The organism is Mycobacterium sp. BK086 (genome assembly GCA_004362315.1).
GTDB lineage: Bacteria > Actinomycetota > Actinomycetes > Mycobacteriales > Mycobacteriaceae > Mycobacterium.
In genome coordinates, this window is the sequence record SNWL01000005.1 from 396,083 (window position 1) to 453,753 (window position 57,671).

At 65.4% G+C, this 57,671-nt stretch carries 54 protein-coding genes (2 of these 54 running past the window's edge); 17 read left to right on the forward strand and 37 right to left on the reverse strand.

Annotation, left to right across the window (positions count from 1 at the left end; all coding sequences use genetic code 11):
- Together EV580_RS34655 and EV580_RS18320 are read right to left on the reverse strand one after the other, a co-directional pair.
- Positions 1-843, reverse strand: partial view of a PGRS repeat-containing protein gene (locus EV580_RS34655; protein WP_133692624.1) — the 5' portion only. 414 nt of this gene lie to the left of the window's left edge; only the first 843 of its 1,257 coding nucleotides appear in the window; its start codon is at positions 841-843; its stop codon lies beyond the left edge, outside the window.
- Between the two features lie 8 nt (positions 844-851).
- The gene (locus EV580_RS18320) at positions 852-1,136 is read right to left on the reverse strand and encodes a DUF4242 domain-containing protein (protein ID WP_133692625.1); all 285 of its coding nucleotides are present in this window, start codon (positions 1,134-1,136) and stop codon (positions 852-854) included.
- A gap of 130 nt (positions 1,137-1,266) precedes the next feature.
- Here EV580_RS18320 and EV580_RS18325 point away from each other — a divergent pair, with 130 nt between their 5' ends.
- A complete protein-coding gene (locus EV580_RS18325; protein WP_133692626.1) occupies positions 1,267-3,837 on the forward strand; it encodes an ATP-binding protein in 2,571 nt (856 codons plus the stop codon).
- Here the strand turns inward: EV580_RS18325 and mddA are convergent.
- From mddA to EV580_RS18375, 10 genes are all read right to left on the reverse strand, one after another.
- Positions 3,800-4,615: a methanethiol S-methyltransferase gene (mddA, locus tag EV580_RS18330; protein WP_133692627.1), complete on the reverse strand. Its 816-nt coding sequence runs from the start codon at positions 4,613-4,615 to the stop codon at positions 3,800-3,802. The two genes, EV580_RS18325 and mddA, sit on opposite strands and share 38 nt — an antisense overlap.
- 88 nt (positions 4,616-4,703) lie before the next feature.
- A complete protein-coding gene (locus tag EV580_RS18335) occupies positions 4,704-5,072 on the reverse strand; it encodes a DsrE family protein (protein WP_133692628.1) in 369 nt (122 codons plus the stop codon).
- 47 nt (positions 5,073-5,119) lie between these two features.
- A complete protein-coding gene (locus EV580_RS18340; RefSeq protein ID WP_286171647.1) occupies positions 5,120-6,697 on the reverse strand; it encodes an HD domain-containing phosphohydrolase in 1,578 nt (525 codons plus the stop codon).
- A 17-nt stretch (positions 6,698-6,714) separates the two neighbouring features.
- A complete protein-coding gene (locus tag EV580_RS18345) occupies positions 6,715-7,476 on the reverse strand; it encodes a hypothetical protein (RefSeq protein WP_133692629.1) in 762 nt (253 codons plus the stop codon).
- A gap of 55 nt (positions 7,477-7,531) precedes the next feature.
- Complete coding sequence (locus EV580_RS18350) at positions 7,532-8,191, reverse strand: DedA family protein (RefSeq protein WP_133692630.1); 660 nt, start codon at positions 8,189-8,191, stop codon at positions 7,532-7,534.
- 62 nt (positions 8,192-8,253) lie between these two features.
- A complete protein-coding gene (locus EV580_RS18355) occupies positions 8,254-9,117 on the reverse strand; it encodes an ABC transporter permease (RefSeq protein ID WP_133692631.1) in 864 nt (287 codons plus the stop codon).
- Complete coding sequence (locus EV580_RS18360; RefSeq protein WP_133692632.1) at positions 9,114-9,989, reverse strand: ABC transporter permease; 876 nt, start codon at positions 9,987-9,989, stop codon at positions 9,114-9,116. The genes EV580_RS18355 and EV580_RS18360 overlap by 4 nt, the downstream gene beginning before the upstream one ends.
- 3 nt (positions 9,990-9,992) lie before the next feature.
- Positions 9,993-11,177, reverse strand: coding sequence for a polyamine ABC transporter substrate-binding protein (locus tag EV580_RS18365; protein WP_133692633.1), 1,185 nt, complete (start codon positions 11,175-11,177; stop codon positions 9,993-9,995).
- A gap of 68 nt (positions 11,178-11,245) precedes the next feature.
- A complete protein-coding gene (locus tag EV580_RS18370; RefSeq protein ID WP_133692634.1) occupies positions 11,246-12,367 on the reverse strand; it encodes an ABC transporter ATP-binding protein in 1,122 nt (373 codons plus the stop codon).
- A 297-nt stretch (positions 12,368-12,664) separates the two neighbouring features.
- Positions 12,665-13,807, reverse strand: coding sequence for an acyl-CoA dehydrogenase family protein (locus EV580_RS18375; RefSeq protein ID WP_133692635.1), 1,143 nt, complete (start codon positions 13,805-13,807; stop codon positions 12,665-12,667).
- A gap of 65 nt (positions 13,808-13,872) precedes the next feature.
- Between EV580_RS18375 and EV580_RS18380 the strand changes: the two genes are divergently transcribed.
- Positions 13,873-14,457: a TetR/AcrR family transcriptional regulator gene (locus tag EV580_RS18380; protein WP_133692636.1), complete on the forward strand. Its 585-nt coding sequence runs from the start codon at positions 13,873-13,875 to the stop codon at positions 14,455-14,457.
- 1 nt (position 14,458) lies between these two features.
- Here EV580_RS18380 and EV580_RS18385 read toward each other — a convergent pair whose 3' ends face one another.
- On the reverse strand, positions 14,459-15,265 hold the full coding sequence (locus tag EV580_RS18385) for an SDR family NAD(P)-dependent oxidoreductase (RefSeq protein ID WP_183505417.1): 807 nt from the start codon (positions 15,263-15,265) through the stop codon (positions 14,459-14,461).
- A gap of 414 nt (positions 15,266-15,679) precedes the next feature.
- Here EV580_RS18385 and EV580_RS18390 point away from each other — a divergent pair, with 414 nt between their 5' ends.
- The 9 genes from EV580_RS18390 to EV580_RS18430 are packed head-to-tail and all read left to right on the forward strand — an operon-like array spanning position 15,680 to position 25,519.
- On the forward strand, positions 15,680-16,486 hold the full coding sequence (locus EV580_RS18390) for an MlaE family ABC transporter permease (protein ID WP_133693125.1): 807 nt from the start codon (positions 15,680-15,682) through the stop codon (positions 16,484-16,486).
- A gap of 3 nt (positions 16,487-16,489) precedes the next feature.
- Positions 16,490-17,338: an MlaE family ABC transporter permease gene (locus EV580_RS18395; RefSeq protein ID WP_133692637.1), complete on the forward strand. Its 849-nt coding sequence runs from the start codon at positions 16,490-16,492 to the stop codon at positions 17,336-17,338.
- A 12-nt stretch (positions 17,339-17,350) separates the two neighbouring features.
- Positions 17,351-18,538 (forward strand): MCE family protein, encoded by a 1,188-nt coding sequence (locus EV580_RS18400; protein WP_133692638.1) that lies wholly within the window; start codon positions 17,351-17,353, stop codon positions 18,536-18,538.
- On the forward strand, positions 18,535-19,560 hold the full coding sequence (locus EV580_RS18405; protein WP_133692639.1) for an MCE family protein: 1,026 nt from the start codon (positions 18,535-18,537) through the stop codon (positions 19,558-19,560). The genes EV580_RS18400 and EV580_RS18405 overlap by 4 nt, the downstream gene beginning before the upstream one ends.
- Positions 19,560-20,657, forward strand: coding sequence for an MCE family protein (locus tag EV580_RS18410; RefSeq protein WP_133692640.1), 1,098 nt, complete (start codon positions 19,560-19,562; stop codon positions 20,655-20,657). Before EV580_RS18405 ends, EV580_RS18410 begins: the two co-directional genes overlap by 1 nt.
- Positions 20,642-22,093 carry an MCE family protein gene (locus EV580_RS18415; RefSeq protein ID WP_133692641.1) on the forward strand — a complete coding sequence of 484 codons (1,452 nt, stop codon included), beginning with the start codon at positions 20,642-20,644 and terminating at the stop codon, positions 22,091-22,093. The genes EV580_RS18410 and EV580_RS18415 overlap by 16 nt, the downstream gene beginning before the upstream one ends.
- Complete coding sequence (locus EV580_RS18420) at positions 22,093-23,388, forward strand: MCE family protein (RefSeq protein ID WP_502703938.1); 1,296 nt, start codon at positions 22,093-22,095, stop codon at positions 23,386-23,388. Before EV580_RS18415 ends, EV580_RS18420 begins: the two co-directional genes overlap by 1 nt.
- The gene (locus EV580_RS18425; RefSeq protein WP_133692642.1) at positions 23,388-24,983 is read left to right on the forward strand and encodes an MCE family protein; all 1,596 of its coding nucleotides are present in this window, start codon (positions 23,388-23,390) and stop codon (positions 24,981-24,983) included. Before EV580_RS18420 ends, EV580_RS18425 begins: the two co-directional genes overlap by 1 nt.
- A gap of 20 nt (positions 24,984-25,003) precedes the next feature.
- Complete coding sequence (locus tag EV580_RS18430) at positions 25,004-25,519, forward strand: Rv2253/PknI dimerization domain-containing protein (RefSeq protein WP_133692643.1); 516 nt, start codon at positions 25,004-25,006, stop codon at positions 25,517-25,519.
- Here the strand turns inward: EV580_RS18430 and EV580_RS18435 are convergent.
- From EV580_RS18435 to EV580_RS18480, 10 genes are all read right to left on the reverse strand, one after another.
- The gene (locus tag EV580_RS18435; protein ID WP_133692644.1) at positions 25,516-27,051 is read right to left on the reverse strand and encodes an FAD-binding protein; all 1,536 of its coding nucleotides are present in this window, start codon (positions 27,049-27,051) and stop codon (positions 25,516-25,518) included. The genes EV580_RS18430 and EV580_RS18435 overlap by 4 nt on opposite strands.
- A gap of 69 nt (positions 27,052-27,120) precedes the next feature.
- Positions 27,121-28,212, reverse strand: a complete 1,092-nt coding sequence (locus tag EV580_RS18440; protein ID WP_133692645.1) for an ABC transporter ATP-binding protein — start codon at positions 28,210-28,212, stop codon at positions 27,121-27,123.
- A gap of 2 nt (positions 28,213-28,214) precedes the next feature.
- The gene (locus EV580_RS18445; protein WP_208114635.1) at positions 28,215-29,120 is read right to left on the reverse strand and encodes a carbohydrate ABC transporter permease; all 906 of its coding nucleotides are present in this window, start codon (positions 29,118-29,120) and stop codon (positions 28,215-28,217) included.
- The gene (locus EV580_RS18450) at positions 29,117-30,007 is read right to left on the reverse strand and encodes a carbohydrate ABC transporter permease (protein ID WP_133692646.1); all 891 of its coding nucleotides are present in this window, start codon (positions 30,005-30,007) and stop codon (positions 29,117-29,119) included. The genes EV580_RS18445 and EV580_RS18450 overlap by 4 nt, the downstream gene beginning before the upstream one ends.
- 7 nt (positions 30,008-30,014) lie before the next feature.
- Positions 30,015-31,292, reverse strand: coding sequence for an ABC transporter substrate-binding protein (locus EV580_RS18455; protein WP_133692647.1), 1,278 nt, complete (start codon positions 31,290-31,292; stop codon positions 30,015-30,017).
- Positions 31,289-32,620, reverse strand: a complete 1,332-nt coding sequence (locus EV580_RS18460; protein WP_133692648.1) for an alpha-glucosidase/alpha-galactosidase — start codon at positions 32,618-32,620, stop codon at positions 31,289-31,291. Before EV580_RS18460 ends, EV580_RS18455 begins: the two co-directional genes overlap by 4 nt.
- A complete protein-coding gene (locus EV580_RS18465; protein WP_133692649.1) occupies positions 32,617-33,531 on the reverse strand; it encodes a DMT family transporter in 915 nt (304 codons plus the stop codon). Before EV580_RS18465 ends, EV580_RS18460 begins: the two co-directional genes overlap by 4 nt.
- 7 nt (positions 33,532-33,538) lie before the next feature.
- Positions 33,539-34,516: an N-acetylglucosamine kinase gene (locus tag EV580_RS18470; RefSeq protein ID WP_133692650.1), complete on the reverse strand. Its 978-nt coding sequence runs from the start codon at positions 34,514-34,516 to the stop codon at positions 33,539-33,541.
- 2 nt (positions 34,517-34,518) lie between these two features.
- The gene (locus tag EV580_RS18475) at positions 34,519-35,640 is read right to left on the reverse strand and encodes an SIS domain-containing protein (protein WP_133692651.1); all 1,122 of its coding nucleotides are present in this window, start codon (positions 35,638-35,640) and stop codon (positions 34,519-34,521) included.
- A complete protein-coding gene (locus EV580_RS18480) occupies positions 35,637-36,944 on the reverse strand; it encodes a D-tagatose-bisphosphate aldolase, class II, non-catalytic subunit (RefSeq protein WP_255525396.1) in 1,308 nt (435 codons plus the stop codon). Before EV580_RS18480 ends, EV580_RS18475 begins: the two co-directional genes overlap by 4 nt.
- Before the next feature lie 112 nt (positions 36,945-37,056).
- On the opposite strand from EV580_RS18480, the gene EV580_RS18485 reads away from it, so the two are divergent.
- Positions 37,057-37,842 carry a DeoR/GlpR family DNA-binding transcription regulator gene (locus EV580_RS18485; protein WP_133692652.1) on the forward strand — a complete coding sequence of 262 codons (786 nt, stop codon included), beginning with the start codon at positions 37,057-37,059 and terminating at the stop codon, positions 37,840-37,842.
- 2 nt (positions 37,843-37,844) lie between these two features.
- On the opposite strand, the gene EV580_RS18490 is transcribed toward EV580_RS18485, so the two are convergent.
- Both EV580_RS18490 and EV580_RS18495 read right to left on the reverse strand, forming a co-directional pair.
- Positions 37,845-38,681 carry a class II fructose-bisphosphate aldolase gene (locus tag EV580_RS18490; RefSeq protein ID WP_133692653.1) on the reverse strand — a complete coding sequence of 279 codons (837 nt, stop codon included), beginning with the start codon at positions 38,679-38,681 and terminating at the stop codon, positions 37,845-37,847.
- Between the two features lie 53 nt (positions 38,682-38,734).
- Positions 38,735-39,331 (reverse strand): PaaI family thioesterase, encoded by a 597-nt coding sequence (locus tag EV580_RS18495; protein ID WP_166654764.1) that lies wholly within the window; start codon positions 39,329-39,331, stop codon positions 38,735-38,737.
- 101 nt (positions 39,332-39,432) lie between these two features.
- Between EV580_RS18495 and EV580_RS18500 the strand changes: the two genes are divergently transcribed.
- Positions 39,433-40,095 (forward strand): helix-turn-helix transcriptional regulator, encoded by a 663-nt coding sequence (locus EV580_RS18500; RefSeq protein WP_133692654.1) that lies wholly within the window; start codon positions 39,433-39,435, stop codon positions 40,093-40,095.
- Here the strand turns inward: EV580_RS18500 and EV580_RS18505 are convergent.
- On the reverse strand, positions 40,092-41,798 hold the full coding sequence (locus EV580_RS18505) for a 3-ketosteroid-delta-1-dehydrogenase (protein ID WP_133692655.1): 1,707 nt from the start codon (positions 41,796-41,798) through the stop codon (positions 40,092-40,094). The genes EV580_RS18500 and EV580_RS18505 overlap by 4 nt on opposite strands.
- A gap of 140 nt (positions 41,799-41,938) precedes the next feature.
- Between EV580_RS18505 and EV580_RS18510 the strand changes: the two genes are divergently transcribed.
- Both EV580_RS18510 and EV580_RS18515 read left to right on the forward strand, forming a co-directional pair.
- A complete protein-coding gene (locus EV580_RS18510; RefSeq protein WP_133692656.1) occupies positions 41,939-43,087 on the forward strand; it encodes a 3-ketosteroid-9-alpha-monooxygenase, oxygenase component in 1,149 nt (382 codons plus the stop codon).
- The gene (locus tag EV580_RS18515; RefSeq protein WP_133692657.1) at positions 43,087-43,365 is read left to right on the forward strand and encodes a ferredoxin; all 279 of its coding nucleotides are present in this window, start codon (positions 43,087-43,089) and stop codon (positions 43,363-43,365) included. The genes EV580_RS18510 and EV580_RS18515 overlap by 1 nt, the downstream gene beginning before the upstream one ends.
- 15 nt (positions 43,366-43,380) lie before the next feature.
- On the opposite strand, the gene EV580_RS18520 is transcribed toward EV580_RS18515, so the two are convergent.
- The 7 genes from EV580_RS18520 to EV580_RS18550 all read right to left on the reverse strand — a co-directional run bounded on the left by EV580_RS18520 (position 43,381) and on the right by EV580_RS18550 (position 50,083).
- Entirely contained in the window at positions 43,381-43,833 is a 453-nt protein-coding gene (locus EV580_RS18520; protein WP_286171650.1) for a nuclear transport factor 2 family protein, read from the reverse strand.
- A 7-nt stretch (positions 43,834-43,840) separates the two neighbouring features.
- Positions 43,841-44,917 carry a hypothetical protein gene (locus EV580_RS18525; RefSeq protein WP_133692658.1) on the reverse strand — a complete coding sequence of 359 codons (1,077 nt, stop codon included), beginning with the start codon at positions 44,915-44,917 and terminating at the stop codon, positions 43,841-43,843.
- 55 nt (positions 44,918-44,972) lie between these two features.
- On the reverse strand, positions 44,973-45,938 hold the full coding sequence (locus EV580_RS18530; protein WP_133692659.1) for an alpha/beta hydrolase: 966 nt from the start codon (positions 45,936-45,938) through the stop codon (positions 44,973-44,975).
- 1 nt (position 45,939) lies between these two features.
- Positions 45,940-46,803, reverse strand: a complete 864-nt coding sequence (locus EV580_RS18535; protein WP_133692660.1) for an SDR family NAD(P)-dependent oxidoreductase — start codon at positions 46,801-46,803, stop codon at positions 45,940-45,942.
- Positions 46,800-47,288: a polyketide cyclase gene (locus EV580_RS18540; RefSeq protein WP_133692661.1), complete on the reverse strand. Its 489-nt coding sequence runs from the start codon at positions 47,286-47,288 to the stop codon at positions 46,800-46,802. The genes EV580_RS18535 and EV580_RS18540 overlap by 4 nt, the downstream gene beginning before the upstream one ends.
- A 63-nt stretch (positions 47,289-47,351) precedes the next feature.
- Complete coding sequence (locus tag EV580_RS18545) at positions 47,352-48,920, reverse strand: fatty acyl-CoA synthetase (protein ID WP_133692662.1); 1,569 nt, start codon at positions 48,918-48,920, stop codon at positions 47,352-47,354.
- Positions 48,917-50,083, reverse strand: a complete 1,167-nt coding sequence (locus EV580_RS18550) for an acyl-CoA dehydrogenase family protein (RefSeq protein ID WP_133692663.1) — start codon at positions 50,081-50,083, stop codon at positions 48,917-48,919. Before EV580_RS18550 ends, EV580_RS18545 begins: the two co-directional genes overlap by 4 nt.
- 101 nt (positions 50,084-50,184) lie before the next feature.
- Between EV580_RS18550 and EV580_RS18555 the strand changes: the two genes are divergently transcribed.
- Together EV580_RS18555 and EV580_RS18560 are read left to right on the forward strand one after the other, a co-directional pair.
- A complete protein-coding gene (locus EV580_RS18555) occupies positions 50,185-52,107 on the forward strand; it encodes a flavin-containing monooxygenase (protein ID WP_208114636.1) in 1,923 nt (640 codons plus the stop codon).
- On the forward strand, positions 52,104-52,991 hold the full coding sequence (locus EV580_RS18560) for an SDR family NAD(P)-dependent oxidoreductase (protein ID WP_133692665.1): 888 nt from the start codon (positions 52,104-52,106) through the stop codon (positions 52,989-52,991). Before EV580_RS18555 ends, EV580_RS18560 begins: the two co-directional genes overlap by 4 nt.
- Here EV580_RS18560 and EV580_RS34510 read toward each other — a convergent pair.
- The 4 genes from EV580_RS34510 to EV580_RS18585 all read right to left on the reverse strand — a co-directional run.
- Positions 52,988-53,596: a Dabb family protein gene (locus tag EV580_RS34510; RefSeq protein ID WP_353619860.1), complete on the reverse strand. Its 609-nt coding sequence runs from the start codon at positions 53,594-53,596 to the stop codon at positions 52,988-52,990. The two genes, EV580_RS18560 and EV580_RS34510, sit on opposite strands and share 4 nt — an antisense overlap.
- A gap of 358 nt (positions 53,597-53,954) precedes the next feature.
- A complete protein-coding gene (gene lipP1, locus EV580_RS18570; RefSeq protein WP_133692667.1) occupies positions 53,955-54,878 on the reverse strand; it encodes a LipP1 family hormone-sensitive lipase in 924 nt (307 codons plus the stop codon).
- A complete protein-coding gene (locus EV580_RS18575; protein WP_133692668.1) occupies positions 54,875-55,684 on the reverse strand; it encodes an IclR family transcriptional regulator in 810 nt (269 codons plus the stop codon). Before EV580_RS18575 ends, lipP1 begins: the two co-directional genes overlap by 4 nt.
- A gap of 624 nt (positions 55,685-56,308) precedes the next feature.
- Positions 56,309-57,671, reverse strand: partial view of an FAD-dependent oxidoreductase gene (locus EV580_RS18585; RefSeq protein WP_133693131.1) — the 3' portion only. Its footprint extends 113 nt past the window's final position; the window shows 1,363 of its 1,476 coding nt (coding positions 114-1,476); its start codon lies beyond the right edge, outside the window; it ends in the stop codon at positions 56,309-56,311.

Here is a 57,671-nt window from a genome sequence, read left to right on the forward strand (position 1 = left end):
ACCTGCGCCGAGGCCGAAATCGGCGGTCCCGTTGCCGCCGTTGCCACCGGCTCCTCCAGCACCGACAACAGCGGCGTCGCCGCCATCGCCGCCGTTGCCACCGACGGCCGTTGCCTTGCCACTGGCTGGGCCGCCGAATCCGCCGGCGCCGGGCCGCCCAAACCAAGAGGAGTTCGCTCCCTTACCGCCATCGCCGCCGTACGAGGTGCCGGTGACCGCGGTGGAGGTTCCGCCGGTGCCCCCGTCGCCGGCATCGCCGAATAGACCGGAAGCACCTCCTGCGCCACCCTTACCGCCGTTGGCGGCACCGTTCTCGGAGGAGCCAGCACCCCCGGCGCCTCCTGCGCCGCCGGCGCCCATGAGGCGGCCGCCGTTGCCGCCGTTGCCGCCGGCCCCGCCCGACGCCGGGTCATTGAGGGTCCGGATATCCGATCCGCCGCTGCCGCCCGCGCCACCATGACCGAACAGCCCCGCACTGCCACCGTTACCGCCGGCTTGTCCGGGCCCGCCGGCGCCGCCGCGGCCACCGTTGCCGAAGAGCAGGCCGCCCCGGCCGCCGTCTTGACCGGTGCCGCCGTCGGCACCATTTCCGATCAGCAGGCCGGCGTTTTCGCCGGGTTCGTCGCCGTTGCTGATGAAGAAGCCGACAAGGTCCCGTCCGACACCCACGGCAGATGGCACGGCCGGCTTGGCTTGCCTGTCTGCGGGCTTGTGATGCTTTGCGGCACCGACGATCACAATCGGCGCGGGATCGGTCTCCGCGTGAGCTGTGGCCGCGCAGGCGGCGCCGACAACAGCGAACGAGCCCGCGGTCAGCGCGATGATGAATGCGTTCGTTGCCATGATCGACCTCAGCCCCTCATCAAACGAGTTGTGTAGGGACCGATTTCGCCGGCGATCACCGATACCGTATTCGCCGGGAACCCACTGCGGCGGGCATGCTCACGGACCACGTCTTCGTCATCGGCCTCGTGGATGCAATAGATCTTGTCGGCGGTCACATAGCTGCTGAGCCACCGATAGGGCACGCCGAGAGAGGCCATCGCGTTGTTCGACTGCCTCGAGAGCTCGGCCAGTTCGGCTTCGGTGAGATCGCTCGCCCCGGGGATCTCCCGCTCGATGATGAATCGTTTCATGCGTTCCACGTTCGGCGATCGACCCGCGAGAAACATCGGCACCGGATGCCCATGTTCGTGCGCGGCCCACACCTACCTACACGGCGGCGATACCTACCTGGACAGGACCATCGGCCCGTAGCATGCCCGTGTGGCATTCGCTGAGCGCGAGCACGAGCTGGCAGTCCTTGCCGCCCGCGCGGACGAGGCGAGAAACACCGGCGGCGCTCTGGTGATCGTCTCCGGGGAGTCGGGTGCCGGAAAGACATCGTTCGTCGAGGCGTTCCTCGAGCGGCAGTCGGACGGCGCCCGCGTGCTCTGGGGCGGATGCGACCCGCTCTCGACGCCACGGCCATTGGGCCCGATCCATGATCTGGCCGACGAGCTCGGCGAGGACACCCGACGGGTGCTGACGTGTGCCGAACAGCCGCACGAGATCTTCACTGCCGTTTTCGAAGACCTCAGAACACACCCGTCGGTCTTGGTCATCGACGATTTGCATTGGGCCGACCAGGCAGTCGTCGATCTGCTGCGTTTTGTCCTGCGCCGAATCAGGCGCACCCGTTCACTCGTCATCGGGACGGTGCGCGACGACGAAATCGGATTCGGTCACCCGATGCGGTCACTGCTCGGTGACGTCGCCCGTTCCGGGTCCGCCACCACGCTGCCGCTGCCGCCACTGACCCTGACGGCGGTGACCGAACTCGTCGGCGACACCGATGTCGACCCCGCTCGGCTGCACCGCATTACCGGCGGCAATGCCTTCTTCGTCGGGGAGATGCTCGACCACATCGGTGACGAGCTGCCGATGACGGTGCGTGACGCGATCCTGGCCCGCACCGTGAATCTCGAAGCTGCGGCATGGGATCTGCTGAATCTGCTGACCTGTGCGCCAGGCGTGATCCCCGATTTTCTGCTCACCGACCTCGGCGTCACCGTGCCCGCGCTCCGTGCCCTTGACGAAGCACGGCTGATCCGGCGGACCGATCGGGGAGTGGCCTTCCGTCACGACCTGTGCCGGCTGGCGGTCGCCAGCGTCATCCCGCCGGGCGCCGAGGCCGAGCTGCACCGCCGGATGATTGCCGCATATGACGCTGCCCCCCAACAAGATCCGGCGGTCCTGACCCACCACGCGCTGGGCGCGGGTGATCAGCCGCGCATCCTATCGGCCGCATCCGAGGCTGCGCGAGCGGCGGCGCGAACGGGTGCGCACACCCAAGCGGCAGAGTTCTATCAGATCGCACTGTCCCACGGTGGTGCGCTGGCAGCCGAACACGAGGCGGAGCTGCTCGAGCTCCTGGCCCAGGAGTGTTACTTGATCGATCGGCTGGACGAGGCGAGTACAGCCCGCGGCCGGGCGCTGAGCCTGCGCAGCCGGCTCGGCCAGCCCGCCGCGATCAGCGCCAATCACCACGCCCTGGCCCTCTACGAGTCGTACCGGGCAAACCTGCAGGCGGCCGAACAACATGGCGTGAAAGCGGTTGAGGCGCTGCGGGACTGGTCGGATCCCGTGCTGCTCGGCCACGTCTTGACGACGCAGGCCTATTTCGCCGTCTCCGCAGGCGATCTCGAGCGTGGCGCGATGCTGTTGGCCCAGGCGCGGGCGTGTCTGGATCAGACCGATGATCCGATACTGCGCAGTCGAATGGAGATCGTCGAGGGTTACCGTGGTGGGCTGCTGGGTGAGGCCGGCGCGCGTGACGTAGTGGTATCGGCCATCACGGCCGCGACCGACCATGTGGCCGACGACGTCTATGCCTACGGCTGCTCGATATTGGCGTTGATCGATATCGAGCAGCGGCACCACGACCAGACGGCCGAACTCCTGGACGTCAGCGTCCCGCTATGTCTCGAGCGCGATGTTCCGTTCGGTCGGTCGTGGTTGTTCGCGACGCGTGCGAGAATCGCTCTGCTGCTGGGGGATTGGGATGACGCCGGTGCGGACGCGGAGACTGTCCTTGCCGGTGTGAACTGGCCGCTGGTGAGCACGTGGCCATGGATCGTCCAGGCGCTGATCTCGCTTCGTCGCGACGGGATCGCGGTGCCGGGTCTCGATGACGCGTGGCGCGTCTTCAGTGGGTTCGGTGAGCACTTCCGGCTGTTTCCCGCGGCGGCTGTCGCCGAACAGATGTGGCTGACCGGCAATCCCGACGACCGGATCGACGCCTGCCGGGCACTGCTCGACACGTGTGCTGTTGACGGCATCGACATGGCGATCGGTGATCTGGCGGTCTGGTTGCGCCGACTCGATCCCGAGATCGAGACCGAGCGGGCCATCGGGCCCCACCGGCTGTTGCTCGACGGACAGTTCGAGGCGGCGGCCGATGAGTTCCAGAGGCTTTCGATGCCGTACGAGGCGGCGCTGGCGCTCATCGACTCGGGTGACGCGGAGCTGACCCGTCGCGGTCTGGGCGTCCTTGACCGGCTGGGAGCGGCGGCGGTGGCCGCGAAGGTGCGGCGCGGCCTGCGGTTGGGTGGTGCGAGCGTGGTGCCGGCCCGGGCTCGGTCGGCAACGCTCAGCAACGCCGCGGGCCTGACCGCCCGGCAAATCGAGGTCCTCGGCCTCATCGATCAGGGCCTGACGAATGCCGAACTGGCCGACAGGCTTTACCTGTCGGTCAGAACGGTGGACCACCACGTGGCGGCGATACTCGGCAAGCTCGGTGTGGCCGGGCGGCGCGAGGCTATCCGGAAGGGCCGCGAACTGGGCATCCTGTCGTGATGTGGGACGAGCGACGCGGCCGCAAGCCGGGAACCAGCATCGGCACGCTGTTGCGGTAGAGCCGGTAATCCTCGCCCAGCGCCGCGAGCAGGTCGCGCTCCTCGAGTTGCAGGGCGATCAGGATGTAGCCGGTCGTGCCGAGCGCGAACAGAAGATGACCGGCGGTCATGTCGGGCGTCGCCCAGAACGCGACGAGAAAGCCCAGCATCAGCGGGTGGCGCACCAGCCGGTACAGCAGGTTCGCCCGGAACCCGGTTTCCCGGTCCGGCGAACCCCGCCAGACCGCGAATACCTGCCGCAGTCCGAACAATTCAAAATGGTTGATCATGAAGGTGGCCGCCAGGACGGTAGCCCAGCCCGCCGCGAACAGCGTCCACAGCAGCACGCGGACAGCCGGCTGGTCGACCTGCCAGACGACCGCAGGCATCGTGTGCCACTGCCAATACATCAGCAGCAGAACAAGACTGGCGAGAAGCACGTAGGTACTGCGTTCGATCACCGGTGGGATGATGCGGGTCCACCATCGTTTGAACGCGGGCCTGGCCATCACACTGTGCTGGACGGCGAACAGCCCGAGAAGCACCGTGTTGATGGCAAGCGCCACGCCGAACGGGGCGCCGTCGATACCGTGATCGACGGTGCGCGGCACCACGATGTCACCGACGAAACCGATGGCGTAGCAGAAGGACACGAGAAAGACGACGTAGCTCGCAATGCCATAGCCCACGGCCAGGATGCGACGGGTCCGCGTGGATGCGGAGAGCGGGATGTTTGTCATGGTCAAGATGCTCCTCGCGAAGCCCGCACTGATCATGGGGCATTCGCCTCAACAACGGGTCAGCCCAGCGGGTGGTTCAACCCGAAGCTCAGTAACTGAACGTTGTCGCCCCGTCGCCGATCCATTCCCACAGCTGAACCGTGCCGCCGACCTCGGCGCCGGCGATGAAGTCGGCGGCATTCAGATTCTTGGCCTGCACGCACACGGAGCAGACCAGGTAGCGTCCGCCGGCCTGCTGGTAGCGCTCGATGAGCTGGGCCAGGGGCGGGCACCCCTCACACGCGGTGGCCACGCCCACGCCGGGTACGGCCAGGCGCACAGCCTCTTTCGTCAAGAACATCATCGTCGGACGGCCGGATTCGGCGGCGCCGACAGCTACCAGAAATGCCACCGTGACGCGCTCGGGATCCTCCAGGCCGGTGGTCAGACTGATCGCTGCTTTGTTGTCGCTATTCATGACGTGATCCTCACTCCCAGCCCCATGGCGGTCATGGGGCAAACGCCTCAGCCCAGCGGTCCGTTCAATCCGTGCCGCAGCGCGTACATACTCGCTCCGATGCGGTTGGTCACGCCGATCTTGGCGTAGGTCCGTTCGACGTGATTGCGTGCGGTCTTCTCGCTGATCACCAGCGAGGTGGCGATTTCCTTGTTCGAGGCGCCGCGCGCCACCAGGCACAGCACCTCGATCTCGCGGGGCGTCAGTCCGTCGGGCCGGGTGGATGGCCGGCGAGTCTGGTGACCGGCCGCGCGCAGGACGGCTTCGGCGGCGACCTCGTCCAACTCGCCGCCGCGTGCCCGTTCCCGCAGCCGGTGGGCGGCCGCCGCCGGTTCCAGTGGTGCGCGGTAAGGCCTTGGCTCAACGGCTGATTGGTAGGCGACCGCGGCAGCGAGCACCCGGTCGGGCATGCCGAGCGCGGCGCCGGGCAGGCTGCGGGGATAGCCCGTGCCATTGACGCACTCATGGTGATTGCCGGCGATCTGGGCGACCTCTTCAAGGCCGCTGATCCGACTCAGGATGCGGGTCGTGAGGTACGGGTGCAGACGCATCCGCTCGAACTCGGCCGCCGACAATGTCGACGGCTTGGACCACACCTGATTGGAGACACCGATGCGGCCGAGGTCGTGGACGTGACCGGCTCGCCGAACCAGGGTGACCGTTTCGGGGCCCAAACCGGCGAGCTCGGCGGCGTCGCCGGCCAGCTGGGCGACCGCACGCGAATGACCAAGTGTGAAGGGACATTTCAGATCTACAAAATCGCCAAGTGCCTCCAGCAACTCGTCGAGCGACTGCTGCTGCAGCGGCTGGTGGTGATCGGGGGCGCAGGCCAGCGCTGCTTCCCAGACCTCGCCGGCCTGCGGGCCGGCCAGTATCGCCTCGGCATCGGCGGTGAAGATCTCGACCACCGCCGGGTCGAAGTGATGACCGCTGCGTTCGGTGACCATCTCCACGGCGGCGCTCACACCACCGCTGCGGTGGTGCACCTCGGCCATATCGGCGAGCTGGGCCACCCGCATCTCGATCGGAATGTCCTCGCCGCGAACCCCGCCGGGCATTCCGCGCCCGTCGTAGCGTTCGAAGCTGAAGCCCACCGCATTCTGAACTCCTGAGCCCAGACCCATGCGGTCGGCGAGCAGGGCCGCCGACGTGCAATGCGAGTGGATCAGCTGGGACATGTTGCCGCGGGCGTTGATGAACAGGGTTGCCATCGAGGTCAACCGCTGTGCGACGGGTTCACCCCTGCCGATATTGGCGGCCAGGAAGCGGAAGTACGGCAACCCCGCCCAGTCGACGTGATAGGAGTCGCGGCGCACCGAGATGTCGTCGCCGAACCACTGCGCGAATTCGTGCGAATCCGCGTGACAGCCGATCCACATCACCAAGGTCGCGTAGTACACGCAATCGCGTTGCTCGCGGTCCAGCCCCAGCCGGTCGGCGATGCGCGTTCCGATCAGGGCGGAGCGCAACATGTGCTCGGCGGGCTGGCCGAGGCCGAGGTCGATCGCCACCGAAAGCGCAGCCAGCAGTTCGGCGCGGCTCGGTGTGCGGGGCTGCGGACCGCCGGGGGCCCTCGGCGCTGCCACGTGCTCGATTGTGCTCCCTAACACGCGGTACGGGGTTCAGTTGACGCGGTGTGCCGGGCCGAGATGTGACACTGCGGATCGAAGCCGTCGAACCGTGCCGTACCGATCACACAAAGACCCCGCTGTGGCAGGCGGAAGTCGCCCAATCGCTCCTGAGCGGGCAGCGGGGCGACCGCCCCGAGATCCGCGCCGTGCAGGACGGCCCGCGAGTCGCCGACCGCCCAGATCTGGCGTGGCGCGACGCGGAAACCCTGACCGTTGGGCACGATGCCGGACAGCCGCATCGCCCCGGTGCCCAGCAGCGGCCCTGCCACCCGGCCCATCGCGGCCAGTACCGGCCTGCTCGCCCAGGCCCATTCGGGCAGCGCGTGCCCGAGACGGCTCACCGCGCGGGTGGTCGGCGTGCTCGTCATGCCGACGGTCCACCGCAGCAGGCCGGGGATGCCGATAATCAGCGACCAGGGATCGGTCCAGGCCATGGAGATCGTGCATTCCACCGCGGGAACCGTTGTCGCCGAACTGAAATAGCGCGCGCAGCTCTGCTCGGCGGGCGTCGTGGCGTAGAACGTCCACCGGCCGTCGGGGTCGCGGTGCCACACCGAGCGGTAGGCGGGGGAGAACGAGGACGCGGGGAAGTAGCGGTAGGCCAGATAGTGCCCGCTGTCGAACGGCAGGCCCATGATGCCGAAACCGTGCACTCGGTCGTCGGTGCCGGCCGGCAGTGTGCGCTGGGCGGTGACGGCACGCACTGCGTGTTGGGGTGTGCTGATCGTTGTCATGGGCCCAATGCTGGCGTGGTGCACCGGGTCCGGTCATGGGGCAGTTGCCCCACTTTCAGTTCTGCGGTTTGCGCAGGGTCTCCCAGTCGTGCTCGGCCTCGAGCTGGTCGATCAGGCGACGGGTGCGCTCCTTGAGCAGCATCGTCATCCCGACGCCGATGAGGATCGCGACGATCAGCGCGACCCAGGAGAACCGCGACAGCCATTTTTCGGCGGCGATGCCGAGGTAGTAGACCACCGCGGTGGTGCCGCCGGCCCAGCACACGGCGCCGGTGGCGTTGGCGGCCAGGAACTGTGGATAACGCATGTGCAGCGCACCGGCCAGTGGGCCGGCCAGGATGCGCAGCAGTGCGATGAAGCGCCCGAAGAACACCGCCCACACACCCCACCGGGCGAACAACTGCTTGGCCAGTGCCACGTGGCCCGGGCCGAAGTGTTTCGGGAAGCGTTTACCGAGTCGCTCGAACAGACCCATGCCGAACTTGCGGCCGATCGTGTAACCGATCGTGTCGCCGATGATCGCCCCGATGGTCGCTGATGCGCCTACCCACACCGGGTCGATGTCGAGGGTGTGCCGGGAGGCCAGCAGCGCCGCACTCACCAACGCGATCTCACCCGGCAGCGGGATGCCCAGGCTCTCGATGCCGATGATCAGTCCGACCACCAGGTACACCGCCAGCGGCGGGATGGATTCCAGCAGCGAGTCGACCGTCACCTGCCAAGAATGCCGTATGGACCGCGGTCAGCGGCAGTTACGCCGGTGTTCGCGTGTCGAACTCAGCTGTCGCGCTTGCGCCGGTAGAGCGTCCCGACGCCCAGCAGGATCAGGCTGATCACCAGGATCGCGGTGGCCAGCACATTGATCTGGGGCGGCACAGCGGCTTTCACCGCCGCGTTCACGTACAGCGGGTAGGTCACGGTCGAGCCGCTGACGAAGTACGTGATGATGAAGTCGTCGAGGGACAGCGCGAACGACAGCATGGCGGCGGCGACGATGCCCGGCACGATCAGCGGCAGAGTCACCTTGAAGAACGTCCGGGTGGGGCCGGCGCCCAAATCCAGCGAGGCGTCTTCGAGTGTCCAGTCGAAGCCGCGGATGCGGGCACGCACGGTCATCGCGATGAAGCTGATCTCGAAAGCCACGTGTGCGATCACGATGGTGGTGTATCCGGTGGCCCAGCCCAGGTCGAGAAACAGGGTCAGCAGCGAGGCGCCCATCACGACCTCGGGTGAGGTCAGCGGCAGCACCAGGAAGGTGTCGACCGTCTTGCTGCCGCGAAATCGTTGCCGCACAAGGGCAATCGCGACCAGGGTGCCGAGAATTCCGGCGATCACGGTCGACACCGCTGCGACGTTCAGGCTCAGTTTCAATGCCTCGGTCAGGGCCGGGTATTTGAACGGGTTGGCCCAGTTGTCGAACGTGAAACCCTGCCAGGTGTAGTTGAACTTTCCGGCCGGCTTGTTGAACGAGAAGACGACGATCACCAGGATCGGCAGGAACAGATAGGCCAACACCAGGCCTGCGATGACGCGCAGTGCTATGTCGCCGAGCTTGAAGGTGCCCCGAATGTTGCGGCCCGGCTTGGCCAGCCCGCCGTGGTCGATGGTCTGCGCGATCGCCGCGCCGGCCTCGGTTGTCATACGAGATCCTCGGTACCGAGTGCCTTGGTGTAGAGCAGCACGCCGACCAGGATCAGCGCCATCAGCACGAAGCTCAGCGCAGCGGCCACCGGATAATCCTTGACCACCAGGAACTGCTTCTGAATGACGTTGCCGATCATCCTGGTCTGAGTACTGCCCAGATAGTCGGCGTTGATGAAGTCACCGACCGACGGAATGAAGACCAGCATGCTGCCGGCCAGCACACCCGGCATGGCCAGCGGCATGATCACCTTGCCGAACATCCTGCGGTTGGTGGCGTACAGATCGCGGGAGGCCTCCAGCAGGCGGGCGTCGATCTTCTCGAGGCTGACGTACAGCGGCAGGATCATGAAGATGATCCAGTTGTAGGTCAGGCCGCCGACGACCGCCCAGCCGGTCGACAACAGGCGCCCTTCGGACGGCAGCAGACCGACCGTACCCAGCGCGTGGACCACCCAGCCGTCGTCGGCCAGGATCGTCTTCCACGCCAGCGTGCGGATCAGGAACGTCACGAAGAACGGCAGGATCACCAGACCCAGCAACAGGTTCTTGAAGCGGCCCGCCTTGAACGCGATCACGTAGGCCAGCGGGAAAGCCAGCAGCACGCACAGCACGGTCGCGGCCAGCGCGTACCCGAACGAGCGCAGGATCTGGTCCTGGTATTCGGTCAGTGCCTCACCGTAGTTGCCGAAATCCCACGCAAACGTGAGCGTCGGCAGATAGATCGAGCCGCCCATCTCCGACAGCGACGTCCGCAACAGTGACACGAACGGCACCACGTAGAAGACCCCGAGGTACGCGAGCGCGGGCAGGATCATCAGGTAGGGAGCGATCTTGCTCCGCTGCCGGTTGCTACTGGCTACTCCCGCCATGCGTCAGCCGCCGGTGACTTCGGCGTACGCCTTGTTGAACTCGTCGGTCTGCTCGTCGGTGAGCGCGGCCCAGGTCTTCAACTTGTCCAGCGTGGCCTTCGGCGGGTTGATCAGCGGGTTGGTCGCCAGGCCCGGATCGATCTTATTGAGCTCGTCGGTCATGTCCGAGAGCACCGGCACGTACTGGGTATGCGCGATCAGCTTGGCGTAGTTCGCCCGATCGTAGACGTAGTTGATCCACGCTTCGGCGGCCTTCTGGTTCTGCGTGGTGTAGGGGATCACCATCGTGTCGACGAACGTCGTGCCACCCGTCTCGGGCACCACGAACTTGAGGTCCGGGTTGTCCTTCTGCAGCTGCACCACGTCACCCGAATAAGCCTGGGCGATAACGACATTGCCGGACGCCAGGTCGTCGGCGTAGTCGTTGCCGGTGAACCGGCGGATCTGACCGGCATCCTTCTGCTGCTTGATCAGGCCGACGGCCTTGTTCACGCCGTCGCTGGTCGGGTCCTCCACCGAGCTGCCCTGCGACAGCATGATCATGCCGAGGCCGTCCTGCGTGTCGGCGAGCAGGCTGATCTTGCCCTTGAACGCCGGATCCCAGAGGTCGTCGATCTTGGTGATGTCGCGACCGGTCGCCGCCCGGTTGTAGGCCAGCGCGGTCATGCCGGACATGTACGGCGCACTGAACTTGCGGCCCGGGTCGGCCTTGGCGTTGAGGAGGTCTTCGCGCATGTTCTTCTTGTTGGTCCAACGGCTTTCGCTGATCCCGTTGAGCCAGCCGAGTCCGTTGAGCCGGGCGGCCATGAACTGGGTGGGCACCACCAGATCGGCGCCGATGTCCTGCTTGCGCGACAGCGGCTCCTTGTTCTTGGCGAACCACTCCTCGTTGTCGTTGTAGTCCTCTTTGTAGTCGACGGTGATCCCGGTTGCGGTCTGGAAGGCCGCGACGAAACCGTCGGCCATGTACAGCGGCCAGTTCGAGATGCGCAGTTTTCCGGTGGCGGGGGAGCCGTCGTCCGACGGGGTGGCGGGTCCGCTCGAGCTGCTCTTGTTATCGGACTTGCCACACGCGGCGAGGAAGGACGGTCCCAGCACCAGCGCGGCTGCGGCGGCGGCACCGCCGCCGATGAAGCGGCGCCGGGAGGACAGCGAAGCGAGGATCCGGGGGTCGATCTCTGTGGCCATGTGCCGTAGTGCCTTTCGTTTGGGGGAAGTTGGGTCGATGAACGGGCGTGGCGCGGAGTCGGTCCGGTTTACGAGTCGTCGAGCATCTCTTCGAGGTCTTCGGTGGTCGGGATGTCGGCCGCGGGCAACACCAGCGACGCGTCGGGGGACCAGGCCACGAACACATCGTCGCCGGGGCGCAGCAGGGGCAGGTTCTGCTCGGGCCCGACATGGGCCAGGATCGGGGAGTCGTCGGCGGCGGCCATCGACAACCGCAGCACCGGCCCCTGGAAGGTCAGGTCGACCACCTTGGCGGCGACGGTTGCGACGTCCCCGGTGGGCTGTTCCATCGACACCCGAACCCGCTCGGGGCGGACCATCAACGTGGCCTGGCCGCCGGGCTCGATGGTGGTGTCGCCGGGCTTGGCCTTGAGCGTCGTGCCGAGGACGTCGACCTCGACGTAATCGCGGTTGGTGCGGCCGGTCTGGCGGCCGTGCCACAGGTTGGCCTGGCCGATGAAGCCGGCCACGAACACCGTTGCCGGGCGGTCGTAGATATCGGTCGGGGTGCCGATCTGCTCGACGTTGCCCTGGTTCATGACCGCGATCCGGTCGCTCATCGTGAGCGCTTCCTCCTGGTCGTGCGTCACGTAGACGAACGTGATGCCGACCTCACGCTGAATGCGTTTGAGCTCGAACTGCATAACGTGACGCAGCTTGAGGTCCAAGGCGCCGAGTGGCTCGTCGAGCAGCAGGGCGCTGGGGTAGTTGACCAGCGCCCGGGCCAGGGCGACGCGCTGCTGCTGACCGCCGGAGAGCTGGGCGGGCTTGCGCTGGGCGAAGTCGGTGAGCCGGACAACCTCGAGCATCTCGTCGACGCTCTTCTTGACCGTCGCCTTGTCCTTCTTCTGGCTGCGCGGTCCGTAGGCGACGTTGTCCCACACGGTCATATGCGGGAACAGGGCGTAGTGCTGGAAGACGGTGTTGACGTTGCGTTTGTGCGGAGGGACCCGTGACACGTCGACGCCCTCGAGCCGGATCGCACCTTCGGTGGGCTGCTCGAAGCCGGCAATCATGCGCAGGGTGGTGGTCTTCCCGCAGCCGGACGGGCCGAGCATGGAGAAGAACTCGCCGGCGCCGATGGAGAAGTCGGCGTCGGTGACGGCGACGTAGTCCTCGAACCGCTTGACGACGTGGTCGATCTCGATCACGGGCGCGCCGGTGGTGCGCTTGGATCCGGGTTTCCCGGTGGTCTGCTGGGTGGCGGTGGCGCCGGTCTCGGTCAGGGCCCGTCTCCTTAAGTCCCGCGGGCCGACGAGCAGTGCGACCTGTCGACCCCGCTCCTAAACGATTGCGGATTTGCGTGCTCTTCGCAACCGATTCCGCAACGAAATATGAATTCTTCGATGGAATCGCTCGTCAGGACCCGGGTAAGGACACGGCTTTCGATAGAACGGGATCGCTGGCCGGGGCGGCTCAGGCCGTTGATGGACGGATCGTATCGCCGTTCAGGCTGTTGTGAGCCCGCGTGCGATAACCAGTCGCTGGATTTGGTTGGTTCCCTCGAAGATCTGGGTGATCTTGGCTTCCCGCATGTAGCGCTCGACGCGGTAGTCGCGGGTGTAGCCGACACCGCCGAGCACCTGAACGGCGTCGGTGGTGACCTTCATGGCGGCGTCGGTGGCCACCAGCTTGGCGACGCTGGCCTGTTGCGAATAGGGCCGGCCGGCATCGCGCCGCCGTGCGGCATCCAGATAGGTGGCCCGCGCGCTGGCCACCGCTGCGGCCATGTCGGCGAGCAGGAAGCCGAGTCCCTGATGGTCGATGATCTTGCGGCCGAACGTCGTTCGATCGTTGGCGTATGCGCACGCCTCGTCGAGCGCGGCCTGCGCGATCCCGACGGCCACGGCCGCGATGCCGAGCCGGCCCGAGTCCAGCGCACTGAACGCGATCTGTAGACCCTGCCCCTCGGCGCCGATCCGGCGTTCGGTGTCGACGAGTGCGTTGTCGTAGAACGCCGACGTCGTCGGGATCGCCGAGAGCCCCATCTTCTCCTCGGGCTTGCCGAAGCTCAGTCCGGGCAGATCGCTCGGCACCAGGAAGCAAGTGATGCCGCGGGAACCTTCGCCCGTGCGGGCGAACAACGTGTAGAAGTCGGCCCGCCCGCCGTGGGTGATCCAGGCCTTCGAACCGTTGACGACGTAACCGGCATCAGTCGGCGTGGCTTTGCACTGCAGCGCGGCGGCATCCGAACCGGCCTGCGGTTCGGACAGGCTATAGGCGCCGATCTGCTCACCCGAGAGCATGCCCGGCAGCCAACGCTCGCGCTGCGCATCGGTACCGAACGCGAGCAGGGGATTGCACGACAGGCTGTGCACGCTGACCGCGACCGCGACCGCGGCCCAGCGCGCGGCGATCTCCTCGAGCACTTGCAGGTACACCTCGTAGGGCTGACCGCCGCCGCCCCACTCTTCGGGCTGGGGCAGGCTCAGTAGCCCGGCTGCCCCGAGCTGGGCGAACACGCCTTCGGGATAGGTCTCGGTGCGCTCGTGCTCGTCGACGATCGGGCTGAGCACCTTGTCCCCGATGTCGCGGGTCAGCGCGATCAGATCCGCGGCGTCCTGGTCGGGGAGGAGGCGATCGACGGGCATGGGCGGGACCTCTCGATGGATACTCAAAATAGTACTGAATTACATTTACCAGTACTATTACGCGGATGGCTACCCGCACCCCTCCGGCGTTCGGGACCCGGCGCCGCGGTGAGTTGTTCGACGCCCTGCTGGAGCTGTTCCTTGCCGAGGGCTTCGCGCAGGTGACCCTCGATGACATCGCGGCGCGGCTGCGGTGTTCAAAGGGGACGCTGTACACCCTGGCCGGCAGCAAGGAGCAGCTGGTGCACGCGGTCACCGTGCACTTCTTCCGGCGCGCGACCGACGACGTCGAACACCGCGTCGCACAGGTGGACGGCGCACGTGAGCGCATCACCGCGTACCTCACCGCCGTCGGCACCGCACTGGAGGTCGCCTCGGACCAATTCATGGCAGATCTGGACGGGTTCGCGCCGGCTCGGGCGGTCTATGAGCAGAACACCGCGATCGCGGCCCGCCGGGTCAGCGAACTGATCGCCGAAGGGGTTGCCGCACAAGAGTTCCGGGATGTGCATGCCGTGTTCGCCGCGGATCTGGCCGCGGCCATGATGGTGCGAATCCAGCAGGGGACCGTGCGGTCGGCGACCGGCCTGGACGACGCGGCCGCGTATCGCGAGCTGGCCGCCATCCTGACTGCAGGCATCGCCACCTGAATTACATGTGGGCGCCGCCGTCGATGCGAATCTCGGTGCCCGAGACGAAGTAGGCGTCCGGGCTGCCCAGCATCGCGACAACGTTGGCGACCGCGTCGGGCTTGGCGAACATCTCGCCCTTCGGGAACGGCAGCAGCGGAGCGACCCGGCCGAACAAGCTGTAGTCGACGTCTTCCGGCAGGCCGGGGCCGACGCTCTGCTTCGACTCGCCGGTGCCGTCGGTCATGCCCGACGAGATCGACCCAGGCTGCACCGAGTTGAAGCGGATGCCGTCCTTGGCGAACTCGGCAGCCAGGGCGTGAGTCATGGCCTGCACGCCGCCCTTCGACGCGGCGTAGGCCGACATATAGGGGTGCGCGAAGCCGGCCGATGTCGAGCTGAAGTTCACGACAGCCGGGGCAGTTCCGGCCCGCAGAGCCGGAATTGACTCGCGCGTCACCAGGAAAGTGCCGACCAGGTTCACCCGCAGCACCTGCTCGAACGCGGCGAGCGTGGTGTCGAGAAAGTGGTCCGAGCGCAGGATGCCGGCGACGTTGACCAGTGTGTCGAGGCCGCCGAGGGTGGAGATCGCTTCACCGACACCGGTTTTCACCGACTCCTCGTCGCCGACATCGACGACGACCGTGGTCAGCCGGTCGCCGGCGTCGGCGGCCTTGGCCGTCGTGTCCTTGAGGCCTGACTCGCTGACATCCGCGGCCACCACCCGGCCGCCTTCGGCGAGAATCCGCAGTACACAAGCCTGTCCGATGCCGGAACCGCCGCCGGTGATCAGGACTCGACGATCGGTATAACGCTGCAAGGTCGACATGACGGGTCGGCTCCTGTGTCGGGTCGGGATGGGCCTCGATCATTGTGGGCCGTGATCCGCTGCGCGTGAGGGTGATCCCGCTGACCGGGAACCGGTCGCCGACCCGGTCGGTCGGCAGGCCAGTCTTCCACCCGTGACTCCACTGCGGGCAGCCTCCCGAATCCTGACTGCCCCAAGAGAGTCGACTACAGAGCGGCGGAAAACGAGACACTTGAGCCCTTGTCGTCTCGAACAGATCGAAAGAAACACCGACACCACCAGTCACAGGTCCCGATTGCCGAGATTCGCTACCGCACGGGCGGTAAGTGCACTAATCTGCGTTGGCGTCGTTGAAACACGTTCCAGTTTTGGACCGGTTTGTGCCATGACGCTGGGGCGATGAGCACGACGACGTTGGAGGTTCAGAAGACACCCATGACGAATCGCACAGCAGATCGTTGGTCGCCGGGCATCTCGCTCAAGAGTGCGTCGGGTCCGATGCAGGCCATTGGTGGCTTGTTCGCGATGTCGGCTGACGCGGTGCGGTTTGTGTTCCGCAAGCCGTTTCAGTGGCGGGAGTTTTTGGAGCAGTCGTGGTTTGTGGCGCGGGTGTCGTTGGCGCCGACGTTGTTGGTGGCGATTCCGTTCACGGTGTTGGTGTCGTTCACTCTGAACATCCTGTTGCGGGAGTTGGGTGCTGCGGACCTGTCGGGTGCTGGTGCTGCGTTTGGTGCGGTCACGCAGGTGGGTCCGTTGGTGACGGTGTTGATCGTGGCCGGTGCGGGGGCGACGGCGATGTGTGCGGATTTGGGGTCGCGCACGATTCGTGAAGAGATCGACGCGATGGAAGTGTTGGGCATTAATCCGGTGCAGCGGTTGGTGACTCCGCGGATGCTGGCCTCGGGTCTGGTCGCGTTGCTGCTCAATAGCTTGGTGGTGATCATCGGGATTTTGGGTGGTTACGTCTTCTCGGTGTTCGTTCAGGATGTGAACCCCGGTGCGTTCGCTGCCGGCATCACGTTGTTGACCGGGGTGCCCGAGGTGATCATCTCCTGTGTCAAGGCGGCGTTGTTCGGGTTGATCGCGGGCCTGGTGGCCTGCTATCGGGGGTTGACGATCACCGGTGGTGGCGCCAAGGCGGTCGGGAACGCGGTCAACGAGACGGTGGTGTACGCGTTCATGGCCCTGTTCGTGGTGAACGTGGTCGTCACGGCCATCGGTATCCGGATGAGCGCGCGGTAGATCATGGCGTCGTTGAATGCGTTGTATCCGCGTATCGCGCGGCAGGTGCGCCGTCCGTTGGGGACGTTCAGTCGTATTGGTGATCACACGATTTTTTATGGGCGGGCGATCGCGGGGACTCCGCACGCGACCATCCATTTCCGCAAGGAGATCATCCGGCTGATCGCCGAGATCTCGATGGGTGCGGGCACGCTGGCGATGATCGGCGGCACCGTGGTGATCGTCGGGTTTTTGACGCTGGCTGCCGGTGGCACCCTGGCCGTGCAGGGCTACAGCTCACTGGGCAATATCGGAATCGAAGCGTTGACCGGCTTTTTGGCTGCGTTCATCAATGTGCGCATCAGTGCCCCGGTGGTGGCCGGGATCGGCCTGGCCGCCACGTTCGGTGCCGGGGTGACCGCGCAGTTGGGGGCGATGCGGATCAATGAGGAGATCGACGCCCTGGAGTCGATGGGTATCCCGCCGGTCGAATACCTCGTCAGTACTCGCATTGTTGCGGGCATGGTCGCCATCACCCCGCTGTACTCGATCGCGGTGATCTTGAGTTTCGTGGCGTCGCAGTTCACGACGGTGGTGTTGTTCGGTCAGTCCGGCGGTTTGTATGACCATTACTTCAATACGTTTTTGAATCCGATCGACCTGCTGTGGAGTTTCTTGCAGGCGGTGTTGATGGCGATCACGATCTTGTTGATCCACACCTACTTCGGTTACTTCGCCACCGGCGGCCCCTCCGGGGTCGGGGTCGCGGTCGGTAACGCGGTGCGGACCTCCCTGATCGTGGTCGTCTCGGTCACCCTGCTGGTCTCCCTGGCCATCTACGGATCCAACGGCAACTTCAACCTGTCCGGATAGCCGAGGAGCCCGATGAAATCAGGTATCGCGCGCCCGCTCGCCGGATTGGCGACCGTGGTGGTCCTCGTGGCGATTGTCGCGTTGGCCGTTGGGCTGTTCCAGGACAGCTTCACCAAAACCGTTCCGGTGACTGTGATCTCGCAGCGTGCCGGTTTGGTGATGTACCCCGATGCCAAGGTCAAGCTCAACGGCGCACCGGTCGGCAAGGTGTCCTCCATCGAGTTGCTGCCCGACGGCCAAGCCGCACTGCACCTGGCACTGAACCCCGACAGGGTCAACGACATTCCCGCCAACGTGAGCGCCGACATCACCTCCTCGACGGTGTTCGGCTCGAAGTTCGTCGAGCTGAATCCGCCACAGGACGCCTCGGCGAAGTCCATCCAGGCCGGCCAGGTGATCGAAGGTAAGCACGTCACCGTCGAGATCAACACCGTGTTCCAGCAACTGGTTACGGTGTTGTCCCAGATCGAACCCGCCAAGCTCAACCAGACACTCGGCGCGATCGCCAAGTCTCTGGACGGTCGCGGCGACAAGTTCGGTCAGACTCTGGTGGATCTCGACTCCGCACTGACCAAGCTCAATCCCAGCCTCGACACGATCAATCACGAATTGCAAGTCGCGCCAAAGGTCTTCGACGCCTACGGCGACGTGTCCGGTGACCTGGTGACCACCGTCAAGAACGCGTCCAAGCTGAGCGACACCATCGTCGACCAGGACCAGAACCTGGACACCCTGCTGGTCAGCGCGATCGGCCTGGCCGACGTCGGTACCGAGGTGCTCAGCCAGAACAAGGATCCGCTGACCAATGTCGTGCACCTTCTGGTGCCGACGACCGATCTGCTCAACAAGTACAGCCCGGCATTGAACTGCGGTATCGGCGGTCTGGTTCCGCTGGCCACCGGTCCTGGCCTCCCTCTGCCGGGAGCGGTTCTGCTGCAGTCGTTCTTCCTCGGCCGTGAGCGCTACCGGTATCCGGCCAACCTGCCCAAGGTCGCCGCCAGCGGCGGTCCGCAATGCACCGACATGCCGAAGGTGCCGTTCGAGACCAGCCCGCCGTTCGTCGTCTCCGATATCGGCGCCAACCCCGCGCAATACGGAAACCAGGGCATCCTGCTCAACTCCGACGGACTCAAGCAGGCGCTGTTCGGTCCGCTGGACGGCCCGCCGCGCAACTCCGCACAGATCGGACAACCGGGATGACCGCGCTGTGGAAGACGATCGTCAAGGTCGGCGTATTCGGCGTCGTGATGACCTTGCTGACCGCAGCGTTGTTTGCGATCTTCGGCCAGTACCGGTCGGGTTCGGACAACTCCTACTCGGCCCTCTTCGCTGACGCGTCCAGCCTGAAGTCCGGTGATTCGGTCCGGGTGGCCGGTGTCCGCGTGGGCACCGTCACCGACGTTGCGCTGCAACCCGACAACAGAGTGGTCGTCGACTTCGACGCCGACAAGAAGATCGTGCTGACCTCGGGCACCAAGGCGACGGTGCGCTACCTCAATCTGGTCGGCGATCGATACTTGGAGCTGGTCGACAGCCCGGGATCGGCGAAGATCCAGCCGCCGGGCAGCCAGATACCCATGGACCGCACCGAGCCGGCACTGGATCTCGACCTGCTGCTCGGTGGACTCAAACCTGTTGTGCAGGGGCTTAATCCACAGGATGTCAATGCACTGACCAACGCGCTGATCCAGATCCTGCAGGGTCAGGAGGGCACCATCGATTCGCTGCTCTCCAAGACCACGTCGTTCAGCACCTCGCTGGCCGACAACAGCCAGAACGTGCAGCAACTGATCGACAACCTCAACACCGTGATCTCCGTCATCAGCAAGGACGGCGACAAGTTCTCCGGGGCCGTCGACAAGCTGGAGAAGCTCGTGACGGGGCTGGCCGCGGACAAAGATCCGATCGGTGAGTCGATCACCGCGCTGGACAACGGCACCGCGTCGCTGACGGATCTGCTCACCCAGGCCCGCTCACCGCTGAACGGCACCGTCGATCAGCTCAGCCGGCTGGCCCCGCTGCTGGACCAGGACAAGGAACTGCTCGACATCTCGATCAAGAAGGCACCCGCGAACTACCGCAAGGTGGTGCGACTCGGTTCCTATGGCAGCTGGATCAACCAGTATCTGTGTGGGCTGTCCCTGCGGGTCAGTGACCTGCAAGGTCGCACCGCTTACTTCCCCTGGATCATCCAACACACTGGAAGGTGCGCGGAGCCCTAATGCTCAAATATCGTGGGTCCTCGCTGATCAGGGCAGGCTTTATCGGCCTGGCGTTGATCGTGCTCGTCATCACCATCGGGCTGCAGCCCGAACGGCTGGCGTCGCTTGCCACGTCGATCCGGCACCAGGCGCTGTTCACCGAAGCCGGTGGCCTGCAGCCGGGTAACGACGTCAAGGTGTCCGGTGTGAAAGTCGGCACCGTCTCGGATGTGTCCTTGCAGCACGGCAAGGCGCTGGTGACCTTCTTGGTCAAGGGCTCTGTTCGGCTCGGCGAAGAGACGAGTGCTCATATCCGCACCGGAACGCTGCTGGGGCAACGCATTCTGACGCTCGAGTCCGGCGGCAAGGGAACCCTTCGGGCCGCGGATGTGATCCCGGTGACGCGCACGGGATCGCCGTATTCGCTGACCGAGTCGCTGTCGGATCTCGCGGCGAACACGGCCGACACCGACACCGCGCAAATCAATCACTCACTGGATACCTTGAGTGACACTCTGGATCGCATCACCCCGCAATTGGGGCCGACTTTCGACGGGATCAGCAAGCTGTCGCGAACGATCGCCGAGCGCAACGACTCACTGTCCAACCTGCTCAAGAGTGCGGCCAATGTCACCGGCATTCTCTCGCAGCGCAGCGCGCAGGTGAACACCCTGCTGCTCAACGCCAACGACCTGATCGGTGTGTTGTCCCAGCGCCGCTATGCCATCTCGAACCTGCTGGCCAGTACCTCGGCCCTGTCGAAGCAGCTGAGCGGAATCGTGGCCGACAACGAGAAGGAATTGGCGCCCGCGCTGGAGAAGCTCAACGGGGTGACGGAGATGCTGGAAAAGAACAACGACAACATCACCGCAGCGATGAAGGGCCTGGCCAAGTTCCAGCTGACCCAGGCCGAAGCAGTGAACAACGGCTTCTACTACAACGCGTTCGTCGCCAATCTCAGCCCCGCGCAGACACTTCAGCCGTTCTTCGACTACGCGCTGGGCTTCCGGCGCGGTACCGATGCGGGGCAGCCGGCCGACAATGCCGGACCGCGTGCGGAGATTCCGTTCCCGTACAACGGAATACCGCAACCTAATGAGCGATGGGGGCAGCCGTGAAGTCTCGCAGAGGACTGAGGATCGCCATCATCGCGGTGGTGGCGGTCGTGGTCGTCGGTACGGTCGGGTGGCTGGTTCGGTACGCGTTCTTCAAGCCCAACACCATCACCGCCTACTTCACCAGCGCCACCGCGATCTATCCCGGTGACGAGGTGCGGGTTGCTGGGGTGAAGGTCGGCAAGATCGACTCCATCGATGCCCAGGGCACCAAGGCCAAACTGGTGTTGGCCGTCGATCGGGATGTGCCGATCCCGGCGAACGCCGAGGCTGTCATCGTCGCGCAGAACCTGGTGGGCGCCCGCTACGTTCAGCTGACGCCGCCCTATGAAGACAAAGGCCCCACGATGGCCGACGGCGCGGTGATCGGCTTGGACCGCACCGCGATTCCCGTGGAATGGGACGAGATCAAGACCCAATTGACCCGCCTGGCAACCGATCTCGGACCTGCGACCGAGGGGCAAACCACGTCGATCGGTCGTTTCATCGACACCGCGGCCAACGCATTGGACGGCAACGGGCCGAAACTGCGCGACACCATCGCGCAGTTGTCGGCGGTGAGCAAGACGCTGGCCAACGGCAGCGGCAACATCGTCGACACCATCAAGAACCTGCAGACATTCGTGACGGCGTTGCGCGACAGCAATACCCAGATCGTCCAGTTCCAGGACCGATTGGCATCGCTGTCCAGCGTCGTGGACGGCAGCCGGTCTGATATCGACGGGGCGTTGACCAATCTCTCCAGCGCGGTCGTCGACGTCCAGCGGTTCATCGCCGGTACGCGTAATCAGACCGCCGAGCAACTGCAACGGTTGAGCAGTGTGACGAAGAACCTCGCGGACAACAAGCTCGTCGTCGAGAACTTGCTGCACGTAGCGCCCAATGCGATTGGTAACGCCTACAACATCTATAACCCCGACTCCCAAAGTGCACTGGGCGGATTCGCGCTGGCGAACTTCTCCAACCCCTTGCAGGTGGTCTGCTCGGCCATCGGCGCCATCCAGAACGCCACAGCCGACACAACCGGCAAGGAGTGCGCACAGTACCTCGGGCCGGCCCTGCGGTTGCTGAACTTCAACTACCTGCCGTTCCCGTTCAACTCCTATCTGGGCAAGTCGACCAGCCCCGACAAGCTGATCTACAGCGATCCGAGCCTGGCTCCCGGGGGCACCAATGGGACTCCGCCGGGGTACGAAATTCCGCCGGCGGTGTCGGCATACACCGGTTACAACGGCGACGTTCCGGGGCCGGCAGGTTGGGGCGGGCCGCCGAATACGTATCACGGTTCCTACGCCCCGAACGGATTGCCCGCCGATCCGTCCCCGGCGCTGTTCCCGGGTGCGCCGATCCCGCCCGGTGTGCCCACCGGACCGGCGGCGCCGCCGCCGTCGAATTTGGAGGGCATGCTGCTTCCGGCCGAAGGGAATCCGCCATCATGATGCGTCGTAGTTCCGTGATGCGTCGGAGTTCGGTGCAGCGTCTCCTGGTTACCGCGTCCTGTGTAGCGGTAACGGTGACCGGCTGCAGTTTCGGTGGCCTGAACTCCCTGCCGCTGCCGGGCACGGTCGGGCACGGTAAGGGCTCGAGCACGTATCACGTCGAGATCGCCAATGTGGGCCAGCTGGAATCGAATTCGCCGGTGATGGTGGGCGATGTTGTCGTCGGCAGTGTCGGTGACATGACGGTGACCGACTGGCACGCCGATGTCGAGATCTCGGTGGAGCCCGGCGTGGTGATTCCGGCGAACGCGGTGGCGTCGGTGGGCCAGACCAGCTTGCTCGGCTCGATGCACCTGGCGTTGAATCCGCCGCTGGGTCAGGCGCCCAGCGGGGTTCTGCAACCCGGTGCCACCCTGGGCCTCAACCGCTCCTCGACCTATCCCTCGACCGAGCAGACACTGTCGGCGTTGTCGGTGGTCGTCAACGGTGGCGGACTGGGTCAGATCGGCGACATCATCCACGAGTTCAGCGCGGCGGTGAACGGCAGGACCGATCAGATCCGCGACTTGCTCACGCGGCTCAATGATTTCGTCGGCCTGCTGGCGACGCAGCGCGACAGCATCAACGAAGCCGTCAACTCACTGAACAAACTCGCCGGAACGTTTGCCGGGCAGCAGCAGGTTCTCACCGATGCGCTCAATCGCATTCCACCGGCCCTCGACGTCCTGGTGAAGGAACGTCCCCGCATCACGACGGCTCTGGAGAAATTCCGTGATTTCTCCAATCTGGCCACCGGCTTGGTCAACGACACCAAGGTCGATCTGGTCAAGAACCTGCAAAACCTCGAGCCGACGCTGAAAGCCTTGGCAGACGTCGGGCCGAAGCTGGACACGGCACTGGCCTATTTGCCGACCTTCCCCTACACGCAGCAGGTGATCGACCGGGCAATCCGTGGCGATTACCTCAACCAGTTCATCATCTTCGACTTCACCGTGCCGCGGCTGAAGAAGACCTTGATGCTCGGTACGCGCTGGGGTGACGAGAACGCCAAACTTGTTCCAGCGCCAGGGGATCCGTGGTACGCGACGTATACCTACGATCCGCTTCACGCTCCCTTCAGCCCACCGCCGCCGACCGAGGTGGCCGACGTGCCGCAGATTTTCGGTCCGGGTCCGGCGCCCGTACCCGGGCAGCAGGCACAGCTGACCAATGCCACGCAACCCGCCCCGGGATCAGGGATCGGCCCGCTACCCGGCCCCGCTCCGGAAGCAGCACCACAGGACGGGGGTAACTGATGCTGACGCGATTCGTCCGAAATCAGCTGATCATCTTCACGATCGCGTCGGTGGTCGGTATCGGGGTCATGGTGGTGGCCTACCTGCAGGTGGGCACCTTGCTCGGTATCGGCAAGATCACCGTCACCCTCCAACTGCCGAGAACCGGTGGGCTCTACCAGTTCTCGAATGTCACCTATCGCGGTGTTCAGCTGGGCAAGGTCACCGAGGTGCGGCCGACCCGCACCGGTGCTGAAGCCACCATGTCGCTGGATACGAATCCGAAGGTGCCCGCCGACCTCGAGGCACGAGTGCTCAGCGTGTCAGCGGTCGGTGAGCAGTACGTGGATCTGGTGCCGCGCACCGATTCCGGGCCGTATTTGCAGGACGGCTCGGTGATCTCGGTCAAGGACGCCAGGATTCCGCAGGCTGTCGGCCCGATGCTCGATCAGACGAACCAGTTGCTCAAGAGCATCCCCACTGCCCGCATACCCGACCTGCTGAACAGCACCTATCAAGCCTTCAACGGCGCGGGTGACGACCTCACGACGCTGAACGACTCCGCGTCGAAACTGGCAGCCGATTTCAGCGGCACTGCCGACCAGGCTCGCACCTTGGTCGAGGACAGCAGGCCGCTGCTCGATGGCCAGCTGGCTTCCACTGATGCGATCCGAACCTGGGCGCGCAGTCTGGCCGGGATCACCGACCAGCTCAATACCAACGACCCGCAGTGGCGCGGCATCCTGGCCAACGGCCCCGGTGCGGCCGATGAGGCCACCGCGCTGCTGAATCAGGTCAAGCCGACGCTACCGGTGTTGTTGGCCAACCTCACCACGCTGGGCCAGGTCGGAGTCACCTACCACAAGAGCCTGGAACAGCTGCTGGTTCTGCTGCCGCCCTACATCGGCTCGATCCAGGCTGTCGGCTCGCCGTTGAACAACCCGACCGGTATGACGCTGGGTGACTTCACGCTGACGATCAGCGATCCGCCGGCATGTACGGTCGGCTTCCTGCCGCCGTCGCAGTGGCGCTCCCCGGAGGACACCTCGGACGCGGACACCCCGGACGGCCTCTACTGCAAACTCCCGCAGGACTCGCCGACCGCTGTCCGTGGGGCGCGCAACTACCCGTGCATGGCTCAGCCAGGCAAGCGGGCACCGACCGTCGAGATCTGCGACAGCGACAAGCCTTTCGAGCCGCTGGCCATGCGGCAACATGCGACCGGTCCGAGCCCGATCGATCCGAACCTCATCGCCCAAGGCATCCCGCCTGACGACCGGACCACCCTCAATAACAACATCTACGGTCCATTGCAGGGCACCCCGATGCCGACGGGGCCGATCCCGGCACCGCCGGCCGCCCCGATACCTCCGCAAGCGGGATTCACCGGGCCGGTGGGCGCTCCGAACATCGCGCCGACCGATACCGGCGGTGCGCCGGGCGTCGCGCCGAGCGCCTTCAACCCGGGCGCACCCGGTGGTCCGTCGGTGGCGATCGCCACGTACGACCCGGCAACCGGCCAGTACGCCACTCCTGACGGCAACGTGTTCCGGCAGACCGATCTGGTCCAGCCCGGTGGTCAGCAGTCCTGGAAGGATCTGCTGCCGACGACATGACAGGTGAGGGGAGAGGGCTGATGCGTACGCAACGGGCGTTGATCGGCGTCGCGGCGGTGACTGCTGCCGCGGTGGCCGGTGTGATGAACCCCGCGACCGCCGCCGCCAACGACAAGTGGGCGCTCAACGGCACGTATGTCGCCACATCCAATGGTGAGTGGGCCACCACCAACGACGTATTCCACGACGAGCAAAGCGTCCGCAGCATCTGGACCATTTCGTCGACATGCAGTTATCCCACCGAATGTGTCGGCACGGTCAGCAGCGATGCGGGTTGGACGGCGCCGATCTTCCAGGCCGGCGGCGACTGGCGGGTCAAACGCGTGATCCAAGACTGGATGCCCTGCCAGGACGGCACCAGTGCCCCTGGGCTGCAGGTGATTCGGTTCCACGGATCCAGCCCCGGTGGAGATCAGACCGATCCGACCTCCAATATGTTGGTCGGCCAGGACTCGACGACGGGGCAGTCGGGTGCCTGCGGCCGCAGCCTGGCGTTGTTCATCAACATGCCGTTCAAGTTGGTCAAGCAGACCTAGCCGGCCGCCATATCGAGTGCGGCCAAGTGGCTGAACAACATTGACGCGCCGATCGGGTTTCCACCGCCGGGATAGGTCATCCCGCTGACCGCTGCCATGGTGTTGCCCGCGGCGTACAGGCCGGGGATCGGTTCGCCGGATTCATCGAGCACCCGCGCCCGGGAATCGGTGCGCAGCCCACCCTTGGTCCCGAGGTCGGACAGGCCGAAGGCCGCGGCGTGGAAGGGCGGTGTGTCGATCGGCACCAGTGGTGACTCGCCCCCGGAGAAGGCACGGTCGTAGGCCTCGTCACCGCGACCGAAATCGGTGTCGGAGCCGGTGGCGACCATTGTGTTGTACCGGGCGACCGTCGCTTCAAGCTTGTCGGCGGGCACCCCGATCGCCTCGGCGAGTTCGGCCAGAGTGTTTGCGCTGCGCCATAATCCGGCTTCACGGTACTTCTCGGTGTCCACCATGGAGACGTTGGTTGCCTTGACCGGCGGGACCTCGCCGTCGCGATTGTCGTAGACCATCCAGAACGGAACATCGAGGCGGCCGGCCTGCATCTCGGCGATGATCTCGCGGCCGATCCGGTCGTACGCCGCTGACTCGTTGACGAACCGCTCACCGGCCTGATTGACGAAGATACCGCCGGTGAACCAGAGCGCGAATGCCGAGCGGCCGTCGGGGTGGGTCAGGCCCGGTGACCACCACGCCTGATCCATCAGGTCGGTGGCTGCGCCCGCGCGGATCCCCGCCTCCAGCGCCGCACCTTTACTGCCCGGGCCGCCCATGCTGTCTTTCGGGACGCCGGGCACACCATAGGTCTGGCGAAGCGCGGCGTTGTGCTCGAATCCGCCTGCCGCCAAGAGCACCCCGCGCCGGGCGCCGATCCGCACCGGCTTGCCGTCGCGCTGCACGACCGCGCCGACCACGCGGCCGCCGTCGGTGATGAGCTCGGTCAGCTCGGCGTTGCGATACACCGCGGCATCCGGGTAGCCGGCGAGCGCGGCGAGGAACCTACCAATCAGCGCCCGGCCGCCGAAGAGTTTCTCCGGTGCCGGGGCGCCGAGGCGGTCATGGTCGAGCGGCCCGCGTACGAAACCGGCATAGGGGCCGAGCTTCTCACCGCGAATGGGTGCGGCGACGATGTGGCGCATGCCGTCGCCGCGGGAATCGGGGGCCTTGCCGTAGTAGTCCGGCCAGGGCAGCACGCCGAACGTGAAGTGCTCGGGATCGGCTTCCAGGTATTCGATGAGACCCGGGCCGCGGCGGATGTAGGTCTCCTGCAGCTCCCGCGGGGTGCGGTCGCCGATCACGGACTGAAAGTAGTTGAGCGCCTTCTCGATCGTGTCGTCGCTGCCCGCACGTTGCAGCACCGGATTGCACGGGAACCACATGCCGCCACCACCCGAATACGCGGTGGTGCCGCCGAATTTGTCGGTCGCCTCGACCAGCGCCACCGACAAGCCCTCGCGGGCGGCGGTGTAGGCGCCTGTGACGCCTCCGCCGGAACCTGCCACGATGACGTCGACAGTCTCGTCGAATTCCATGCGACCACTGTCGCCCTTGGCCGGGCCCGAAGCAACCACCACTCCCGGTGAGCGAGTGGTGGCGTTGCCTCAGAGCGTGACGCGCTCGCGACTGGCTCGGGCGCTGCCCGTGTCGGCGTCGAAGAAGTAGGTCTGTTCCGGCGGCATCTCGAGACCGATAGCAGCGCCGGCAGGCAAGTCGGTGCCTGCCGGGGCATGAACGATGATCCGGGCCGTCTCCGTATCGCTGATATCGACGAGCGCGGTCACCAACACATGACTGCCCAGCGGTTCGACGAAATCGACCCGTGCGGGCAGCAGCCCCTCGGCGTGACTGCGGCGCAGTCGCAGATGCTCGGGACGAACGCCGACCGTCACCGGCCCGTCGGGTGTCGACACGGTGGTGACGGCCCCGTCCCCGACGTGCAACATCCCCGATCTCACGTCGGCGGCAATGAGGTTCATCGGTGGACTGCCCATGAACGCCGCGACGAACGTGTTGGCCGGGCGATTGTAGATCTCGTCGGGGGTGCCGATCTGCTGGATCTCGCCGCCGGCCATCACACACAGCCGGTCACCGAGCGTCATCGCCTCGACCTGGTCATGCGTGACGTAGATCGAGGTGACCGGCAGTTCGCGGTGCAGCCGCTTCAGATCCCCGCGGACTTGATTGCGCAGTTTGGCGTCCAGGTTGGACAGTGGTTCGTCGAGCAGGAAGGCCTGTGGCTGGCGAACCAGCGCGCGGCCCATGGCGACTCGCTGCCGCTGGCCGCCGGACAGTTGGCCGGGCTTGCGGTCAAGCAGCGTGTCGATCTCGAGCAGCGCGGCCGTCTCGCGCACCCGCCGGTCCACCTCGGCACGCGGTGTCTTGCGTTGCCGCAACCCGAAGGCCAGATTGCGGTACACCGACATGTGCGGATACAGCGCGTAGTTCTGGAACACCATCGCGATGTCGCGCTCACCGGGCGCCAGCCCGTTGACCACGGCGCCGCCGATCCTGATCTCACCCGATGTCGGCTTGTCGAGTCCCGCGAGCAGTCGTAGCGCCGTGCTCTTCCCGCATCCCGACGGTCCCACGAGGATCAGGAACTCGCCGTCGGCGATGGTGAGGTTGAAGCTGTTGAGGGCGACGACGCCGCCCGGGTAACGGCGCGTCACGTCACGAAATTCGACTTCTGCCATTCTCAGCCCTTCAATCCTTGGCTTGCGACCGATTGTACGAAGTACCGCTGTGCCCCGATGAAGACCAGCAGCATCGGCAACAGGCTCATCACGTTGGCTGCCATCAACAGCGGCCATTTGACGTGGTGTGCACCCTGGAAGTAACTGAGCCCCAACGGGATCGTCATCTGGTCCTGTGAGGTGATGACGATCAGCGGCCAGAGAAAATCGTTCCACGACGTGAGCACGGTGAGTGCGGCCAACGTCGACAGGGCGGGCAACGAGAGCGGCAGGATGATTTTGAACAGCACGCCGATCCGCGATGTCCCGTCGACCCTGGCGGCCTCTTCCAGTTCGACGGGGACGGTCATGAAGAACTGGCGCAGGAAGAAGATGCCGAAGGCGGTCGCCAGGTTCGGCAGCATCAGCGCCCCGATGTGATCGATGCCGAGCCCCGCCCACACGTTGTCGCCGAACCACTTCACGATCAGGAAGACCGGAATCATAGTGACTTGGAACGGCACCATCAGCGTTGCCATCAGAGTGACGAAAAGCGCTCCGCGACCGAGGAACCGGACCCTCGCGAACGCGTAGCCCGCGAGGCTGCACACGATCAGGTTGCTCACCAGGACAACCGACGTCACCAGCAAGCTGTTGACGAAGAAGTGCCCGAACGGTGCTGCCGCCCACGCCTCGGTGTAATTCGAGAACTGGAGACTCTCGGGGAACAACACCGGCGGAAAGCGATTCGCCTCGCCTTCGGTTTCCAACGATGTGACAAGCATCCACAGCAGGGGGACCAGCAGGATGAACGTCAACGGGATCAGCACCAGATGCCACGGACTGAACGGCAGCCGCCACCACGAGGGCCGCTCGGGGTCGGTGGACACTTCCACGGCATCGGGCCGGATGGGCAGCTCGACGCTCATGACTGCGAATACCTTCTGGCAAGCCGGAACTGCGCGGCGGTCACGATCAGGATGACGACGAACAACGCGTAGGCCATCGCCGCGGCGTACCCGGCGTCGAATTGAACGAACGCGCGGTCCCACAGGTAGTAGACGATCACCGTCGTCGCACGCAGCGGACCGCCGCGGGTGGTCACGTAGACCTCGTCGAACAATTGCAGTGCGTTGATCGTCAGCCACACGACGAGGAACAGGTTCGCCGGCCCGAGCAGCGGGACTGTGATGGTGCGGAACCGGGTGAACGCTGACGCGCCGTCGATCGCGGCTGCTTCATGCAGTTCTTCTGGAACACCCTGCAGCGCAGCTAGATACACGATCACCGAGAAGCCGGTCCAGCCCCAGACTGTCATCGCCACGATCACGTACAGCGCCTGCGATGGCGAGGCCAGGAACGGTTGTGACGACACACCGACCGCATTCAAAGCCGCGTTGACCAATCCATAATCGCGGTCGGTCAGCCACAGGAAGATGATGCCCTGGGAGATCGTCGAGACCGCCGTGGTGACGTAGGCGGCGGTGCGGTACACCGAGATGAACCGGACTGAGCGGTTGAGCGCGGTCGCCACCAACAGGCCCACCAGCATCGTGCCCGGCACGAACAGTGCCGTGTAGACGATGGTGTGCTTGATCGCCTCCAGGAAGACCGGATCGTGCGCCAACTTCTTGTAGTTGTCGAAACCGACCCACGGGGTCTCGGCACTGAGTAGGTCGGACTTCTGAAACGACAACTGCAGTGACATCAGCACCGGCAGCAGTCCGAAGATCCCGATCAGGATGGCCGCCGGGCTCACCAGCGCCCACCCCGACACGGTATCTGTGCGGCTCAGCCGCCGAAGCGATGGAGGCATCGACTCCCTACTTCTCCGCGAGCTTCGCGTCGGCGGCCTGGGCGGCGGCGTCCAGGGCGGCCTGGGGCTGATCCTTGCCGAGCATGACAGACATGACGGCTTGACCGAGCGCTTCCGACACCGCCGGGTACTGCTCGACCTGCGGCCTGACGGTACGCACGTTCTTCAGGTTCTCGACGAACGCGGCGGTGCCGGGAACGTTCTTGTCCAGTTCGTCCAGTACGGCCTTGTCGTCACCGACCGACGCGCGGATCGGCAGATCGCCTGTGCCCAAAGAGAACTTCTTGACTTGTTCGGGCGCCGACAGCCACTTGACGAAGTCGATCGCGGCCTGCTTGCGCTTGTCGCCATTGTTGAATACCACCCAATTGTCGGGCCCGGCGATGGTCTGATGGCCGCCGCTCGAACCCGGGTAGGTGGGCATGACCTGGACGCCGTACTCGATGTCGGAGAGTTGGGACAGGTCCCACGGGCCGGTGACGAGCATGCCGATCTTGCCGCTGTTCATCAGTTTCGGCCCGTTCTCGTTGGTGGTGTCCAGGTAGAGCGACTTGTCGGTCACCGCCATCTGCTGCAGTGTCGTCAGCGCTCTGACGCCGGCCTCGGAGTTGAAGGCCGCCTTGGTGTTGTCCGAATTGAGGATGTCACCGCCGGCCTCCCACAGCATCGGAACGTAGTGCCACACCGTGTCTTCGCTGCCGTCGGCGGGGATCAGCCAACCGAACTGCCCCTTGGCGGGATCGGTCAGTTTGGCCGCTGCGGCACGGAAGTCGTCCCAGGTCCACTCCGGCGTCGGTGGTGCGACACCGGCGTCGGCGAACAGCTTCTTGTTGTAGACGATCGCCAGGTTGTCGACCAACGCGGGCACGCCGACGACCTTGTCGCCGACCGTCGCCGCCTTGCGCTCGGCTTCGTAGAAGTCGTCCCACTTCCAGTCGGGTTTGCGCACCTCGTCGGCCATGTTCACCAGCGAGGGGATCTTGGCGATGTTCGGCGACCAGGAGCCGAACATGTAGGCCACATCCGGTGCACTGTTGCCGCGCACCGCCGTCAGCACCTTCTGCAGCACAAGGTCATTCGACGAGTACAGCTCGGACACCTTCACGTCCGGATGTTCTTTGTTGTATTGCTCGACCAAGCTCTTGAACACCTCGCCCTCGGTGTCTTGATAGCCGTGCCACACCGAGATCTCGGTGGGGCCCGACGAGCCGCCACCACCACCGCACGCGGCGAGGACGACGGCAAGGATGGCGATCAGGGGGATGCACAACGTACGTCGAATCACAGTGACACTCCTTGGTTGGCCGAGCCGGGGGTGAAGCGAAGGGGCGGGGGGAGGAGATCGCCGTGTGCGGCGGTCAATTCGTCGCACAGCGACCAGATCTGTTCGACGGTCAGCGTTGCCGCGGTGTTGGGGTCGACCATGGCCGCGGCGCGGACCAGGCGCGGATCGCCATCGACGGCCGCGCGCACCGTCAGGTCCACCGGTCCGAGAAAACTGCGGTTGAGGGCGGCGCACTGCGGTGGCAGGTCGCCCACTTTCATCGGGTGCGCGCCGAGGGAGTCCACCAGCGTCGGCACCTCGACCGCGAGCCCGTCTGGCAGGTTGGTGATCAGGCCGTCGTTGATGACGTTGGCCGAGATGACCCTCGGGGTCCCGGTTTCCAGCGAGTGGATCACCTGAGGGGCATACTCCGTCGAACTGGTGTCGATCGGCAGCGGTTGACTGCCCGCCAATTCGGTTCGCACACGGTCGTATTCGGCGAGGTTGGCCTCGCTGATCGACACGTACTCACCGACGTTGATGCGCAGCCGTTCGATCTCGGCCGGGTTGTGCAGATACCAACCGACGTATTCGCTGCTGTGCTCGCTGGTTTCGGTGGGGTAGTAGCCCAGCCGCCGGTACATGTCGACCCGCACGCGCCTGCGCAGTTCGGGATCGGCCGCGATGCGTTCGTCCAGCAGCGGATAGAGATTCTCGCCGGCGCGTTCCCACCGGAGCACCCACGCCTGGTGGTTGACCCCGGCCGACCAGTAGGACACGTCGTCGTAGGGCACGCCGATGAGCTCGCACAACCCGACCATCGTCCAGTACACGGAGTGGCACAGACCCAGTACTTTGAGGTTCGGCGCGACAGCACGCAGGAACGAGATGTTCATCGCCATCGGGTTGGTGTAGTTCAGCAGCCAGGCATCGGGGCACACCTCGGCCATATCCCGCGCGATGCCGGCCAGAACCGGAAATGTCCGCAAGCCACGGAAGATTCCGCCGACCCCGATCGTGTCACCGATCGTCTGGTTGAGCCCGTAGCGCGCCGGGATCTCGAAGTCACGGACGGTGGCTTCATGCATGCCGACCTGGATGACGTTGATGACGTAGGTCGCGCCATCGAGAGCGCGGCGCCGATCAAGGGTGGCGACGATCTCGGGATCGACGCCCGCCGTCGTGGCGGTGGCCCGGGCGATCGCCTCGGCGGTGTGTAGTCGCTCGCTGTCGATGTCGTGCAAGACCACTCGTGTCGATCCCAGCTCCGGGAACGACAGGATGTCGCCGAGCAGTTCGCGGGTGAACTCGACGCTGCCCGCCCCGATGATGACGACGGTGGGTTTCATCGCACCGCCTCGGTGAGCGACTCGCCGCGCTTCTCGTCGGCGTAGACCATGAGCGTCGAGCCGACAAGTGCGAGGACGATGCCGATTGCCCCGTACGGCGTGGGCAGCGTCTGATAGGCGACGAGTGAGATGACCACGGTGAGCGCGGGCGCAAGGGCATTCGTCGTCGGCGCGACGATCGACGCCTTCCCGCGGGCCAAGGCCATCACCAGGAACAACGCCCCGATCGCGTTGAGCACCTGGGTGGCTGCCGTCAATGCGGGTGCCTGCCAGGGAAAGTCGGTCGGAATTCCGCCGAGCGAGATCAGTGCGACCGGGATGAGGATCAGCCCGCTGATCGTCATCCATCCGAACGTGGTGGCCTCGTTGATACCGATCGTCGCGGTTTTGCGCATGAAGTATGCCTGTACGCCCCACGCCACGCAGATCAGGATCGACAGCAGCAGCCACGGACCCGACGACCCCTCGGAGTCGCCGCCGGTGACGGTGAACAGGACGATCGCCGCCAATGCAAGGATGAGACCGACTACGGCGAGCGGTGAGATACGTTCGCGCAGAAGGACCATCGCCATGATGACGGTGATCGCGGGGGAGATGGAGACGATCGGGAAGATGAGGTAGGCCGGACCCATGGTCAGTGCCTGAAACAGGATCAGCTGGCCGCCCGCACCGGTGAGTCCGATCAGCAGGCCGTAGATGGCGGCGGCCGGGCGACGGTCCCACTGCTGACCGCGGAGCGCGAACGCGGCGGGGATGATCATCGTCAACGCCCAGATGCTGTAGATCATCTCGTCGGGGTAGCCGTACTTCGACGACGGCAGGGCGGAGAACGCGCCCCAGACACCCCAGAACAGGATGAGCAGGGTCGCGTAGAAGATCCAACTTCGGGTCCGCGTTGCGGTCGTGGTCATGGTGACGTCACCTCGTCGGGTTGTTGTCGGAAAGATGTTGCACGGCAGCCGGGCTCAGCGGATGTCCGCTGTGCTTGGCGGCGTAGAGCGCGCCGCCCACCGCGGGGTCGAGCCGGGGAGTCTGCAGGCCGTAGCTGGCCGAGGAGTTCTGCAACGTGGTGACGAACTGCGCGAGAAAGCCGGCATTGGAGAACATTCCGCCCGAGTAGGACACCGGAACTGTCTCCTCGGAGGTGAATCCCACCAGCGCGCGGGTCGTTTCGATCAGCACCACGAGCTCATCGACCGCCGCATTCAGAATGCGTGCCGACGTGGCATCACCCGACTCCGCGGCCTCGCAGACCGTTGTGGCCAGTGCGGCGATCTTGCTGCGGTTGCCCTTCCAGGTGTCGATGACCAGGCTGACGACGTCGAGATCGCCGGAGACCTCGAGACGGGCCCTCATCAGCCCGTGCAGCGGGCCTTGGGCCAACCTGCCGTCGCTCATCCGGGAGAATGCGTTGAGGCCTTGGGTGGCAATCCAATACGCGGAGCCCTCGTCGCCGAAGAGTTCACCCCAGCCACCGACGCGATGGCCGACGCCGAGGCGTTCGCCGTACGTCATCGAGCCGGTTCCGCTGATGACGTTGATGCCGTCTTCGCCGGCAAGCGATCCGGCCCAGCCGCAGACCATGTCGTTGTCGCAGCTGTAGCGGTCGTGGCCGAGCACGCCCGCTGGGACTCTGTCGAGCTGTTCGATGTCGCTGCTGGCTTCGCCGTAGCCGGGCAGTCCGAAGAAGGCGGCGTCGATGTCGGCCGTCTCGATTCCCGCCTGCCCGCAGACCTCCGTAACACCTTGCGCGAGCGACTTTTCGACGATCTCGAAGCCGTCGTTGAAGTAATACGACGTGGGCGCCGTCGCCCGGGCAAGGACGCGACCGCTGTCGTCGATGAGCGCCAGCGCCGTCTTCGATCCGCCGCCGTCGACCCCGAGATATCTGGCCATGGCTACCGTCCGTTCTGCGTCATCGGATAGATCGTGACGCCTTGTACAACGCGATTGACCTCACCCGAGGGGAAGGGGTTGTCCGGTGTCTTGCCGTGTTCGAGCGCGGTGAACAACGCGAGATACTGCGCGAACACCAGATAGGGCAATGCGATGAGGGCGTCGTCGAGCCCGTCGAGGCCTGACAACACGAGAGCGTCGGGGATGGCGGCGCTGCTGATCACCGTGACGGCGTCAGTGCCCAGTTGCGCGCGGATCTCGGCGACGATGTCGAGGTCGTAGCGCTGGGTGTACGGGTCGGCGGAGACGTAGACGATGGCGAGCGTGTCGCCGTCGAGTGCCGACTTCGGCCCATGCCGGAAGCCCAGTGGTGAATCGAAATAGGTGACGACTTCGCCGGCCGTCAGTTCCAGCATTTTCAGCGCGGATTCCCGCGCCAGTCCGGCCAGCGGTCCGCTGCCGAGGTAGAAGAAGCGCTGTTTCTTGGCCTGGGCGAGGGCCTTGATATCGGCCTGCCGGCCTGCCAGCTGCTCGGCCGCCCGGGCCAGCGCCTCACCGTCTTCGGCGGTCGCGGGTCCCAGCAGTCGAAGGCACGTCAACAGCATCGAGGTCAGGCTCGACGTCATCGCAAAGCCGGTGTCGTTGGTGCGCTCCGGTGTCGCGACAACGCGCGATCGCGACCGGCCGCCATGCGCCCTGCCGAGCGCGCCGTCGGCGTCGCAGGTGATCACCAGATGCCAGACGTCGTCGATGAGTTCGTCGGCGAGCGCGGTCGTGGCGACACTCTCCGGGCTGTTTCCGGACCGGCCGAAAGACACCATCAGCGTCGGAGTTGTCGGTTCGAGGTAGTCCAGTGGGCTGGCGACGATGCTCGTGGTGGGGATCGCGTCGACGCGACGGCCGAGATGGCGCCGGAGGGCGGCGGCCGCGATCTCGCCGATGAAGGCCGAGCTGCCGGCCCCGGTCAAGATGATTCGGAGATCGGAGCGCGCGGTGAGATCGCTCAGGAATCCATCGACGGCTGGGTCGCTGCGCATGGCGACCTCGCGCCAGACATCGGGCTGCTGGCCGATCTCGAGAATCGTTGCGCCGCCGTCTTCTTGGGCCGGTACGGCGTGTGTCATGCGGTCACTCCACTCACTGCTCGGGCGTAGGGACGCATCGCGTCGCGGATGCGATCGATCACGAGCGACTGAGCGGTCGGCTCGATGTCGCCGGCGCGGATCCGGTCGTACTGGTTGGGCAGGAACTGGCTGACGAGCGGCAACGGAATCCCGACGCGGTCGAGGTTCTCCAGCAGGGTGCGGCGTGCGGCGTCGACCTCGTCATCGGCCCAGTAGTAGCGCAGCCGGTCGCTGTAGCTGTAGCGCCGTGCCATTCGCTGAGTCTCCGGGTCGCCCTCGTAGTAGCCCTGCCAGTACCCCGGGCTGGCGAGCATGCGGCGCTCCAGGACCTCGATCAGGTTCGATCGCTCAGGCTGCGGAACGACCTCGTTCTCGATCATGGCGAGGGCGAACAGAGCTTCGCGCATCGCGAACGTCAGCCCCGGTCCGACCTTCAGCACGGCCCAGTGGTCTTCGACCAGTTCTTTGAGTTGCGCCGGGCGCTGGTAGTCGGTGGAGTGCGCCTCGAAGACCAGAAACTTCTGGTCGTCGAGAACATGCCGCAGATCCGCGGTGGCATGGTGTCGGTAGTCGATGACCTGCAGGTGGTCGAATTCGACGCCGGGCTGCACGACCAGCGCCATGACGCGTGACCAGACGTGGTCGAGTCCCTGATCGGCGAAGGCAACGCGGTGCGCGGCAATGGTCCGGCGAGCCCGGTCGGCCGGTGTCGGGGTGAGGACACCGAGGGTCTCGTGCGCGCCGCCCGGAACCGGTACTTCGGTGCCGATGACGTAGGTGGGGGGCTGGATACCTGTGACGTGGGCGGTGTCCTCGGCGATCCGCATCAGCCGGGCGGTGCGTTCGGCGACGACGGTGTCGTCGAGGACTTCTGGGTCGTCGGCACAGGACATGCTGCAGTCGAGGTGAATCTTGGTGTAACCGGCCTGGACATAGGCGACGATGAGTGTGTCGGCCTTTTCCATTGCGGCGGCTGCGGTTTCGTGTTGCCAGCGGTTGGGGCCGAGATGGTCGCCGCCGAGGACGACGCGCTCGCGCGGAAATCCTTGTCGGTCGGCGATCTCGAATACGAGGTCGCGGAACTCGGGCGGACGCATCCCGGTGTAGCCGCCGAATTGGTCGACCTGATTCGACGTGGCCTCGATGAGCACATGAGTGCCATCGGCGGCGGCCTGCACGATGGCCGCCTCGACGACAGTGGGGTGTGCCGAGCACACGGAGTAGACGCCGACCGCGTCGCCGGACTTGTGCCGGTGAATCGTGTCGGTCAGCCAGCTCGTCCGCTGCCCGGACATTTGCAACATTGGTTGATCATGGGAAGCTCGCTCAGAGTGCGCAATGCAACGCCGTCAAGTGATCACTAAAACTGATCGTTTGACCGAACGCACTGACTGCTTGTCGAAGGAGGGCGCCGCCATGTCGATCAGACGCACCGACCGGATGCGCGAGGTGCTGTCGCTTCTGCGTTCGCGCGGCGAGGTCGATTCGCAGGTTCTTCGCGCTGAATTGCGGGTGTCGGCCGCCACGCTCCGTCGCGATCTGAGCGAGCTCGAGGAACAGGGGCTTCTGGTCCGGACCCACGGCGGGGCCCGGGCACTCGACCCCAGCGGCAGCGAGATTCCGGTGCGGCTGCGGGATCACCGGACGATCGCCATCAAACGGCGGATCGCGCAGCATGCCGCCGCATTGGTGCCTGCCGGCCCCCAAGCGGTGGCGTTGACCGGCGGCGTCACCACCGGCGAGGTTGCGCGATCGCTCAAGGGCCGCCCACAGATGACGATCGTGACGAATTCCCTGACGATCGCCGCTGATTGCGCCGTCGACGCTCACATGAAGGTGATCGTGACAGGCGGTCTGGTACGGGCGAATTCGTTGGAAGCGGTCGGCCCGATGTCTGAGCACGCGTTCCAGGTGATCAACGTGGGCACCGCGGTGCTTGGTGCCGACGGGATGTCGGCGGAGGTTGGGGCGACCACGTTCGACGAGGCCGAGGCGCGTACGGCGATGGCGATGGCCGCCAGCGCGCAACAGGTCGTCGTTGCCGTCGACGGCTCCAAGATCGGCAAGGTCACCCTCGCAAAGATGGTGACACTCAACGAGATTGACCACGTGGTCACCGACTCCACCGCAGATCCGGCTCAGTTGGAGCGGATCCTCGCCGCGGGCGTACGCGTGCATGTCGTCGAGGTGGGCGACGCCTGAGGCTACCCCTGGATCGCCGAGATCAGCGTCGACACCGCCTCGGCGATTGCATCGCGCGCCGGGGCGAGGTATCGGCGAGGATCGTTGACGCGTGGGTCGGCGGCCAGGTAATCACGTACCGCGGCGGTGAAGCGGACGTTGAGCAACGTGCCCACATTGATCTTGGTGATTCCCGCCTCGACGGACTGGCGCAGATCGCTGTCCGGAACACCCGAAGAACCATGCAGCACAAGCGGAACCGGTATCGCCGCGCGCAGGCGCCTGATGAGATCGAAATCCAGGGTGGCGCTGCGCTCCGACATCGCGTGGGAGCTGCCCACCGCCACTGCCAATGCATCGACCCCCGTCGCCGCGACGAACTCGACGGCTTCGTCGGGGTCGGTGCGTACGCCCGGGGCATGTGCGCCGTCCTTGCCGCCGACCTCGCCGAGCTCGGCTTCCAGGAACATGCCTTCTCGATGTGCCCATTGCGCTGCGGCTTTCGTGGCAGCGACGTTGGCGGCATAGTCCAGGGTGGACGCATCGAACATGACGGACGACACGCCGGTGGAGGCGCATGCATGCAAGAGTCGGGCATCCTCGACGTGGTCGAGATGCACCGCGATGTCGACCGTTGCGGCATCGGCAACCGCGCAGGCCGCTGCGGCGATCGGCTGCAGCCTGCCGTGATGAAATTTCACGGCGTTCTCGCTGATCTGCAAGATCACCGGCCTGCCAACGTGTTCGGCTCCTGTGACGATGGCCTCGGCGTGTTCGAGCGTGATGACGTTGCAGGCGAGTATCCCCGAGCCCTCGCGGTAGGCGGCGGTGACGAGATCAGCGGTTCGAGCGAGCGGCATGTGCCTGTCCTATCAGCGCGGTGCGCTGGTGTCCAATACAGCTCTAGGTCGGGTCACACAGTCCGCGGGTGGATGAACACTCCCTCCGCACGCACGGTGACGCCGTCCGGGGTCGACAGATGCCCGACCGCGTAGGTCTTGGCTCCCTCGGTTCGGTCGACGTGGGCTTCGGCCCGTACCGGTCCGAGCCGGGTGCCCAACTCGTAACGCAGGGTGAGGGTTCCGGTGACTGCCGGCTTGCCCGGCTTGTGTGCTGTCGCGCCGAGAACGTGATCGAGCAGCAGCGCACAGATGCCGCCGTGCACCTGGCCCGGGGGGCCCTCATAGGCGGCGCCCAAGGTGACGTCCGCCCAGACACTTCCGTCCTCTTCGCGATGCACCAATAGGGGAGGGGCCAACGCGTTGCGCAAGCCGATGACCGCATTGCCCCATGCGCGGGGACGTCCATCGGCATCGTGTTGTACACCGAACGATTCCTGCCCCACGATGCTGCCGAGTTCGTCGACGGCCGCGTCGACGAAGCACTTCGCCGACGCGATGCGACCGGCATCGGCGTGGCTGCGGATGGTCAGATCGACGAGCCGGCGAACGGAGTCGGTCAGGGCTGCGTAGAGCGCCTCGGGTACCTCGTCGTCGCGATGGGTGGACACCTCTAGAACTGTTGGGCCGATGAAACGGCTGTGCAACACGGCCTCCCGGCCAGCGGTCGGTGAGATCTCACCCGCGTGACCTGGGTTGATACCCTTGTAGCGTGTCTGAACCCGAGTCGGCAGATCAGCCGTCGCTGTCCGCGACCGCGTGGGCGCTGCTCGGGATGCTCTCGTATGAGACCGAGCTCTCCGGTTATGACATTCGCAAGTGGATCGACTGGAGCATGCGGTACTACTACGGCAGCCCGGCGTTCAGTCAGATCTACTCCGAACTGAAGAAGCTCGAAAAGCTGGGTCTGCTCACCTCCCGAGTGGACGGCGACGGCCCGCGCAATCGGCGCCTGTACAAGATCACCTCCTCCGGTATGGACGCGGTGACGAGGTGGGCGCGCGAAGCTCCGGTGGAACCGCCGTCGCTCAAACACCCGGCGATCCTGCGCGTCACGCTGGGGCATTTGAGTGATCCCGCCTCGCTCAAGCAGATGCTGCAGGAGCACATCGCCTACATCGACACCATGCAGCGTGACGCGGCGAAGGAAGCAAAATGGGCCGCGGCCGATCCGTCCTGGGCGTACGCCAAGATCGCGCTGGACTGGGCAGATCGCTACTACTCGTCCGAGCGGGAACTGACGCTGAAACTGATCAAGGATCTCGACGAAGCGGAGGCCAACTTCCCGAAAGTTGGTGAGGGCGGCAAGATTCCGTGGCCGGATCCGGCTTATTGGTATGAGATCGAGCGCAGAGCCGACGCTGACGACGCTTAGGTCCGGGCGGCGGCGTCAAGGGCGGCGATGTAACCGAATACCAAGCCCTGCGCGATCGTCGCGCCTGCGCCTGGATAGGTGTTGCCGAACGCGTTGGCGGCGGTGTTGCCGATCGCGTACAGCCCGTTGATGACGGTCCCGTCTTCCCGGATGACGCGGGCGTGGTCGTCGGCGCGCAGACCGCCGCACGTTCCCAGATCACTCAGCACCATCTTCACCGCGTAGAACGGCCCCTTGACCAGCGGCCGCAGGTTCGGGTTCGGGGTGACGGTGGGATCACCGTAGTAGCGGTCGTATGCGCTTCGGCCGCGCTCGAAATCCGGATCCTCACCGGCGTACGCATGCTCGTTGAAGCGGGCTACCGTCGCGTGGAAGGTATCGGCGGGCACACCCATCTTCTGGGCCAGAGTGGTGAAATCGTCTGCTCGGACCGCGATTCCGGCGTCATACCAGCGTTGGGGGATCGGCATCCGCGGGAACAGTTCGGCCGCGAAGACGTAACTGTTGCGGTATCGCTGATCGAAGACGATCCACATGTTCTCCACCGGTGTTCCGGCCGCCTGCAGCGCCAGGATGCGCTGGCCGAAGCTCATGTAGTCGGTCGATTCGTTGGCGAACCGATGCCCGTTCTGGTCGACGATGAACGACCCGGGTAGCGACCGCTCGGCAAGCATCACCGCAGGGGCCCCACCGGGCAATGGCGCGACGGCGGGGAACCACCACGATTGGTCCATGAGCGCGGTGTCAGCGCCGATGTCCCCGGCGATGCGGATCGCGTCGCCGGTGTTCGATTCGGCACCCAGGCTGAAATTCGGCCCGAGGCTTTCGGATTGGAACTTCCAGCGCATCTCCATGTTGTGGTCGAAGCCGCCGGCCGCGAGCACGACGCCGCGCCGCGCGGTGATCGTGACGGTCTTACCGCCGTGTGCCACGACCGCCCCGGTGACGTCAGAGCCGTCCGTCACGAGTTCGGTGAGCTCCGTGTCGAGCCAGATCGGGATTCCGGCACGGATCGCACCGGCGAACAATCCGGCAGCCAGGGCTTGCCCGCCGGCCGCGTACCGCCTACCGAGCGCAAGACCGCCGACGCCCTGAGCGAGCCGCTTGACGATGGTGGGGATTCCTTTGCGAGGGACCCGGCTCATGAGGTTCATCCAGCGGTAGTCCGCGCCGGTGGTCGGCATCGGGATGCTGGCCTCCATCACCCCGGGACGCAGATCGGGCAGGTGCTCGCCCAGCATCGCGGTGTCGAGTGGGCGGCATTCACAGGTGCGCCCAGCCGCCGAGCCACCGGGTTTCTCGGGGTGGTAATCGGAGTACTCCTTGGCCCAGAACATCTTCATTGGTGTGGTGCGGCGCAGCATGTCGATCGTCGCGGGCAGCCGCTTGAGAAACGCTGCCGACCTCTCGCGCGGCGCGGAGCCGGCAACGACAGCGTCGAGGTAGGTCTGGGCCCGTGGAGCGGAGTCGACGCCGCCGCATTCTTCGATCACGCGGCTGGACGGAAACCACAGGGCACCGCCGGAGCGGGCGGTCGAACCGCCCACGCGTGACGACTTTTCGACCACCAGCACCGACAATCCCTGCTCGTGGCCGGCCAGCGCAGCGGCGAGTCCGGTGCCGGACCCGACGACGAGGAGATCCACCTCGGTGTCGGCGATGGCCAGGCCGGTCGGGACAGTGTTGTGGCTGGTAGCGGTCACAATTACCGACGATAAGGCCGGATGAGCGAAATTTGAATCCCGCCTCCCTTTGAGCGGAACGCAGACGTCCGGGCGGCATTTCTGCGACGTTGAATGGTGACATCACGCCGCGCATCCATCGATCGAAGGACGGACGCAAGATGACGACGCATTCCGAGGCCGACGAAGTTCGGTTGATCGAGGCAGGGTCGGTGCCCGCCCGCTTTGCCCGGGGATGGCACTGCCTGGGCCTGGTCCGCGATTTCAGTGACGGGAAGCCGCATCAGATCAACGCTTTCGGTCAGAAACTCGTGGTGTTCCGTAGTGGAGACGGCGCCATCAACGTGCTCGACGGGTACTGCCGCCACATGGGTGGCGACTTGTCGCAGGGCACGGTGAAGGGCAACGAGATCGCCTGCCCGTTCCACGACTGGCGGTGGGGCGGAGACGGCAAGTGCAAGCTGGTGCCCTACAGCAAGCGCACTCCGCGGTTGGCGCGCACGGCGTCGTGGCCGACCCTCGAGCAGGACGGGATGCTGTTCGTCTGGAATGACCCGGAACGCAATGCGCCGCCGGCAGATGTGACGATCCCGCGCATCGAGGGCGCCGGCAGCGACGACTGGACTGATTGGCATTGGTACACCACCGTGGTGCACACCAACTGCCGGGAGATCATCGACAACGTCGTGGACATGGCGCACTTCTTCTACATTCACGGATCGCTACCGACCCACTTCAAGAACATCTTCGAGGGCACCGTCGCGACGCAGTACATGAACAGCGCCGGGCGTCCCGATATCGGGGAGCCCGGCGAGACGCAGATGCTGGGAACGACGTCGGTAGCGTCGTACTACGGTCCTTCGTTCATGATCGACGATTTGACCTACCACTACACCGATGTCGACCACCACACGGTTCTGATCAACTGCCACTATCCGATCGACGCGAATTCTTTTGTGCTGCAATACGGAATCATCGTCAAGAAGTCGGCCGAGCTGCCGGACGACCTTGCGATGCAGACGGCGATCGGTCTCGGGGACTTCGTGAAGATGGGCTTCGAGCAGGACGTCGAGATCTGGCGCAACAAGACCCGGATCGACAATCCGCTGCTGGTGGAAGAGGACGGGCCGGTGTACCAACTGCGGCGGTGGTACGAGCAGTTCTATGTCGACGTCGCCGATGTCAACCCAGACATGGTGGACCGCTTCGAGTTCGAGCTCGACACCACGCAGCCCACCGCGGCGTGGATGAAGGAAGTGGAAGCCAACCTGGCCACCCAGAAGGCGGCATCCGGGTCAGTGGGGGGATGATGACGGTCCGCCCCGACATCCGGCTCGACGACGCGCCGATGGTCCCGGTGACGTGTGTGCGCTGTGGCGCCGGCGTGCAGGTCCGAAAGAGCAGCTGGAATCAGACCAGCGTGCAGTGGACTGCCCCCGCCTTAGAGCGGTGCGAAGAGCGTTGTAGTGCAACTCAATTAGCGGAGAACGGCGCCGGGGGCGTGTTTCTGGCCTGCTCAGCGCTCGGCGGCTCGATCGTCGATGCCGTGAAGGCGGGGTCGGTACCGGTTCTCGACAACACTCTCTGATCGACTGAGGGGCAGTCAGCGAGACTTCGCCTCGAACACCTCAAGCGTGCCGACGAACCCGCGATTGATCTTCACCCGCTCGACCAGCTGCCAGGATCCGTCGGCCGCTCGCCGCCAGGTGTCGCGGTAATCGCCGAGGGTGTACATCCGGGTCGCTGGATCGTTGGTCGAGTCCAGGTGAACGTCGCGGATGTAGGCCCGGCTGGTGGCCCGATCGCCCGATATGTCGATCACGATATTGCCGAGCAGGTGCTGGGTGACTCCGCAGTTGTCCAAGTAGCCGCGGACGAGGCCGATGACAGCGGAGCGTCCAGCCACCCGTCCGGTGCCGAAGTCACCTTCGGCATCGTCGGCAAGGATGCGCCCCACCGTGTCCCAGTCGCGTTCATCCATCGCACGCGCAAACAGGATCAGCGCCCGCTCGATGGCTCGTTCGTCGAGCAGAAGCGTCAGAGAGTCGGAATCCACCGGGTCATTATGCGAACTGAAAAGCACTCACCGGGGCTTCATCGGGATAACTGGTCGGTCCGCCGAGATCGTAGGCGGCGTTGAGCGCTCCGATGAACGCTGGATCGTGCAACGGTTCGCCCGGCACGTCCAGCGTGATGCCCTTGCCCTTGAGGTCGTCGACCATCATTCCGATCGCGCCCTCGATCGTGATGTCGTCGGTGCCGTCCATGTTCTTCTTCAGTTCGTCGAAGTCGGAGAACACTTCTGCCGACCAGTGCACGAGGAACCGCAACTCGTCGGTGTGGTGGCGCGCGATGACGTCGTCACCGTTCTTGAGCAACCACTGATCCCGGTCGGCAGGGTCGCCGGCAAAGACGGTGTCGAATTGGAGGCCGGCCGGAATCTGTTCATCCAGGGGACCATTGGCCTCACCACGGTGCATCATCATTTCGTTCTGTACGACGACGCCGCGGTTGTTGATCGGCGGCAGGACGCGCGCGGGCGGCTTGAGAGGGCCGTCGGGCCAGTAGGTGAAGCCGGATCCTTCGTCGAGCGAGAACCACGTGATGACCTGGGCCATCTTGATCAGGTAATCGGTGAACAGCCCGGACTTACCCATCACGCTGCACAGCCAGGTCGGAGCATTCGAGTGGCGCACGCCGCGGAAGCTGGGCGAGTCCAGGTGTCCGGGGTCGCGATTCGCGCATGGGCCGTTGATGTTGAAGAGCATCATCTCCGGCTTGGCGTACTGCGCATTCCAGTAGCTCTTGGCGTGCTCGATGAAACCGGCGTTGTAGAAGCAATCGTGCAGTTCCGGGTACAGCACGGTGCCGTATTCGGCGAGGTAGCCGCGGAAGGTCGGAGTCAGGAACAGATCCAGCGACGGCGTGAAGCCCTCTGGGAACGCGCCACTCATGGTGGCCATCAGTTCGTCGGCCGAGGCGAAATGCTGAGCGATGATGAGCTTCCAGGGGCCCTCATGGTGGACGACGTCGAGCAGTCGCCGACGCTGATCGGCGGTGTAGATGTCGGTGAGCTCGCGCGGCGGGGCCACCGGCCGCAGGATGTCGGACAGTTCCAGACGATGCTCATCGGTCAGCATGATGATCTCCTTGGATGGTGAGGTCTTCGATTGTGGGCAGCGCCAGGCCGGATGATCAGCTCAGGGTCCGTTGATCGGGAGATTCGTTGCGAAGATGGACAAATTTGGCGCGAAGCAACGCGCCGATCTCGGAGATCGCCAAGCGACCGCGTGCCGTCGCATCAGAACGCATCAGAAAGCCGTGATACATACCGGGATAGCGGGTCAGGGTGGTCTGCACGCCGGCGTCACGCAGGCGGTGTGCGTAGCGTTCTCCCCAGTCCCGAATCGGGTCACACTCACCGGTGACCATGATGGTCGCTGGAAGGCCGGCCAAATCGTCTGCGTAGGACGGGATTTGGTAGGCATCGTGCGGCGCCCCGACTCCGCGATCGACGAGTTCGTGCATGTACAGGATGTCGTCGTGACGCAGCAAGGGCGCGTCCGGCATGGAGGTGATGGACTCCGCACCCATGTCGCGGTCCAGGCCGGGATACAGCAGCACCTGAGCGCAGATCCTGGGTCCGCTGTGGTCGCGGGCGGCCAGCGCTACGGCGGCCGCCAATGATCCGCCGGCGCTGTCACCGACGATCGCCAGTCGCCGCCCGTCGAGGCCGAGGCTGTTGGCTTGGGCGGCAACCCATTCCGTAGCGGCGTAGGCGTCGTCGAACTGCGCAGGAGGCGGTGACTCGGGTGCGAGCCGGTACTCGACGGCGACGACCGCTGCGCCGCTGGCATGGGCCAATTCCCGTGCCAGCGGTTCGAACGAATGGTTGCTGCCCATCACCAACCCGCCGCCGTGCAGATATACCAGCACCGGCGGGTCCGGCTCGGCGGTGGGCCGGTAGAGCCGCAACGGGATCGGGCCGGCCGGGCCGGGAGCTGCCACGTCGAGGATTTCGGCCATCGGTGGCATATCGGGCAGCGGTGCGGATTCGAGTCCGGCCCGAACCGCGGCCAACCCTCGAATGCGCATCGCGACCGGCTCGCCGAATGAGGCGACGCGGGCTGCGGCGTCGGGATCGAGCTGGGGCATTCGCATGTCAGTGCTGGGCTGGGTCGAAGCGGCGTTGCGAGCGCAGTTGCGGCGCTTCTTGATTCGTCAACACGCGGGCCCGTTCTGCCATCGCCGATCCGACATAGTCGGGTTGGGTGAGCAGATAGAACCGGTTGTCCGCGGCTTGTTCGAAGACCACGTCGGCGGCGCTCAGCGGGTCCATGGCTTCGGCCTTGATCTCGAGCATCGCGGTCCGTTGTGCTTCGGCGGCACCGGTGTCACCGGAGTGCACTCCGCCGGCGGAGGAGAAGATATTGGATGCCACGGCACCTGGCAGCACTGCTTGGACATGCACATGGTGGCCGTGACCGGCGGCTTGCACCTCGAGGTGCAGACACTCGGTCAATGCGAGCACCGCGTGCTTGCTCATGATGTAGGGCGCTTGAAGGGGAACCACCGCGACGCCGCCGATCGAGGACAGATTCCACACCCACGCCGGCGCGTCGGTCGCCATCATCCGCGGCAGGAAGGCCCGAATTCCGTTGAAGACGCCGCTGATGTTGATGTCCACGACCCGCTGCCAGTTGTCCACCGGGGTGTCCCAGAGGTAACCGAACTGTTCGACTCCGGCGTTGTTGACCAGCAGTCGGACATCACCGAGCTCGCGGTAGACGTCGTCGGCCAGAGCTTGGACGGCATCGGCGTCGCGTACGTCGCACACCGCGTCGATCGCCGATCCGCCTGCCGCAGTGAGCTCTGTGCGAAGCGCTGCCACCGCTGCGGCGTCGATGTCGGCCAGCACCACGGTCATGCCCAAAGAACTGGCGTGACGGGCCAACCCGGCACCGATCCCCGCGCCGGCACCGGTGATGACTGCGACGCCGCCGCCGAAGATCTCGCGAGCGGTCACGCCGGTTGGGTACTGATCGCCGAATTGGCCGCGTGCTGTTCGAACGGAATCGAATCCTCCGCATCGAGCACCACGGTCATCGACGTGAAAACAAGCCCCTCGTTTGAGCGGCGGATGCCGACGTCGACGAGCCCGCTCGAGACCGCGAACGGGACGTTGTTCGTGATCTGGTTGACGAACAGATAGAACCGGACGGAGGTCACGTCACCGTCGACACCCGTGCGAAAGATGTTGGTGGCGTGGTGCCGGCACGGGTACGGGTTCTCGTTGCGGTGAGCGGTCAGCCAGGCGAGCGTTTCGGCCTTGCCGTGCAGTTCGGCTGCCAGCAGATGCTCGAACGGGCAATTCCCCGAGTCGGACCTGCTCAGGTATTCCATCTCGTCGCCGAGGCGGACACCGATTTCGTCGAAGTGACCCTGGTCGTAGTGGTACCAGAAACCGGCGATGAATTCCTGAACCTCGGGCGCAGTGATCTCGTTGCTCATACACCTGAGTCAACTCGCGTTCACAAGGGGAAAGAACATTGCTGCCCGTTCAGTGGAACACCGTCAAACCGGCAGGCTGAACCGTTCCCGGAGATCGCGCTTGAGCAGCTTTCCACTCGGGTTCTTCGGTAGCTCGCTGACGAAGAAGACGTGCTTGGGGGTCTTGAATCCGGCAAGGTGCGTCCGGCAGTGGGCGAGTACCTCGTCCTCGGTCAACGCCGCACCCGCGCGCGGAACCACAGCGGCAACCACGGCTTCCACCCAGACGGGGTGCGCCAGCCCGAACACCGCGGCCTCCTCGACACCGGCGTGCAGATAGAGCACCTCCTCGACTTCGCGGCTGGCCACGTTCTCTCCGCCGGTCTTGATCATGTCCTTCTTCCGGTCCACAACATGGAGGAAGCCGCCGTCGTCGTAAAAGCCGAGATCGCCGGAATGGAACCACCCGCCACGGAACGCGTCGGCCGTCTTCTGCGGGTCATCGAGGTAACCGAGCATGAGATGCGGGCTCCGATGGGCGATCTCGCCCACGATTCCGGGGGGCACCGGTTGATCGGCCTCGTCCAGGATGGCGGTCTCCACATTGAGAACCGGGCGTCCGGCGGCTCCCGCGTGGGCCTCCTGATCTGCCGGACCCAGCGCCGAGGCAAGCGGTGCGATCTCGGTTTGCCCGTAGAAGTTCCAGAGCGCGAGGTTGGGGAGTCGATGCCGGATCTCGTGCAGGATCTCCGTCGGCATCGCCGATGCTCCGTAATAGCCCTTCCGCAGGCTCGACAGATCCACCTGATCGAACACCGGGCTGCGCAACAGACTGATCCAGACTGTCGGGGGAGCGAAGTAGTTGGTCACCGTGTAGCGCTCGATCGTTCGCAACACGGTCTCGGGGTCGGGACGGGGAAGCAGGATGCTGGTCGCACCCAAGTACAGATCTGTCGCGAGGAAGTTGTCCAACTGCGCGCAGTGGTACAGCGGCAGCGAGTGGATCTCGACATCCTCGACAGCCATCGATCCCGCAGCAATCGAACTGACGTACTGCCACATCAGACTGCGGCTCGAGTGCATGACGCCCTTGGGCCGGGACTCCGTACCGCTGGTGTACATGATCCGGAGCACCTGATCGTCCGCGACATCCGGCGTCGGCGGGGGCGACGTCGTGGTGAGGCACTTCTCGAGGTCGGTCCACCCCGCCGGCACAGCGGATCCCGCCCTGGTGATCGCAATCCTCGTCGCGACCTCGCTGCCGTGGCGCATCGCGTCTTCGGCCACGGCGACGAGATCAACCTCGACGATGAAACCCGTTGCGCGACAGTGGCCCAGGATGTAGCCGATTTCTTCGGCGGTGAGCATGAAGTTCAAGGGCACCAGCACCACGCCAGCGCGCGCGGTGGCGAAGGCCAGCACCGCATACTGCCAGCAGTTGCGCGCCAGTAGCGCCACTCGGTCGCCGGCCCGTAATCCGTTGTCGGCCAGCGCTGCAGCGGCCCGGTCGACTAGCTGGTCGAACTCGGCGAACGTCAATGTCAGGTCACCGTCGACAATGGCGACTTTGTCGGGGTAGCGGCGGGCGGAGCGTCGCGGAATGTCTCCTAGGCCGTGAGCGCGCGCGGCGCGGACCACGTCGTCCAGGCTCACGCCGGCGCCTTGCCGGGGTCCAGCGCGAGGTCTCGGCCGATGATCTCCCGCATGATCTCAGACGTCCCGCCGTACACCCTGGTGACCCGGGCGTCGACAGCCGCCCGAGCGATCGGGTACTCCCGCATATAGCCGTAGCCGCCGAACAACTGCTGACAGCCATCGAGCACCCGAAACTCCATTTCGGTCGCCCACAGCTTGGCCTTCGCCGCATCAGCGGCGGTCAAGAGCCCCGCGTTCAGCTGGATGACGCAGCGGTCGACGAACGCTTCCGCGACCTCGACCTCGGTGGCCGCATCGGCCAATGCGAATCGCGTGTTCTGCAGGGCGCCAATGGATTTGCCGAACGCGACACGCTCGCGCACGTAGTCGATGGTCCACTGCAATGCCGCGCGGGCCCGGCCCAGACTGCCCACTGCGATCTGCATGCGCTCCTGGGCGAGGTTGCGCATCAGGTATTCGAAGCCCCGGCCCACCTCACCGAGAACGTTCGCCTTGGGCACCGCCACGTCGGTGAACGACAGCTCTGAGGTGTCTTGGCAATGCAGGCCGAGCTTGTCGAGGTTGCGCCCGCGTTCGAACCCGGCCATACCGCGCTCGATCACCATCAATGTCAAACCCCGGTGGCGATCCGGCGAGGTGCGGACCGCCGTGATGACGAGGTCGGCGTTCTGCCCGTTGGTGATGAAGGTTTTGGCGCCGTTGACGACGAAATGGTCTCCGGCGTCGACGGCGCTGGTGCGGATGCCGGCCACATCGGAGCCGGCGCCGGGTTCCGTCATACCGATCGCGGCGATCAGCTCGCCCCGGACGAACCCGGGTAGCCACCGCTGCTGCTGTTCGGAGTTGCCGATGTCGGCAAGATAGGGCAGGCAGATGTCGTTGTGCACCGCGAAGCTCAGCCCGACGTTGCCCGCGTGGGCTGTCATGCACCGCTCGATGAGGATCTGGTTGTAGCGAAAGTCCTTGATGCCCAGGCCGCCGAACTGTTCGGGAGCCGCGAAGCCGAGAAGTCCGACAGCGCCCGCGGCCGCGAAGACCTCGCGTGGCGCGATACCAGCGTCTTCCCACGACTCGATGTGTGGGGCAATCTCCTTGGCGGCGAAATCGCCGGCCAGTTCGCCGAAGGCGAGGTGGTCGTCGTCGTAATGCATGCGCTGCATGGGCGCAACTCTAGGCGGGCGGCCGGCCGCGGCAGTCGAGTCTCCCGCTGAGTAGACATCCACGCCGCTGGCTCCGTGCCAGACGCCGATACTCGGGTGCCATGAGCATGGGATCACCTGTCGTTTCGCTGGGCACCGACGTCGACGTGGAAACGCTGCGTGGACATTTGCGGCACGCGGACCCCGGCGTCCTGGTGGCCGTTCTGGCGCAGATGACTGGTGACCCGTCGGTCATCGCCCGGTACGCCACGACCATCGACCATGTCCCCGACCCGCCGGAGCGGGCGGGAACCACCGATCCTGAGACCGCGGATGCGCTGGTCGAGGAGATCGTGGCTGCCCTGGGCAAGCCCCGGCCGGATGGTGCAATCCCCGCCGACGACCGTGACCTGTTCGTCAGATTGCTACCCATCGCCCTGGGATCCGAGGTTGATGACGAACAGGTCGACCTGCTTCTCGAGCAGGGCGGCTTCCGGCCGTCGGCGCCCACGCTGCCTCGCACCACACCGATTCCGTCGACGACGACGATGGCGATCATCGGCGCCGGTATTGCCGGAATCGCGGTGGCACTGGCCGCTGCCGAGGAGGGCGTGAAGTTCCAGATCTTCGACCGCAACGACGAAGTCGGCGGCACGTGGCTGACCACGACCTATCCCGGTATCGGTGTCGATACACCGTCGGCGTACTACTCGCTGTCGCGGGAGGTGAACCCGAACTGGTCGAATTACTACCCGCAAGGTGCGGAGTACCAGGCCTATCTCGTGGCGCTCGCCGACAAGCACGATCTGCGCCGCCACATCCGATTCGGCACCGAGGTCGAAGCGCTGTGGTGGGACGACCAGCGCCAGCAGTGGCAGATCCACTCCCGCTCTGCCGACGGCACGGTGAGTTTCGACTATGCGAGTGTCGTCGTCACCGCTGCCGGTTACCTGAATCGGCCGCGCTTTCCCGACGTCAAAGGTCGAGAAACGTTCTCCGGAACCAGTGTTCACTCGGCCCGGTGGGACCCGACGTTGGATCTGGCCGGCAAGAGGGTGGCGGTGATCGGTGCCGGCTGCACGGCCGTCCAGATCGTCGATGCCTGCGTCGATGATGTCGAGCACCTCACCGTCTTTCAGCGTCAACCGCACTGGGTCGCCCCGCGCAGGCGACTCTCCGACGAGGTTCCCGAGCATCGTCGGTATCTGGGACGAGTGCTGCCCTTCTATGCGATGTGGCATCGACTCAAGTCGTACTGGGGCACAGCCGACAACAATTACCCGGTCATCCTGCAAGATCCGGAATGGTCGCAGACGCACCTGTCGATCTCCGCAGCCAACGACGTGTTGCTGCAGATGTGTCTGGAGTACATCGACAGAACCTTCGGTGCGGGAAGCGAATTGGCGCGCAAAGTAACTCCCGACTTCGCGCCGTACGGCAAGCGCATCATCCGCGATCCCGGCGGCTATTACGCCGCGCTGACGCGGGACCACGTCGATGTCGAAGCCAGTGAACCCGCCGAGGTGAATGGCGACGGCATCATCACCGCCGACGGCCGTCAGATCGATCTCGATGTCATCATCTACGCCACCGGGTATCACTTGGACTTCCTGTCCACCATCGACATCCGCGGTCGCGACGGCAAGACCCTGGCGCAAGAATGGGGCAACAGTCCACGGGCGTACCGCGGCGGTGCGGTCCCGGGGTTCCCCAACCTGTTCATCACGTCGGCGCCCAATTACAGTCCGGGCCATGGTGCGGGAGCCAACTTCTCGATGGAGGTCCTTGCCCACTACATCGTGGAATGCCTGCAGCTCATGGCATTACGTGGTGCGACGACGATGGAAGTCACCCAGCAGGCGTTCGACGCCTACGTTGCCGGGATCGACGAGGCGATGCAACGCACCGTGTGGTGCCACACACCCAAGGCCCACACCTATTACCGGTCGGAGTCCGGCCGGGTCGTCGTTGCCACCCCGTATCGGCTGGTCGATGTGTGGCAGCAGCACCGTAGTCCCGCCGAAGAGGACTTCGTCCTGCGATGAGTCAGCTGCTCGCCGGCAAGACGGCTTTGGTGACCGGAAGCAGTCGCGGGATCGGCCGCGCGATCGCCCAGCGGCTGGCGGCCGAAGGTGCCACAGTAGCGGTGACGGCCCGGGCCCACAGCCCGTCCCCGTCGATACGATCGGGGACGGCGAATGCGTTGCCCGGCACCATCGAGGAAACGATCTCACTCATCCGCGATTCGGGTGGCGACGCGTTCGGGCTTGCCGCCGATCTCGAACAACCGTCGGCGCGCGACAGCCTGATCGATGCGGTGGTGGAGCGCACCGGCTGCATCGACATCCTGGTCAACAATGCCGGTTTCGCCGACTATGGGTTGGTCGAGGACATGTCGTTGGAGACGTTCGATCGGACTGTCGAGCACTACCTGAGGGCTCCGTTCATGCTGACGAAAGCCGCAGTGCCCCAGATGCGTCGACAGGGTGCAGGGTGGATCGTCAACATCGGCTCGGTGACCGGCGTTGCGCCGGTCAGACCGTATCGGGACTACAACAAGACCGCCGGTGACGTGATCTATGCGTCGTGCAAGGCTGCGCTGCATCGCTTCACCCAGGGTGTCGCGGCTGAATTGCTCGACGCCAATATCGCGGTCAATTGTGTTGGCCCGTCGACGGCGGTGCGGACACCCGGCGCCGCGTCGCTGATTCCGGCCGAATTCCCCACCGAGCCGGTGGAATACCTCGCCGAAACGGTGTTGGCGATGTGCCACCTGTCAGCCGAACAGCGTACGGGTCTGGTGGCCTTCAGTCTGCACTACCCGTGGGTGCAGCAGCTGCCGGTGCATTCACTCGACGGGCTGACGGTCTTGCCGCCGCTGGCGCCGCCGGTAACGGCGAATCCGAACATCCTTGCCGCCGGCCTCTAGAGGACCGGCGCTTCGGTCTCACAGAAGCTGTGGCACAACCGATCTCGGACGATGATGTCGGTGGTCTCGGGATCAAACCAGCGGTCCACCACGGCCCAGTGGATGGGGTGCATCAGGTAGGGGCCCATCAAGCCGTCGGCGTCGGTGAACTCCTGCTCGAACACGTGGGTCCATTTCGTCGGCCCGACCGCGTGCTCGACCTGACTCAGCTGCCAAGCCTGAATCGTCGGTACGTATCGCGGCATCATCGCCAGTTCCTGTTCGAACGCGGCGACATCGTCAGCGGGTACGTCGGGCGCCACCCGCAACAGCAGTGTTCGGTACACCGTGCCGTTGCCGCGACGCCGCGGTGTCCCGCGGTAGGTGGCGCCGTTGACGCGCGTGATGGCGGGATCACTCAGCACCGTGTCGAATTCGGTTTCCGCCCCGGTCATCTCGTCCGGGAACCGCATGTGCACCAGAATGTCGCCGCCGTTGCGGGACCCCGGCAGTGTCGGTTGGACCAACCACCGCAGCGGGCACGCGGCTTCGGCCGCCTTCCGCAGCCCGTCCAGAACTCGCTCCCGGTCGGACTCGACAACGTCGAGCAGCCGGGTGACACCCACGGTGGCGACACCGGGGGGTGAATCCACTTGATAATTCGTGCTTTCCACCTCGTCGGCGGGGGATGCGACGGTGCGGTTGCGTTCGAGGACAAGCTCCGAGACGTCCTCCCACCACCGCGCGACGGCCGGGTCCGGCCGTCCCTGCCAGGTCATCTGCCACCACGCCTGCGGGCTGGGCAATGACCAGGTGATCGTCACGACGTTGGGGCGGTCGTCGAACCATATCGGGGGGCTCACCAAGACGTCGCGCAGTGTCATCCCGCGGTCGCGGGCGCCTGGGGCGTAGCCGGACAGATAGGCGTCGACGAAGGCCTGTGCGCGCCCGGGCGCCGTCACCACCCGGTCGACGACGAACACCTCAGCCATCGAGCAACTCGGCCAGCGAGCGACTGGCGTCGCGTCGTGCGGTGTGGGCGATGTCGAGCATCGGCATCGTCATGAAGCCGTGGATGCCCCCGTCGAAAACGCATCGGGTGGTGGATACCCCGGCCGCAGTCAGGGCGTCGGCGTAGGCGATGCCCTCATCGCGCAAGGGATCATGGCCGGCGATGACAACGACGGCGGGCGGCAACCCGCTCAGGTTTCCGTGCAGCGGTGCGGCATACGGATCCCGACGATCACCGACGTCCGGAACGTATTGATCCCAATACCATTGCAGCGCAAGGCGGGGATTGTAGAAGCCACGGCCGAACCGCTGGTATGACTCGGTGTCGAAATCGGCGTCGATCACCGGGTACATCAACAGCTGGGCGGCGATAGTGGGCCCACCGCGATCGCGTGCCATCAACGTGGTGACCGCCGCCAGATTGCCACCCGCGCTGTCGCCCCCGACGGCAATCCTGCCGGCGTCGCCACCCAACTCAGGGGCGTGGGCAGCTGCCCACCGGCTGACAGCGAGGACATCTTCGGCCGCCGTAGGCCACCGGTGCTCGGGAGCCAGCCGATAGTCGACCGACACGACAATGGCCGGAACGAGATTGGCCAGACTGCGGCACAGGCCGTCGTGGCTGTCGAGATCGCAGAACACGAATCCGCCGCCGTGGGCGTAGACGAGTATCGGCAAGGGCGCACTGGCGCTGGGCCGATACACCCGAACCCCAACGGTGTCACCGCCGACATCGACTCGGTGGTCGGCAACGTGGGAGACCGGTTCGGGGTTCGGGTTGGCGACGAAGCGGGAGCGGATCACCGCACGGGCCTCGGGGCCGGTCATCGTGTGCACCGGCGGGAAGCCAGAATCGAGCGTCTCGATCAAACCGGCGATCTGGGGGTCGAGAGTCACGCGGGCTGCAGCGCCCCGCGCAGCGGACGAAGCGGCTGCAGGGTGGGTGCAACTCGCGCGGGACCGGCTTCGGTGCTGCGCCAGATGGCCATGGCCGTCATTCGCACCGGTGCCACCAGCCGGCTGTCGAAGGCCATCCGATTCATCGGTCCGCACACCGAGACTGCCGCGACCGCTCGTCCGGCCGGCCCGATGGGGGCGGCCACGCAACCGAAGCCGGGCAGAGCTTCTTCCCGTTCGAAGGCCACCCCGTGTGCGCGCACCTTGGTCAACTCGGCAGCCAGCTGTGGGGCCGACGCAATCGAGAAGCGCGTCTTCCGGCCGGACAGGTCGACCTCGGTGATGTCGTTCTCCGCCAGGATCGCTTTGCCGACCGCCGTACAGTGCGCCGGCTGGCGCCCGCCGACGCGGGTCGGGATCGCGGCTCCCATCTGGTCACCGATCTTCTCCAGGTACACCACATCTGAACCGTCGAGGACGGCCAGGTGCACGACCAGGCCGGTCGCCCGGTGGAGGTCACGAAGCAAGGGGATGGCGGCGCGATGGATGCGATCCTGATGCAGCGCCAACGACCCCAACTCCACCAGGCGCATGCCCAACTCGTAGTCGCGGCCTTCGCGTCGCAGCCAGCGCAGCGCGACCAGACGCTCGAGCATGCGGTGCGCCGACGACCGCGGCAGACCCGTGCGCCGCACGATCTGGGCCAGGGTCAGCCGGCCCGGTCCGTCGAATGAATCCAAGACCAGCGAAATCCGGTCGATGACGGCGCTCGGCGTTTCGCCCGCCTTCTCGACAGCCATTGTCATGAGGGCCTCCTAGCTACAGCGGCATGCCAACCAGGCATATGACTATTAGTCATATAGTTGTAGCACAGAGGTGTGGGCGCTGTCACACGAACGCGCGGGCCCGATCTGGCTCCTGCACGCAGTCAACAGCGAGGGCGGTGGCGATCGTGGCGCCACCGCCCATCTGCTGCCCAGTCATTGAAACGCCGGCGACCCACGCGTCTCAGCCCAGGGGCGGAACGGAGCCCCAAGGCCCGTAAGGCCCGTTCTGATGACCGCCGCCCGCGTTCGAGTTCGGCACTGCGAAGCCCGTGACGCCCGCAGGCCCCAGGCAGCGGGACGACGACACCGCTGCGCTGCACGGATCCACGTCAGCGCTCGCCACCGGCGCGACGGCGAGGCCAGCGGCCGCGATTACTCCGGCGATTCCTATTGTTGTGATCATCGTGAATCCTTCCTGTTGAAGGACATTCGACGTGCCGCCTCATCGGCGTGCCACAGCTGCTGCGACACAACGCATATCGTTCGAGCCGAACGTAATCGGCGGTGCGACAGTGGTTGTCGCGTCGGTTCGTCCTGATTCCGTTCTACCGACGGCGGGATCGGCAGGCCATCGTACGAGCCAGCTTCATGCCGGACTCATATTCAGGGTCGAGCAGTGGCCGCAGTGCGACCGGCTCGCCGGCCATAGAAGCTGCCGTCTCCGAGTGAGACACCGCTGGCGTAACCCCAGGCCGCCAGTCCCGCTGTACAGCGCCCCGCCGCGAAGAGCCCGGGGATGGGACTGCCGCTGACGTGCAGAACTTCGCCGTCCAATGACGTCATCAGGCCACCTAAGGTGAAGCCACCGCAGCTCGCCCGCAGGTCGATTGCCCCGACCGGAGTGCCGACCGGTTTGAGCCACTCCGGCTTCTTGTGCAGCAGCGGATCCTCGCCGCGCGACGCTGCGTCGTTGTAGGCGCCGATCGTCGACTGCAACGAGCCGGCCGGGAGACCGATCTCAGCCTCCAGCTCGGCGATCGTCTCGCACACCCATGTCGCAGGTCGCTTGAGGAACGGCGTTGCCGACGTCGCCGCCATCGCTTCTTCCTGGGCGTCGCCGTCGATGATCAGATAGGCGGTGTCGTCCTGTCGGTACAGCGTCAGCTGCCCGATTCGCCCGGAGTACATGTCCTCAGGGACGTATCGCTGGCCGAGCCCGTTGACCAGGACGCCGCGCACGGTCTGCTGCGGGTCGATCAGGAAGGCGACCTCGGTCGCATCCATGTGCGCGAGGTCGGCGCCGAGCGCCTGGGCCATCCGGATCGCCCGGCCGTCGTGTTGTTCGATCGACGCGGCGGGCCGACCGGCGATTGCCGGTGCGAATTGTTTGACCATCGACTCGCTGTAGGCGAAGCTCCCCGCCGCAAGCATGACGCCGCGGCGGGCACGCACCCGGACCGTCTCGCCGTACTGCCGCGCGACGACTCCCGACATCCGACCGTCGGACTCGACGACCAGTGTCTGTGCCCGCACGTCATAGACCGCTCGCACACCGAGGGACGTCGCCGTTTCGACCAGTGGCTTCATCAACATGAATCCACCGCTCTTCTCGCCTGCGACCTTCCCGGTCATCTGCGGGATGTGCCCGCGCGGAGCGGGTTCGGCGATGGTGTTGAACGGGTAGGCGTTCTCACCGCCGGTGAACATCAGACCCTGATCGCCGGGCGGCTCCCAGCCGGGCTCACCCCAGAACTCCGGCTTGAACGGCACGCCGCAGTCGGTGAGCCAGTCGAAATGGTCGAGGCTGCCGTCGCAGTAGTCCGCGATGCGGGTTTCGTCGGCCCCTGGGCCCATCGCCACGTTGAGGAACGCCGCCATGTTCGACGGCGAATCCTCGAAACCACAGGCCTTCTGGATCGGTGTGCCGCCGCCGAGGTAGATGAACCCACCGGCCATTGCCGCCGCGCCGCCCCACGAGCCGGTGCGTTCGAGCACCAGGACATCGGCACCGGCGCGTGCAGCCTCG

Bases quoted from the DNA above. Each gene is read 5' to 3' on its own strand.
- EV580_RS18480 (WP_255525396.1), bottom strand. From the start codon at position 36,944: ATGTTGCAAATGTCCGGGCAGCGGACGAGCTGGCTGACCGACACGATT.
- EV580_RS18470 (WP_133692650.1), bottom strand. From the start codon at position 34,516: ATGGCCAGATATCTCGGGGTCGACGGCGGCGGATCGAAGACGGCGCTG.
- EV580_RS18365 (WP_133692633.1), bottom strand. From the start codon at position 11,177: ATGGCCACAGAGATCGACCCCCGGATCCTCGCTTCGCTGTCCTCCCGG.
- EV580_RS18530 (WP_133692659.1), bottom strand. From the start codon at position 45,938: ATGCGAATGCCCCAGCTCGATCCCGACGCCGCAGCCCGCGTCGCCTCA.
- EV580_RS18485 (WP_133692652.1), top strand. From the start codon at position 37,057: ATGTCGATCAGACGCACCGACCGGATGCGCGAGGTGCTGTCGCTTCTG.
- EV580_RS18465 (WP_133692649.1), bottom strand. From the start codon at position 33,531: ATGACCACGACCGCAACGCGGACCCGAAGTTGGATCTTCTACGCGACC.
- EV580_RS18405 (WP_133692639.1), top strand. From the start codon at position 18,535: ATGACCGCGCTGTGGAAGACGATCGTCAAGGTCGGCGTATTCGGCGTC.
- EV580_RS18515 (WP_133692657.1), top strand. From the start codon at position 43,087: ATGACGGTCCGCCCCGACATCCGGCTCGACGACGCGCCGATGGTCCCG.
- EV580_RS18560 (WP_133692665.1), top strand. From the start codon at position 52,104: ATGAGTCAGCTGCTCGCCGGCAAGACGGCTTTGGTGACCGGAAGCAGT.
- EV580_RS18525 (WP_133692658.1), bottom strand. From the start codon at position 44,917: ATGCTGACCGATGAGCATCGTCTGGAACTGTCCGACATCCTGCGGCCG.
- EV580_RS18410 (WP_133692640.1), top strand. From the start codon at position 19,560: ATGCTCAAATATCGTGGGTCCTCGCTGATCAGGGCAGGCTTTATCGGC.
- EV580_RS18440 (WP_133692645.1), bottom strand. From the start codon at position 28,212: ATGGCAGAAGTCGAATTTCGTGACGTGACGCGCCGTTACCCGGGCGGC.
- EV580_RS18430 (WP_133692643.1), top strand. From the start codon at position 25,004: ATGCGTACGCAACGGGCGTTGATCGGCGTCGCGGCGGTGACTGCTGCC.
- EV580_RS18335 (WP_133692628.1), bottom strand. From the start codon at position 5,072: ATGAATAGCGACAACAAAGCAGCGATCAGTCTGACCACCGGCCTGGAG.
- EV580_RS18435 (WP_133692644.1), bottom strand. From the start codon at position 27,051: ATGGAATTCGACGAGACTGTCGACGTCATCGTGGCAGGTTCCGGCGGA.
- EV580_RS18490 (WP_133692653.1), bottom strand. From the start codon at position 38,681: ATGCCGCTCGCTCGAACCGCTGATCTCGTCACCGCCGCCTACCGCGAG.
- mddA (WP_133692627.1), bottom strand. From the start codon at position 4,615: ATGACAAACATCCCGCTCTCCGCATCCACGCGGACCCGTCGCATCCTG.
- EV580_RS18540 (WP_133692661.1), bottom strand. From the start codon at position 47,288: ATGAGCAACGAGATCACTGCGCCCGAGGTTCAGGAATTCATCGCCGGT.
- EV580_RS18555 (WP_208114636.1), top strand. From the start codon at position 50,185: ATGAGCATGGGATCACCTGTCGTTTCGCTGGGCACCGACGTCGACGTG.
- EV580_RS18385 (WP_183505417.1), bottom strand. From the start codon at position 15,265: ATGTCGACCTTGCAGCGTTATACCGATCGTCGAGTCCTGATCACCGGC.
- EV580_RS18460 (WP_133692648.1), bottom strand. From the start codon at position 32,620: ATGAAACCCACCGTCGTCATCATCGGGGCGGGCAGCGTCGAGTTCACC.
- EV580_RS18375 (WP_133692635.1), bottom strand. From the start codon at position 13,807: ATGCCCGTCGATCGCCTCCTCCCCGACCAGGACGCCGCGGATCTGATC.
- EV580_RS18510 (WP_133692656.1), top strand. From the start codon at position 41,939: ATGACGACGCATTCCGAGGCCGACGAAGTTCGGTTGATCGAGGCAGGG.
- EV580_RS18415 (WP_133692641.1), top strand. From the start codon at position 20,642: ATGGGGGCAGCCGTGAAGTCTCGCAGAGGACTGAGGATCGCCATCATC.
- EV580_RS18420 (WP_502703938.1), top strand. From the start codon at position 22,093: ATGCGTCGTAGTTCCGTGATGCGTCGGAGTTCGGTGCAGCGTCTCCTG.
- EV580_RS18320 (WP_133692625.1), bottom strand. From the start codon at position 1,136: ATGAAACGATTCATCATCGAGCGGGAGATCCCCGGGGCGAGCGATCTC.
- EV580_RS18360 (WP_133692632.1), bottom strand. From the start codon at position 9,989: ATGGCGGGAGTAGCCAGTAGCAACCGGCAGCGGAGCAAGATCGCTCCC.
- EV580_RS18475 (WP_133692651.1), bottom strand. From the start codon at position 35,640: ATGACACACGCCGTACCGGCCCAAGAAGACGGCGGCGCAACGATTCTC.
- EV580_RS18380 (WP_133692636.1), top strand. From the start codon at position 13,873: ATGGCTACCCGCACCCCTCCGGCGTTCGGGACCCGGCGCCGCGGTGAG.
- EV580_RS18550 (WP_133692663.1), bottom strand. From the start codon at position 50,083: ATGCAGCGCATGCATTACGACGACGACCACCTCGCCTTCGGCGAACTG.
- EV580_RS18345 (WP_133692629.1), bottom strand. From the start codon at position 7,476: ATGACAACGATCAGCACACCCCAACACGCAGTGCGTGCCGTCACCGCC.
- EV580_RS18390 (WP_133693125.1), top strand. From the start codon at position 15,680: ATGACGAATCGCACAGCAGATCGTTGGTCGCCGGGCATCTCGCTCAAG.
- EV580_RS18355 (WP_133692631.1), bottom strand. From the start codon at position 9,117: ATGACAACCGAGGCCGGCGCGGCGATCGCGCAGACCATCGACCACGGC.
- EV580_RS18450 (WP_133692646.1), bottom strand. From the start codon at position 30,007: ATGCCTCCATCGCTTCGGCGGCTGAGCCGCACAGATACCGTGTCGGGG.
- EV580_RS18400 (WP_133692638.1), top strand. From the start codon at position 17,351: ATGAAATCAGGTATCGCGCGCCCGCTCGCCGGATTGGCGACCGTGGTG.
- EV580_RS18425 (WP_133692642.1), top strand. From the start codon at position 23,388: ATGCTGACGCGATTCGTCCGAAATCAGCTGATCATCTTCACGATCGCG.
- EV580_RS18445 (WP_208114635.1), bottom strand. From the start codon at position 29,120: ATGAGCGTCGAGCTGCCCATCCGGCCCGATGCCGTGGAAGTGTCCACC.
- EV580_RS18395 (WP_133692637.1), top strand. From the start codon at position 16,490: ATGGCGTCGTTGAATGCGTTGTATCCGCGTATCGCGCGGCAGGTGCGC.
- EV580_RS18575 (WP_133692668.1), bottom strand. From the start codon at position 55,684: ATGACAATGGCTGTCGAGAAGGCGGGCGAAACGCCGAGCGCCGTCATC.